Below are 46,910 nucleotides of genomic sequence, written 5' to 3'. Positions count from 1 at the left end.
GGCCTTTGGCCTCACCCTTGGCGGTTTCCAGATGTCCGCCCTTCTCTGGAATATCTTCGACCCCGGCGCGGCGCTTCCCCGCGATCCGGCAACCATCGCGCTGGACCTGACCGGGAAAGTGACACCCTTCATCAACCTGTTCGACCCCGAACAGATGGCGGCACTCGACGCGACCGGAGAGGTTCCGGGCGAATTGAATGCGCTCACCCTTAACAATCTGACGGTCGAGGCGGCTGGTGCCAAGCTTGGCGGCAGCGGATCGTTCACCTTCGACAATGATGACCTGCAAACGTTTGGCGGCTTCCCGCGTCCGAACGGTGAGGTGAACCTCACCTTGGACGGAGCGAATGCTCTGATCGACAAGCTGATCGCGATGGGACTGCTGACCAGCGATGACGCGATGGGCGCCCGCATGATGATGAGCATGTTCGCAGTTCCGGGCAGCGGACCCGACAGCCTGAAATCGACGCTGACGATCAATGATCAGGGGCATGTGCTGGCGAACGGGATGCGGATCCAGTAAGCCGCGACAAAGGCCGCGTTTGCGTCAACGCATCGCCCGCGCGCTGATGTCAGCAGTTGCGCGGCGGTATGCTTGGTCCGTGCGGCGGTGCGTTACCCCGCCATCAGATCGGGCAGATCGCCGTTCAATCCGGCCGCCTCGCGGATGAAGGTCCGGCGCGCACCGGGGATTGCATTGATTGCCGCCATGCCAAGATCGCGACCTGCACGGAGGAGTGGATTGTCGTTCGAGAACAGGCGGTTAAACACGTCCGTCGCGGTCAGCAACGTTGCGGTGTCGAACCGCCGCCATTGCTCGTAACGTTCCAGAACGAAGGGACTTGCAAAATCCTCACCGCGCCGCACGGCATGGCCGATCACATGCGCCAGCGCCGCAACATCGCGCAACCCGGCGTTCAGCCCTTGCCCGGCAATCGGGTGCATCCCATGCGCCGCATCACCGACCAGTGCCACACGGTCCGCGATGAACCGATTGGCCAGGGTCAGACCCAGCGGATAGGTGAACCGCTCTCCGGCCAAGGAAATCTCTCCCAGAAAATCGCCGAAACGCGGGCGCAGCACGGTCAGGTAGTCCTCTACCGGCAGGGCGTTGATCTCTTCGGCCAGCCCTTTGCGCTCACTCCAGACAATGGACGACCGATTGCCCGTCAGCGGCAGGATCGCCAGCGGCCCGGACGGCAGGAAGAGCTGATGCGCCACGCCGCCATGGGGCTTTTCATGCGCAATTGCGCAGACCAATGCGGTCTGATTGTAGTTCCACGCCGTGCGCCGGATACCGGCACGTTGCCCTGTTCCGGTCTGACGGCCATCGGCTCCCACGATCATCTGCCCGGTCAGCATGTCGCCCGACGCCAAAGTGACATTGGCCCCCGTCGCGGTCACGTTCTGATCCACAACGGTTTCGCCCGCCAGATGCGTGATCAGCGGCTCGGACGCCATCGCCTCAAGCAGCGACCGCCGCAGATACCGGTCTTCGAGCATGTGGCCCATCGGGCCTTCCTCGATCTCGGCACTGTTGAAATGCAGGCCCAGAAACACCTCGGCATCTCCGGCGCGCCCGTCGCTGACCTTGATCTCGGTCATCGGCTGCGCGTTCGCTTTCAGCCCGTCCCACAGACCCAACGCGGTCAGCATCCGGACCGAGGCCAGCGCCAGCGCATAGGACCGCCCGTCGAAATTGTCGCTGCGCCGCGTGCCTTCGGGACGTGTGTCGATGACGGTGCTGGACAGGCCCACCTTGGCGGCGGCAAGGGCCAGCGTCGGGCCGTTCAGCCCACCGCCGACGATCAGGATATCTGAGGAAGTGTTCATGTGCTGAAATATGGAAGCCTTGCCGGGATTGTCCATGCGCTTCTCTGCCGCTACCGTCGCGCGAAACCACCGGTCAAGGGATGATCACATGAGCGAATGGCAGGCCATGACAGCTGCAGATCTGGGGCGCGGCATCGACAAAGGCGAGATTGATCCGGTCGAACTGACCCGGTTCTTTCTGGATGCGATCGACGCAAACGCATACCGCGACCGCATTTATGCGCGCCTGACCCCGGATCGCGCCATGGCCGAGGCGACAGCCGCACAAGAGCGCGCGCGGCTCAAACTGCGTCGGTCTCCGCTTGATGGTGTGCCGATCAGTTGGAAAGACCTGTATGACACCGCCGGTGTGGCGACCGAGTCGGGCTCGCAGCTTCTCAATGGGCGCACGCCTGACGAAGACGCCGAAGTGTTGCAGAACGCGACCCATCAGGGCCTGGTTTGCCTTGGCAAAACGCACCAGACCGAACTGGCCTTTTCCGGGCTGGGGGTGAACCCCAAGACCGCGACACCGCCGAACATCCATGATCCCGACGCAGCACCCGGCGGGTCCTCGTCCGGTGCCGCCGCATCGGTCGCATATGGGCTCGCACCTGCGGGCATCGGGTCGGATACTGGCGGGTCCGTGCGAATTCCGTCGGCATGGAACGACCTTGTTGGCCTCAAGACCACCTCTGGCGTGCTCAGCCTCAAGGGGGCCGTGCCGCTGGCTGCAAAGTTCGACACGGTTGGCCCGCTCTGCAAATCGGTTGAGGATGCGGCGCTTCTGTTTGCCGCCATGAAGGGGGACAAACCAATCGACCTTGAGATGACATCGCTCAAGGGTGCGCGGCTTGCCGTCCTGACCACAACCGCGTTCGACGACATCCGCGAGGCCCCTCGTGCAGGTCTGGAAAAGGCGGTGCACGCGTTGAACGAGGCAGGGGCCGACATCGTCGAGATCGCCATTCCCGAAGTGGCCGAGGCGATGGCGCTGTCCGGTGTGCTGTTCGGGTGCGAAGCGTATGGCACGTGGAAAGATGTGATCGAAGCCAATCCCGAGCTTATGTACGAACCGGTACGCACCCGCTTCCGCTCGGGCAAGGACTTTTCCGGCGCCGATTACGTAGCCGCGTGGCACAAGCTCGACGCGCTGCGGGTGGCCTATCTTGAAGCAACGGCCAGCTTTGACGCGGTGCTTTGTGCAACCAGCCCGATCACCCCGCCCAATGTGCCGCGCCTGCTGTCCGACGTGGGTTTCTTCACCTCCGAGAACCTGCTCGCTTTGCGCAACACCCGGATTGGCAACCTGATGGGGCTATGTGTGCTGACACTCCCCACCGGCGTTCCGTCCTGCGGGGTTTCCCTGATGGCGGCACCACGGGAAGAACGGCGGCTGTTGCGGCTGGGGCTTGCCGCCGAGGCCGCTCTGGCCTGAAAGCCACAACCGACTGATCTGTGCGCTCTTTTTCTGGACGCACAGGCCCATGCTATGTAATTTGGCTGCAACGAGGGCGCGAACGACCCTCATTCTGAGGCAGTATTGGCATGTTTCCCGAGCGGTTCTCGAACCTTCCGGCTTATGCGTTCCCGCGTCTGCGCGCCCTATTGGACGTGTTTGAACCGGGTGGGCCGGTCGTACACATGACGATCGGAGAGCCGAAACACACGTTTCCGGCGTGGATTTCTGACGTTCTTGCGCAGAACATCGCTGGATTTAACAAATACCCGCCGAACGAAGGCACGCCCGAATTGCGCGGGGCGATCCGCGACTGGGTACAGCGCCGTTACGGTGTTGCCCTTGATGCGGACACGCAGATCATGGCGCTCAACGGTACACGCGAGGGGCTCTATAACGTCGGGATGGCGTTGTGTCCCGAGACCAAGAACGGCGCGAAACCCGCTGTCCTGATGCCGAACCCGTTTTATCAGGTCTACCTGATCTCTGCGATTTCCGTGGCCGCGGAGCCTGTCTTCGTGAACGCGACCGACGAGACCGGCCATCTGCCCGATTTCGAAGGTCTGCCGGAAGACGTGCTCAACCGCACCGCGCTGGCCTATATCTGTTCACCTGCAAATCCGCAGGGCACAGTGGCCGATCGGGACTATTGGGAACGGCTGATCACGCTGGCGGAAAAGTACGATTTCCAGATCCTTGCCGATGAGTGCTACTCCGAGATCTACCGCGACACGCCCCCCGTGGGAGCACTTCAAGTCGCGCAAGAGATGGGCGCTGACCCTGAACGCGTGGTGATCTTCCACTCGCTTTCCAAACGGTCGAACCTGCCGGGTCTGCGGTCGGGCTTCGTGGCCGGTGGGCCTGAATCGATCAAACGCATCCAGCAATTGCGCAACTATTCCGGTGCGCCGCTCCCTGTGCCGCTACAGGCGGTGGCCGAGGCGGTCTGGAAAGACGAGGCGCATGTCGAGGAAAACCGAGCGCTCTACGCCGAGAAATACGATCTGGCCGACCGCATCTTCGGCAATGTGCCGGGCTACAGATCCCCACAGGCGGGGTTCTTTCTTTGGTTGCCGGTGGAAGACGGCGAAGCTGCAGCGCTCAAACTCTGGAAAGAAACGGGTGTCCGGGTGCTGCCCGGTGCGTACCTGTCGCAGGACACAGAGGCCGGAAACCCCGGCAAGCACTATATTCGGGTCGCCATGGTGGCCCCAAAAGACGAAACCGAACGCGGCCTGACGCAGATCAGGGACTGCCTTTACGGCGGTGAAGACCAATAAAGAGGCGAACGATGGCATATCAGGCGCGGGGGCGTGACCCCCTCTTTGACAGCAACATGCAGGCTGCGCTGGAAAAGCGCGGCAAAGAGCTGGGTGGCTTCGTGCTGATTGCGCTGGGGGTGATGGCCGCCGCGATGATCTATTCGTATTCGCCGCAAGACCCAAGCTGGCTGTCCGCCACAGATGCCCCAGTCCAGAACTGGTTGGGCCGGGCAGGTGCCTCGGTCGCTGCGCCCCTGTTCATGATCGTCGGCTGGGCGAGCTGGGGCCTCGCGATGGTTCTGCTGGTCTGGGGCGTACGGTTCGCCTTGCACCGGGGCGAAGAACGCGCGCTGTCCTGCCTGATCTTTGCACCGATCTGGGTCGCATTGGCCGCTGTCTACGCCGCTGGTGTGCCTGAATCCGCCGCATGGACCCACAGCTTTGGCTTGGGGGGGCTGTTCGGTGACATGATGATGGGGTCGATCCTGACCATCTTGCCTCTGGGCACGACACTGGCGCTCAAGCTGATGATGTTGCTTCTGAGCGGTGTGGTGATCGTCATGGGCGCCTTCGTGCTGGGCTTTACCAAGATTGAGTTGACGCGCTTGGCGCGATTCCTTCTGGTCGGCGTGATCATGGTCTATGCCACGATCCTGAACCTGCTGGGCAAAGGCGCATCCGGCGCGCTGGTCGCAGCCCGCCAGATGCAGGCCAAGAACGCCGAACGCCGCGCCATTCGCGCGCAGGAAGAGGCCGAAGCTGCCGAATGGGCCGCGGCACAGGAGGCTGTCAAAGCCGAACCGCGCGTGACCCGTGTCGCGCCCAAGGCACCGCCCGCGATCCATGCCGACGACAGCCTGATCGACACACCCTATCCTGCACCCGCGCCGCAAAAGACGGGCTTCCTGTCCAAGATGCCGTCTCTCATGCGCCGTGCCGAGCCCGAACCGGAATGGGTCGAGACCTACCCGCATGGCGATTTGCCCGACGCGCTGCCGGGGGATGACCGCGTCCGTGCCAAGATCGCAGACGCCATCAAGTCCCGTGTGCGCCAGAACCCCGCTGTGACGTCGGCCATTGCGGCCCCGCTGACCAAAGGGCGCGGCCGTGGCCCCGATCCGTTGATCTTCAAACCCTCGGTCGGCCTGCCGCCCGAACCCCCGGTCACCGCCCGCGCCGCAGCCCCGCTGCGTGCCGAACCTCCGGTCACCGCAGCGAGGCCCACCGCGTACCAGCCGCAGCCGCAGGTGCCTGCGTTCGAGGATGAACCGGACAACATCTTCGACGACATGACCGATTGGGACGATTACGGCGATGACACTCAGGCTTACGCGCCTGTGCCGCCCGCGCCGATCCCGGTGCCAGAAGCGCGGAAAGTGGTCCAGCAGCCACAGCGCAAGCCGCTCCAGCCGTCCAAGCGCGCGCAGGAAGAAGCGCAGCCGCGTCTGCAATTCGAAGACAAGCAGGCGGAATACGACCTGCCGCCGCTGGGCCTTCTGATGGACCCGGCCAATATCGAACGCCACCACCTGAGCGACGAAGCGCTTGGGGAAAACGCCCGCATGCTCGAGGCGGTGCTGGATGATTATGGCGTCAAGGGTGAGATTGTCAGTGTCCGCCCCGGCCCCGTGGTCACCATGTACGAGCTTGAACCCGCGCCGGGCCTCAAGGCGTCCCGCGTCATCGGTCTGGCAGACGACATCGCGCGGTCCATGTCAGCGCTGTCTGCCCGTGTCTCCACCGTACCGGGCCGCAGCGTGATCGGCATCGAACTCCCGAATGAAAAGCGCGAGATGGTCAGCTTCCGCGAGATCCTCTCGACCCGCGACTATGGCGACGGCACCCAGAAACTGCCGCTCGCGCTGGGCAAGGACATCGGCGGCGATCCGGTTGTCGCCAACCTTGCCAAGATGCCCCACCTGCTGATCGCAGGGACCACCGGTTCCGGTAAATCCGTGGCGATCAACACCATGATCCTGTCGCTGCTTTACAAGCTGACGCCAGCCGATCTGCGCCTCGTGATGATCGACCCCAAGATGCTTGAACTATCCGTCTATGACGGCATCCCGCACCTGCTGTCGCCCGTTGTAACCGATCCGAAAAAGGCGGTTGTCGCCCTGAAATGGGTCGTGGGCGAAATGGAAGACCGCTACCGCAAAATGTCCAAGATGGGCGTGCGGAACATCGACGGCTACAACGGTCGCGTCGCCGACGCGCTGAGCCGTGGTGAGATGTTCGAACGCACCGTCCAGACCGGCTTTGACGACGAAACCGGCGAGCCGATCTTCGAGACCGAAGAAATCCAGCCCGTCAAGATGCCCTATATCGTCGTCATCGTCGACGAGATGGCTGACCTGATGATGGTCGCGGGCAAGGAAATCGAAGCCTGCATTCAGCGTCTTGCCCAGATGGCGCGTGCCTCCGGTATCCACCTCATCATGGCCACACAGCGCCCTTCGGTCGATGTCATCACCGGCACGATCAAGGCGAACTTCCCGACACGCATCAGCTTCCAGGTCACATCGAAAATCGACAGCCGCACCATCCTTGGCGAAATGGGGGCCGAACAACTGCTGGGGCAGGGCGACATGCTCTACATGGCCGGCGGTTCGAAGATCATCCGCTGCCACGGTCCGTTCGTGTCCGACGAAGAGGTCGAGGAAATCGTCACCCATCTCAAGGCTTATGGCCCGCCGGAATATGTCAGCGGCGTTGTGCAGGGTCCGGATGACGAAAAGGCCGACAATATCGACGCAGTTCTGGGCCTCAACACAGGTGGCAACACCGACAGCGAAGACGCGCTGTACGATCAGGCCGTTGCCATCGTGGTGCGCGACCGGAAATGTTCGACCTCTTATATCCAGCGCAAACTGGCCATAGGCTACAACAAGGCCGCGCGTCTTGTGGAACAGATGGAAGAAGAAGGCGTCGTCACTGCGGCCAACCACGTCGGCAAACGCGAGATTCTGGTGCCCGAGCAGTAAAGTCTTGCCGGTCCGGTCACAAAAGCGGGCGCTGCTATCGCATAACAGCGCCCGTTTCGCCATATAGAGGTCAAGAGATCCGAGCAGACAGGACCCCGACTCTATGCGACTTCGTTTCCTTGCCCTCCTAGCGGCCCTGACGTGGATGTGGGCATTGCCTGCCGCCGCGCAGCAGCTTTCGCTGAACGCGCTGTCCAACTATCTCAACCAGCTCACCAGCGCCGAGGCGACTTTCACCCAGATCAATGGGGACGGGACCATTTCGACGGGGACGCTCTATATGCGCCGCCCCGGCAAGATGCGGTTCGAATACAATCCTCCGGAACAGGCATTGGTGATGGCCAACAATGGCGCGGTCTTCGTCTTCGACCGCAAGCTGGGGGGCGATCCGGAAACCTATCCGCTGGACCGCACACCGCTGGCCCTGATCCTTGCCCGCAATGTCGACCTCAGCCGCGCCAATATGGTCGTGGCGCATGGCTATGACGGCACCGCCACGACTGTGACCGCGCAAGACCCGGAAAACCCGGAATATGGCAGTATCCAGCTGAAGTTCACGGACAGCCCCGTCGAGCTGCGCCAATGGATCATCACCGATGACGGCGGCGGTCAGACGACGGTCATTCTTGGGGCGCTGGAGCGCAAACAACTGGCCAACAGCCTGTTCAATGTCGAACGGGAGCGCCGTGCCAACCAATAAGACGGGTTCTGTCGGTCCGGGACCGGACCGACCATCCGTCTAGGTCGTTGTTTCATACTTGGTCAAAACCTCGACCGAGGTCACGAGGATGATTTCGCAACCTCCGACGAGCGAACCATCGTCACGGCGTGTCGAGGAACGCCATGGTCTGATCTGGTCTCCCGTGACGGACACAAGATACCCGCGGATCCTGACATGTGACCCGATGCCAATCGCCATCAAAACATCATTCACTGCCGGTGTCGCCGGGATGAGATGGTTGTTGGTGATCTGATCGTCCCACTGCCGTGGCAAGTCGACGCCTTTGGGTGGATTGAACCAAATCGCGCGATGCATGGTTCGGAACTCGAAGCCATTGGTGGCATCGGACGGGGCGAGATCACCCCACACGATGCCAAGATCAAGCGGAGAGATCGGGCTGGTCAGATCATTGCGATATTCACGACGGGTCACGACACGCCCCTCGAGCACATAGCTGGCCAGCAACTTGGCCCCAAACCCATGGCTAAGCGCGACCTGTATCCCCGGGACACGAGCCTGTGCCGGAGACCCGTCCGGTGCCGCTTTCAGCGGCAGAGGCGGAAGCTGGGAGTGATCGACGGCGGTCGCCAGATCGGCAGGCGGCTCAAGTTTGTCTGCGCTCAAGCCAAAGACCCACGCTGCCATCACAATGGCAAAAACCCCGATCTTGGTGCCATCATCGAACATCGTTGAGGCGCTCCTGAGCACAGTGCGTTTGGCCCAGACTGTACCGATGCAAAATGGCTGGAATGGGTCGCTTGCGTGCAGCCCTCGGGACAAAGTGGGCCCTGCACCGCGCGCGATGCGGCGACGCATCGCACGTTTGCGTTGACGCAAACGCAGCTCCGCTCCAATGCTGCGCCTATGCGTCGCCGACAGATCCTTGCCCTTGCTGCAACCAGCCTTCTGATGCCCCGCGTTTCAGCGGCGCAAGGCGCGCGATCCCTCACCGGCTACCTGCGCACCAACTGGAGCCGCGATCCCTTCAGCCTCGGGTCCTATTCCTACATCGCGCAGACCGCATCCCGCGCCGATGTGACCGCGCTGTCCCGCCCTGTCGGACCCCATCTTTTCTTCGCCGGAGAGGCCACACATCCCGGCTACAACAGCACGGTTCACGCCGCCTATGAAACCGGTCTCGACGTGGCAGAGAGCGTCGCCGACACAGGTGCCGAAACAGTCGCCATCATCGGAGCCGGGATCAGTGGCCTGACCGCCGCGCGCCGCCTCACCGCCAAGGGCGTCCGCGTGATCCTGTTCGAGGCCCGCGACCGCGTTGGCGGGCGTATCTGGACCGACCCCAGCCTGGGTCTGCCTCTCGATCTGGGGGCAAGCTGGCTGCATGGCGACGACGGCAACCCGCTCGTTGCACTGGCGGCAGAGCGTGGCATGCGCAGCGTCGTCACCTATGACGATTATGTCCTGCGCGGCGCGGCGGGTCGTCGGTTGCGCGACCGCGACATGCCGGACTGGTTCGAGGACGTGGTGACGATCCAGCAGGACTACGGCGCCAGTACGACTGACATCAACTGGGACGCCTACGCGGACGATCCCGACTATGGTGGCGAAGACCTGCTCTTCCCGGACGGCTATGCGCAGATCCTCGGTATGCCTGAGCAGTCGCTCGACATCCGGCTTGGCACCGAGGTGCGGCAGGTCACACTCAGGGATGATGGCGTGCATCTGGCCTCCGCCCAAGATGATCTGGGCCAGTTCGATGCAGTGATTATCACCGTTCCGCTGGGGGTGCTCAAGGCAGAGCGCATCGCCTTTTCCCCCGCATTGCCCGAAGACAAGCAGATCGCGATCCGCCGCCTTGGCTTTGGCCTTTTGGACAAGCTTTATCTACGGTTCGATGACGTGTTCTGGGATGCGGATGCAACCTGGATCCTGACGCCCGAGACCGGATTGCCACCGGGGCAATTCAATCAATGGCTCAATCTCGCGCCGCTGCTGGACGCGCCGCTGCTGCTTGGGTTCAACGGTGCCGGAGCCGCGCGCGACCTCGCCAGTCTTTCCGACAGCGAAGTTCTGGCGCGGGCCATGCAGGTTCTGGAGAGGGCCTATCCCGTCCCTTAGAGGGAGGGTCTCGATTGTTAACAAAAGGTTAATGGGTCAGCGTTCTTGTCCCATTGTTTCGCGCGCGAAACATCAGGGCCGTTCCGGACCTATCTGCGGACCGGGCAGCGCGCCAGCTGACCTTGGTAGGTTACCGACCGCACCGCGACCTCGTCCGCGACCCGCAACAGCCATGCCTTGCTGTTGTAAGTTCCACGCGCAAAGCCCGTACGGCCTTCGTGGTAGGCCAGATATTGGTTGCGCGCATCAGCGAGAGAAATGCCAAGGCGGCGGTTGGATTCCGACATGTACCACCCCATGAAATCCGCAGCATCGTTGATGTCGTTGCGTTTCGCGCGGAACTTGCGCTGGTCCTGCTGGTATTCTTCCCACGTGCCGTTCAACGCCTGACTGTAGCCGAAGGCCGAGCTTTGTCGGCCCATCGGGATCACACCCAGAGTGTAGCGGAACGGCGTCCGCGCGTCCGACTTGAACTTGCTCTCCTGATACATCGACGCCATTTGCACATGCACCGGCACGCCCCATTTCCGCTCTGCCGCGCGGAAGGCGCGCAGGTATCCGGGGCGCTGTTGCAGAATGGAACAGGCATCGTCGAGGTTACGGGGCGCCGATGTGCCGCCGCCGCCTCCGCATGAGGCCGCCAACAGGACAATCACAAAGGCGCGAAAGAATCTGCTCATGGGCCTCTCGCTTATTGCTCGATGGCGGTTGCTCCGCCTTTCGGATTTCCTGCAGTCTATCGCAAAGGGGCCGTAGGGGAAATCACAATTGCTGGGACCGGCAAACCCTTGCCATGACACGAAAAAGTCTTGTGTCGAAATGCATCACAGACTGTTTCCAGAAAAAACGCCTCGAGAATTGGACAATTTGTCAAAAATCAGGCAGGTATGTGGCAACGGACAGGACTCATGATCAAGCAACGCGCAAAATATAACATCGGCCAAGTCGTTCGCCACCGCCGCCACCCGTTTCGGGGCGTGGTGTTTGATGTGGACCCGGAATTCAACAACACCGAAGAATGGTACGAGGCCATTCCAGAGGACAGCCGCCCTGCGAAAAAGCAGCCGTTCTACCATCTGCTCGCAGAGAATGAACAAAGCTTCTACGTCGCGTATGTCTCGGAACAGAACCTGATCGCTGACTATTCGGGTGAACCTGTCGAACATCCCGACGTGCCCGACCTTTTCGGTGCATTCGAGGATGGCAGCTACGAGCTGCAATTCCAGTACAACTGAACGATCTCTCTCTAGTTTGCCACGATTAACAAGTAAGGGCTCCCAAGTGGGAGCCCTTTTCTTATGCCGTGTTCAGCAACGAAACAAAGCGGTCGATTTCAGTGTCGGGCAGCGACCAGTCGCAGACAAGCCGACCGGTCAACACCCCGTCCGCAGGCCCATCATTCAGATCGCCGCCAGACAGGTGATACCGCGCACCGCTTTTCTGGAGCGTCTGATGCAACGCGCGGGGAGCGCGGAAAAAGATCATGTTGGCGGTGACATCATTCACGATTTCAACGTCATTGCGTTTGCGTAGACCGTCCAGCAGATGCGCTGTCTTGGCATTGGCCTTTTGCGCAAGGTCTTTCCATAGGTCATTCCGCAGATACGCGGCCATCTGCGCCGACAGGTAGCGGTGCTTGGAAAACAGGTGCCCGCCCCGTTTGCGACGCAGCTCGAATTCCAAGGCTTTGCTCGGGTCGAAGAACACCACCGCCTCGACCCCCATCAGGCCGTTCTTCGTGCCACCGAACACAGCAACGTCAACGCCCAGCTTCCACGACATCTCGGCCGGGGTACAGCCCAAGGCCACCGCCGCATTTGCGAACCGCGCGCCGTCCAGATGAACCGGCAGGCCATAAGATTTCGCGATGTCGCACAGCGCTTTCAGCTCGGCCAATGTATAGACGTTCCCCATCTCGGTGACCTGCGTGATCGACACCGCCGCCCGGCGCGGACCATGCACACCGCGATTGCCCTGGCTCTCGATTGCGCGGGTCAGCGCGTCCGGCGTCATCCGGTCCGACCCCTGCACCAGCGTCAGCTTTGCACCACCCGTGTAGAACTCGGGCGCGTTGCATTCGTCTTCCTCGATGTGGGCCATCGGGGTGCAGAACACCGTGTCGAACGGTTCCACCAGCGTGGCCAGCGCAAGTGCATTGGCCGCGGTTCCTGTGGCAGCGAGGTACACCGCCGCGTCGGGCGCTTCGAACAGATCGCGGATGCGCTGGCGCACCTCGTCCATCATCGGATCGGCACCGTACCCCATCATGTGGCCCTGGTTGACCTCGGCCAGAACGTCCAGAACGGCCTGTGGCACGGGCCCGCTGTTGTCGGAGGCAAAAAACATCAGATCGGCTCCTCTATGATGTGGTCTTCCCAATCGTCTTCATCAACTTCGAATTCGGCCACGGTGCGGTTTCGCATCGAAACGCCGGCGTCGTGAACGGTGTCTGGCGTGCCCGAGATCAGAGGGTGCCAGTCGTAAAGCGGCTTTCCCTCCCACAGCAGCCGATAGGCGCAGGTCTTGGGCATCCAGTAGGCGTGGTCATCGATATTTGATGGCTTCAGCACGATACATTCCGGCACGAACTGGTGGCGGATGTCATATTGCGCACAGCGGCAGGTGGTGTCGTCGAACAACCGACAGGCGACGCGGGTCAGCTCCACATGGCCGGTGTCTTCGTCCTCAAGCTTGTTGAGGCAGCATTTGCCACAGCCATCGCACAGCGCTTCCCATTCCTGCGGATTCAGATCGGTGAGCGCCTTGCGTTCCCAGAACCGGGGGGCAAGTCCTGTGCGATCAATCGGGTCGGTGCTCATAGCGCGGTCAGGATCGCGCGCGCCTGGGCGCAGTCGGCATCCATCTGCGTGATGAGCGCCTCAAGGCTGTCGAACTTCAATTCGGGTCGCAGGAAATCTATCAAAGCGACCGAGACCGTTGCGCCGTAAAGATCGCCGGTGAAGTCGAAAATGAAGGTCTCAAGGTTTGCGCGGTTCTCGCCGAACATCGGACGCACACCGATGGACGCGGCGCCATGGTAGGATCCGGCATGCGGCCCGTCGAGCACATCGACCAAGACGGCATAGACCCCGAACCTTGGTGGGTGCAGCCCGTCGATGGACATATTGGCGGTGGGATAGCCCAGTTCGCGCCCGCGTTGTTCGCCGCCGATCACTTCGCCTTCGATACGGTGCCAATGGCCCAGCATGTCGGCGGCCAGACGCGGATTGCCGTCAGACAGGGCCGTGCGGATGGCGGTCGAGGACACGGCACCGGCCTCGGCGGTGACAAGCTCTGCCACCGTGACGCCGAAACCCATCTGGGCACCAAACCGGCGCAGATCATCGACAGTGCCTTTGCGGCCCTTGCCGAAACAGAAATCCGCCCCGACCACGACATGACGCAGTCCGAGGCCGTCGGAAATCACGTTCGCAGCGAAACCTTCGGGCGTCAGGGCGGCCAACTGGCTGTTGAAGTTGAGTTCATAGAGAATCTCGACCCCCAGCTTGCGCAGGCGCGTCGCGCGCGCGGTGGCGTTCATCAGCCGGAAGGGGGGGGCATCCGGGGCGAAGTATTCGCGCGGATGCGGCTCGAACGTGAGGACGCCCAAAGGCGCTGCGGGCATCGCGTCGCGGGCAAGCTGGATCACGGCCTGATGGCCGGAATGCACGCCGTCGAAATTGCCGATGGCCACGGTTGCGCCCTTGTCGGCCTCGGCAATGAATTGATAATCCCGCACGATCTTCATGCGCAGAGGACTAGCGGTGGCGCTGGGGGGTTGCAATCCCCGCTGCGGGCTGGCGGGGATTTTCCGGTGACGGAAAACCGCGGATGCGTCGACGCATCCGCGCCCGTGACAGGGTCAGTCGAACTTGCGGGACGGGGCGAGCACCTTGGCTTCGCCTATCAGCACCTTTTTGCCATCGACCGAGCAATGACAATCCAGCGTCACGCGCCGCTTGGCGATGTCGATGTCGACCACCTTGACCTCGGCATAGACCACGTCGCCGGGGCGTACGGGGGCGAGGAATTTCAGCGTCTGGCCCATGTAGACCGTACCATGGCCGGGCAGCTGTTCGCCGATCACGGCTGAGATGAGGCCGGCGGTCAGCATCCCATGCGCGATGCGGCCCTCGAAAATCGTGTCCTGCGCGTAATCGTCGTCCAGATGCACCGGGTTCCGGTCGGTCGAGATCTGCGCGAACATCTCGATGTCCTGATCGGTCACCTGTTTGCGCAGGTGGCGCGACATCCCCATTTCGATGTCTTCGATGCAGATCGTTCCGCGTGGCAGGTTGTCCAACATTTCGCACTCCACTCGCAGGCGGCAAAGTAATAAATAGCTAAGTCAGATGCCCGATTTGGCAACTTTATTACTTTGCAACCGCAGAAAAGCAAGCAAAATCTGCGTCAGCGGAGTTGCCCAATAGTATAGGTCGGAGACGCGTTTTCCTTTGCAAGATAGGCACTTAGCGCATCCGGATCGGGTTGGTGCGACGTTTTTGTCTCGGCTGCGGCAAGACCTCCGGAAATGAAAAGGGAATCGATGTCCTCGCCCATCGCGCCGTCGATGTCGGTGTGGACGCCATCCCCGATGGCCAGAATACGGGTCGGGTCCACGTCCAGCCCAAGGGCGGCGATGCGGCGGCGGGCAAGGTCATAGATCGGCGGATGGGGCTTGCCGAAGTAAAGGCTTTCGCCCCCCATTTCGGTATAGAGCGCGGCCAGTGCGCCTGCACACCATTCGCGCGTGTCGCCGCGATCCACCACGATGTCCGGGTTGGCGCAGAGCAGTTTGAGGCCCTTTTGCTTGGCGTACAGAAACTGCGGACGGTTGACCGCCGGGTCGGCATGGGGGTCGAACGGGCCGCAGCAGACAATGCCTTCGGCGTCTTCCAACTCGACGCGCTGGATGTTCACCGGGTCCTCGATCAATTCCATCGGGTCAAAGAAGGTCTCGTCAAAGGGCTGCCCCATGAACCAGACCTTTTCCCCCACCGCGCCACGGAACATCGCGGCGCGGGCGCTGTCGCCGCTTGTGGCGATGCTGTCATAGCAGTCCTCGGGCACGTTCAGACGCACAAGCTGTTTGGCCACCTCGTGGCGCGACCGAGGCGCGTTGGTGAGCAAGACCACCGTGCCGCCGCCCTGCTTGAAGCCGCGCAGGGCCGAGACAGCCTCTTCATGGGCGGTGACGCCATTGTGTACGCAGCCCCAGAGATCGACGAGCAACACGTCGTAGCGGTTTGCGATGTCGGCGAGGGAGTTGATGATCTGGGTCATGAAGGCACCTGATTGACGCGGGTTGCGCCACGTATCGCCCGAACCGGGAATGATTGCCAGCCGAGGCGGGCAAACTTCGTTATTGAGCTGCGAAGAAACTTCTCGAGTTCATGAGGTCGGTTTCGTAGGCGAAGGCGAAACCGAGGATCACCCATAGAAACGGGATCAGGTTGAGAAATGTCCGGAACGGTTGCTTGCGCGTTTTGTGTCGAAACCGACGCTGCGCCGCTTTTGCGCCGACCCACCCACCAAGAAAGGCGAGCATCAGAAGCGAGGTTTCGGAAATACGCCACTCGCCCCGGATGGCGCGTTCTTTATCAACGTAGAACATCCAAAAGGCGACGCCGTTGACGAATGCGAAGACGCCGCCTGTTAAAAGAACCCCGGTGGTGAGCGGTGTGACCGTCACACAGAGCGAGGTCAGAGTTTCAGATTCGGGATGATCTGCTTTTTCCGGCTGACAACGCCGGGCAGAACCACGGTGTCACCCGACACGGTTGCGCCAAAGCTCTTTTCGGCCAGTGTCTTGACCAGATCGTTCGGCACCAGAAGGGTCGATTCCTCGTTCAGGATGTCGACGACGAAGAGGATCACCTGATCGACGCCGTCTTCCTTGGCGACATCAACCATGGACGCCATCAGGCTGTCCTTGCGGTCGAGCACGATTTTCGGCGACGTGGTTTCGAGAACCGACACGCGGAACTTCGTGCCCTCGACCGGGTATTCCTTGCTGTCCATGCGCAGGAGTTCAGCGTCGGAGAAGGCAGACACGTCGGATTTCGCAGCGAACATCTCGGCGGCGAAGTCGGGGATCGACACGCCGAGGTCGTCGGACAGCGCATGGGCGATGGCCTTGTCTTCCTGTGTGGTCGTCGGCGAGCGGAATTCCAGCGTGTCGCTGAGGATGCAGGACAGCATCGCGCCTTTGATGCCACGGGGGGCCTGGGCGAGGTCGTCACCGATCATCTTCCACATGATGGTGGCGGTGCTGGCGACGGGTTCGATGCGGATGTCGATGGGGCCCTTGGTTTCCAGACCGCCGACCAGTTTGTGGTGGTCGATGATCGCGCGGATGTCGGCGCTGTTGATCGCATCGGGCAGTTCGGCCGGGTTGTTGGTGTCGACGATGACGACGGGCTGGTCGGCATCGACGGTCGAGATGATCTCGGGCTTGTCGAGCTCCCAGTGGTCGAGAACGAAGGCGGCTTCGGTGTTGGGCTCGCCCAGCAGGACGGGCTTGGCCTCTTCGCCCTTGATCTGGTTGAGATACCACGCCCAGATGATCGGGCTGCCGGTACTATCGGTGTCGGGGGATTTGTGTCCGAATACGAGGGTTGTCATGTCGGGCCTCTGCTCTGCCAAAATCAAGTCGCGCGCCTTATAGGGCGCACGACTGGGCTTGTCACCTGTGGCAGTTTGCACTTGCAGCATTCAGGCGAATGCTGCCCTGAGCGTCAGTTCGAGACCTGTTCTCTGAGGATGGAGGCGGTGAGGGAGATCAGCAGGTAGATGCCGGAGAAGACGAGGAAGGTGAGGAGCGTGTTCTCGAAGGCGCGGGGGTAGCTTGGGTCCTGGGAAGGCAGGGGGTAGACCGAGGTGGTGAGATAGCGCGCCTGGCTGTCGGCGTCGCGGCGGGCCTGGTCGAGCCGTTCGAGGGCGGCGGACAGCATCATGTCGCGGGTGGCGAGATCCGCCTCGGCCAGCTGGATTTGCACGGCGGTTTCCGCCAGCGATCCGGCGCCGGCGCTTTGCGCGGTCATCTCGGCGTTGATCTCGGCCTTGAGCGCCTCGAGGCGGCGGATGTCGGCCTCCACCCCTTCGACGCGGCTGCGGTTGGGGCGGGCGTTGTCCATCAGCGCCTGCAATTGCAGGGTCTTTTCCTGGATTTCCGTCTCCACCGTCTCGACGCGCGCCTGCAGCGCCCCGATGCGCGCCCTCGGGTCGAGAACGGCGCTGTCCTGTTGCATGCGCACCAGCTTTTCCTGCGCGTCGCGGCGGGCCTGTTCGGCCTCGGCCAGACCCAGCTCGGCATCCTTGACCGCGTTCTCGCGCTTGCGGGCGGTCAGGTTGTCGACCCGCTCCTCGGCATAGCCGATGAGGGCGGTGGAGAAATCGGCGGCCACCTGCGGATCGGCCGCGGCCACCTCCATGCGGATCACGCCTTCGGTCGGGTCATAGCCGATCTGGACGTATTTCTTGTAGAGCTTGTACATGTCCTCGGCAGAGGCGTCGGGCTCCAGCCGGTGCAGCGGGTCGATCTCGGGCTGCGAGAAATGCGCCTTGAAGCCCTCGTCCTCGCTCAGGCGCAGCATGGCGTCCTTGGAGGTCAGGTAGCTTTGGACCGCGATGGCATCCTGGTTGGTGGCGAATTGCGTGCCCGAGAAGAGCCCGCCAATGCCGCCGCTCTGGGTCTCGGCCTTGAGGATGAGGAATTCGGATTTCGAGGCGTACATCGGCGTGGCGAGGGTGAAGAAATACCAGCCGGCGACGAGTGTGGGCAGCAGCACGAAAACCGCAAGCCGGGCAAAGAGCATGCGCATCCGGCGATTGCGGCGGCGGGCCATGTCCTTCTGGATCGCCATGATCTCCTGCTGGCGCCGCTCCGCCGGGCTGCGATTGTCCGTGGCGGGGAGGTTCTTGGTGTCCGGCTTGGCCGTCTGCGGCAGCTGCGGTTGAACCGCCAAAGGTTGATCGGTGGCGGGGGCCTTGGACCGCGCCTGTCCGGCGCTTTCGGCGGGCACCATCAAATCAAGCGCGTTTTCGCGCTGGAACGGATCGATGCCTTTGAGGCGCAGCAGATAAACCGCTTCGTAATCGGTGTTTGGATCCAGCCCGTGTTTCTGAGCGATGCGCCGCGCCATACGCAACTGGCGCCCCGTCAGACCTTCGTCCCGAATGGCCAGAAGCGCTTGCTCCACGCCACCACCGGCGGGGCGCTGAATACGCCGCTGCGGTGCTGCCGCTGCGGACGCGCCGGAGGACGGGGCAGGGTGTCCGGCCGGAGCCAAATGACCTGTGTCGGTGCCCGATTCGCTGCGGCGGATGCGAAAACGCTTAGCTGTGGGTTTCATAGTCATAGAGCTGTTTCGCTTCTTCCAGGCTGTCGAACATGTGCAGCTTGCCATCCCTGAGAACGGCGGCCTTGCTGACAAATCGCGCCAGCGTTTCGGGTTGGTGGGACACCATGATCATGGTGGTGGTGCGGAGCCGCTCGGCCAGGATGTCGCCCGCCTTGCGGTTGAATTCCACATCCGTGTAGGTCGGCATCCCTTCGTCCACGAGATAAATGTCGAAATCGAGCGCCAGGAGCAGCGCGAAGGTGAAGCGCGCCCGCATGCCCGAGGAATAGGTGCCCAGCGGCTGGTCGAAATATTCGCCCAGATCGCAAAGCCAGCGGCAATAGGCCTCCACGTAATCGGGATCGAGCCCGTAGAGCCGGGCAATGAAGCGCGAGTTTTCCATCGCCGTGTGCCGCGTGACGACCCCGCCCATGAAGCCCAGAGGGAACGACACCCGGTAGGTCTTGCGGATCTCGCCCTCATCGGGCTTTTCCAGCCCCGCCATCATCTTGACCAGCGTCGTCTTGCCGGTGCCATTGGGCGCCAGAATCCCCAGCGACTGCCCCAGTTCGACCCGAAACGACGCCCGGTCCAGAATCACCTTGCGATGCGATCCCGTCCAGAACGATTTGCTCACATTGTCGAATTCAAGCATCGAAACCCCAATCACCTCCGTACAAGGATTGCACGAGTTGGTTTCCAAAGGGTTTAGTCGTCGAGTTTGACTGGATTGTGGCCAATCCATAGCAAAAACCGGGTATTGTCTCCGGGTCATGTTCCGCAGCTTGCTCTGGCGGCCTGGTACAGCGTGGCCCTCATGCCGACAGGAAAGGCGCAAGTATGAACACGACTTGGCAGAGAACTGCGCGCCGGATGGGGCAGGAATCATTCGCGAGGACATATTCGGTTCATAAAGCGTCGCGAATCGCCAATCGAAAACTCTGCGACTCTGGCTTGGTCCGTACGAGTTAGGCGTGTTTCGGGCGAAAAGGGGCGGTGGTGACAAAATTTGTCGTGAGAAAATGTACTGCCGTGTCTCGTTACAGAGACGTTTTTCCCGCCAAATGTCTCTTCAACTGCCGAAATTTCCTGCAAACGCTCTTGAAGGCGCGAAACTTGGGCAACCGTGTTGCAATGCGGAGCCTAACGCGATTTATTTTGACCAGACACGTGGAACCAATCCACGGACAACACAGGGAGTTCGTTTTTGCCCGACACGTCAAACAGTGACGCGTTCGTCGAATTTGAACGAGTGCAAAAGAGTTACGACGGCGTACAGCTTGTCGTGAAAGACCTTAATCTTACCATGCCGAAGGGCGAGTTTCTGACGATGCTCGGGCCGTCGGGATCGGGCAAGACCACCTGCCTCATGATGCTTGCCGGGTTCGAGACCGCAACCCATGGCGACATCCGGCTGAATGGTCGGCCGATCAACAACATCCCGCCGCACAAACGTGGGATCGGCATGGTGTTCCAGAACTACGCCTTGTTCCCGCACATGACCATTGCGGAGAACCTCAGCTTTCCGCTCGAGGTGCGCAAGATCGGCAAGTCCGACCGGGAAGCCAAGGTGAAGCGGGCGCTGGACATGGTCGAGATGGGGGCCTTTGGGGGCCGTCGTCCGGCGCAACTGTCCGGTGGTCAGCAGCAGCGGATCGCGTTGGCGCGGGCACTGGTGTTCGAACCGGAGCTGGTTCTGATGGACGAGCCGCTGGGCGCTTTGGACAAGCAACTGCGTGAGAAGATGCAGTTCGAGATCACCGACCTGGCGCATCGCCTTGGCATCACCGTGGTATACGTGACCCATGACCAGACCGAGGCTTTGACGATGTCAGATCGGGTGGCTGTGTTCGATGATGGCCGCATTCAGCAGCTTGCGCCGCCGGATGAGCTTTACGAGAAGCCGCAGAACAGCTTTGTCGCGCAGTTTATCGGCGAAAACAACACGCTCGAGGGCGTCATTCGTGAGATGAAGGGCAACACCTGTGTTGTTCAGCTCGACGACGGAGAGCTGATTGATGCGGTCCCGGTCAATGTCAGCAAGGGCGGTGAACGGACTCGCGTGTCGATCCGTCCGGAGCGTGTTGAGATCAACAAGGACCGTCTGCAAGAGGGCGCACACACGCTCAAGGCAGAGGTGCTTGAATTCATTTACATGGGCGACATTTTCCGCACCCGGCTCAAGGTTGCCGGCAATGACGAGTTCGTCATCAAGACGCGGAACGCGCCCGACCAGGTGCGCCTCCAGCCGGGTACGCAGATCGACATTGGGTGGTTGCCCGAGGATTGCCGCGCTCTGGATGCGCCCAGCAAATAAGAATTGGCGCGGGATCGCGGCGCGGTCCCGTGGCATTACAGGTGGTGTCGGTTCGGCCCGACCCGCATCACCATGTGTCATAAGCGGGCCGAAACGGGAGAATATGAATGAAACTGTCTAAAACACTTTTGGCGACCAGCGCACTTACCGTTGCCGCCGCGGGTGCATACGCAGCCGGTCACGGTATGGCTGACAGCATGACACTTGTCAGCTGGGGCGGAGCTTATCAGGCGTCGCAGCAAAACGCTTATGTCGCGCCCTACATTGAAATGCACCCCGATGTGAGCGCGTCCTGGGACGAAAGCTCGGCGGAAGCTGTGGCGAAACTTCGCGCAATGAACGAAGCGGGCAACATCACATGGGATCTGGTTGACGTCGTTGCAGCCGACGCGATCCGTCTCTGTGACGAAGGTCTGGCGATGGAAATCGACCATGACGAAATGCTGGCAGCAGCCCCCGATGGCACAAGCGCAAGCGACGATTTCGGCGATCTGATCGTGTCGGATTGCTACATCCCGCAGATCGTGTACTCCACGACCTTCGGCTACCGCACAGACATGGTTCCGGCTGGCGTAGAGCCGCCGTCCGACATTTGCTCGGTCTTCGATCTGGAAACCTATCCGGGCAAGCGCGCGCTGGAAAAGCGTCCTATCAACAACATGGAATGGGCGCTGCTCTGTGACGGCGTGGCCAAGGAAGACGTCTACGACGTTCTGGAAACCGACGAAGGTCAGGACCAGGCTCTGGCCAAGCTCGACACCATCAAGGATCAAGTGATCTGGTGGAACGCCGGTGCTGACACGCCGCAGCTTCTGGCGGATGGCGAAGTGTTCATGGGTTCGACCTATAACGGTCGTCTCTTCTCGGCCATTGTCGAGCAGGGTCAGCCGATCGGCATGATGTGGGACGCTCAGGTGTTCGACCTTGATGGTTGGATCATCCCGACCGGCCTCCCGGAAGACCGTCTGGCCCGTGTGATGGACTTTGTCCGTTTCGCAACCGACACCCAGCGTTTGGCAGATCAGGCGAAGTTCATCTCCTACGGTCCGGCACGTGCATCCTCGGCACCGCTGGTGTCCACACACGCAGAGCTTGGCATCGAGATGGCACCGCATATGCCGACCGATCCGAACAACGCGAAGAACACGTTCCTCTACAACTACGAGTTCTGGGCTGACTATCGCGACGATATCGACGCGAAGTTCCAGGCGTGGCTCGCACAATAAGCCTTTGAAGGCTTTGGGATGGGCCGTTTGGCCCATCCCGCATTGGAAGGACAGTCCCATGCCCAAAGGCTATATCATCGGTCATATCACGGTGAATGACCCCGACGCCTACAAGGAATATATCGAGCGCGACACGCCGATCCTTGAGAGCTTTGGCGCCAAGTTCATCGTGCGGGGCGGACAGTCCGAGACGATGGAGGGCGAAACGCAAAACCGCCATGTCGTCATTGAATTCGACGATTTCGAAACCGCAAAGCGCGCGTATCACGACCCTGCCTATCAGGAAGTCGCAGAGATTCGCCGACGCACCGCGACAAGCACAATCATACTAGTCGAGGGCACCTGAGCCATGACCGACGCCGCAACAGAACCCGACAAGATCGCGGGCCCGACGCCCGATAATGCGCTGCGTGCTGCCGACAAAGCCGAGACTGGGCCGGTTCTTGCGGCTGACGGCACACCGCTCAAACGATCCTTGAACCGCGCGCTTCGGGCGCAGAAAATCCGCGCGTTGATGCTTATCGCGCCGCTCTTGCTGTTTGTTCTGATCAGTTTCATTGCCCCGATTGGTGACATGCTGTTCCGTTCGGTGGAAAACCAGATCGTGCGCGATACGATCCCGCGCACCGTCGCCGCCTTGACCGATTATGACGCCGCTGCCGGTGGCTTGCCGCGCGAGGAAGTGTTCGAGGCCGCCTATTACGATGTGTTCTACGCGGCGGAACGGAAGGAACACACTCGGCTGGGCTCGCGCCTGAACTATGAACAGACCGGGGCGTCGTCGCTTTTCCGTAAATCTGGCCGGGGCATCGAGGATATCGGAGAGGTCTATCAGGACCAGTTCGAGGACCTGAACGGTGATTGGGACGAAGCCCGCCCCTGGGCCGAACTGATGGGCGATCCGGACTGGATTGCAGCGCAGGAGGCTTGGGACGGCAACGGCACCATGCCGGCGTTCGAGCTGCGGTCGGACATCGCCGAGATCCTGCCGCGCACGGCCGAGTCGTATCGTATCTTCGCCCGCTTCATGCAGAACGAGGAAGGCGACAGCCCGCTGGAAGAAGAGCCGTGGAGTGTCGTGCACACGGCGCTGTATCAGGACGTCTCTGCAGGGGATGTCAGTGGGTATTCCGGTCCGCGCGCCGATATGCTTCAGGCGGCGGCTGCGCTTGTCGCGAGCCCCGATTTTGAAACGATCTCGTTCCGCGATGGCTTTGCCGATATCGACGAAGACTGGGTCGAGCCGGAAGTCTGGCAGACCATCAAGACCTACAGCCCGGATTATACGTCTGGGTACTTCCTGAACGCCGTCGACATGCAGAAAACGCCGGAAGGTCCGATGCTGCGCGATGAGGACGAGCGGATCTACGGTCTGCTGTTCCAGCGCACCATGTTCATGAGCCTTGTGATTACGCTAAGCTGCATCATGCTCGGCTATCCGATCGCCTACCTGCTTTCGAACCTGCCGTCGAGCAAGGCAAACCTGCTGATGATCCTCGTGCTGCTGCCATTCTGGACGTCACTTCTGGTGCGGACCTCGGCGTGGAAGGTGATGCTGCAACAGCAGGGTGTGATCAACGATACGCTGGTCTGGCTTGGACTTGTGGCGGATGACGCGCGTCTGACGATGATCAACAACCAGTTCGGCACCATTGTCGCGATGACGCATATCCTGCTGCCGTTCATGATTCTGCCCATGTATTCGGTGATGTCGACCATCCCGCAATCCTATGTCCGCGCGGCAAAGTCGCTGGGCGCGACCAACTGGACAACCTTCTGGCGGGTCTACTTCCCGCAATCGGTGCCCGGCATCGGCGCGGGGTCGATTCTCGTGTTCATCCTGTCCATCGGCTACTACATCACGCCGGAAATCGTGGGTGGTACCTCGGGTATCTTCATCTCGAACCGGATTGCGTACCACATCTCAAGCTCGCTCAACTGGGGCCTTGCGGCCGCGTTGGGGACGATCCTGCTGGTGGTGGTTCTGGTGCTCTATTGGGCCTACGACCGGATCGTCGGCATCGACAACGTCAAACTGGGGGGCTGATCCATGGCTGAAGCCATTCTCACACCGATCGAGAAAAAGCCCATCGGGTTCACGGCGGGCGTTCTGGCCGCAGCGGGCGGGTTTGCGGGGCTGTTCATCGGCACAGCGCAAGGCTCGGGCCTGCTGGGTATCCTTGCCGGAGCGGCGCTGATGGCGGTATTGGCATTCGTTGCGATGCAAGTGCTGGGCGAAGCGCTGGAAAAGCCGGTGCGCTGGGGGCTGTTCGCGGTTGCGGCGGTCGTCGGCTATTTGTTCAACGCCATTCCCGGTCTGATCATGGGGGGGCTGTTTGGCTGGTTCTTCGGCTGGTTCATCTACTGGATCGGCATGGGGCGCTATCGGGCGCATCTGGTGCCTTACCTCACCCCTGGCCAGGTGCTGTGGCACTACAGTTTCCGCGTGCTCTGCGGAGCGATCTTCGTCTTTCTGATCACGCCGATCATCGTGGTGATGCCGCTGTCCTTCAACGCGCAGGATTTCTTTACCTTCACGCCGGAAATGCTGGCCTTCGATCCGGCAGGTTACAGCCTCAAGCACTACCGGGACTTCCTGACCAACCCGGAATGGACCAATGCGGTCAAGAACTCCCTCATGGTGGCGCCGGTTGCGACTTTGATCTCGGTTTCGCTGGGAACTCTGGCAGCCATCGGCCTGAGCCAGAGCCACGTGCCGGGCAAACGGGCGATCATGGCGATCCTGATTTCTCCGATGATCGTGCCGCTGATCATCTCCGCCACGGGCATGTATTTCTTCTACTCCAAGATTGGACTTGTCGGCACCTATTGGGGCATTGTTCTGGCACACGCGGTGCTGGGCATTCCCTTTGTCATCATCACCGTGACGGCCACGCTGGTCGGCTTTGACCGGTCGCTGACACGGGCGGCGGCGAATATGGGCGCGAACCCGGTGACCACCTTCTTCAAGGTGCAGATGCCGCTGATCCTGCCGGGCGTGATCTCCGGGGGCTTGTTCGCATTCATCACGTCTTTTGACGAAGTGGTTGTGGTGCTCTTCATCGGTTCGGCCGAATTGCAGACGCTGCCGTGGCAGATGTTCACCGGTCTGCGCGAGCAGATTTCGCCGACGATCCTTGCCGCTGCGACCATCCTTGTGGGGATTTCGATCTGCCTTCTGACGGCTGTCGAGATTCTGCGCCGCAGGTCCGAGAAAATGCGGGGCATGTCGCCGGGATAGGGGAAGCGTCTTTGAAGGCGCTTGTTCCGCATTTTCCAAAATGCGGATGAAGGCTCTTCCAAGAGCCTTGCTCCAAGCACAAAAAAGGCCCCACACGATGGTGCGGGGCCTTTTTCGTTGAGGGATGTCTAGATCAGCTGCGGACGAGCTTTTCGTAGCCTTCCGCGATCTCGCGGGTGAGCGATCCGACTTCGAAGTTGTAATCACCGATCTGGCCAACGGGGGTCACTTCGGCGGCCGTCCCGGTGAGCCAGCACTGCTCGAAGCCTTCAAGCTCTTCCAGCATGATGTGGCGCTCATGCACCTTGACCTGGCGCTCTTTGAGCATGCCGATCACTGTCTGGCGCGTCAGGCCGTTGAGGAAGCAGTCGGGTGTTGGCGTGTGCACTTCGCCGTCCTTGACGAAGAAGATGTTCGCGCCTGTCGCTTCGGCCACATAGCCACGATAGTCAAACATCATCGCGTCAGAGCAGCCTTTGGCCTCGGCCGCGTGTTTGGACATGGTGCAGATCATGTAGAGACCGGCCGCCTTGGCATGGCTCGGGATGGTTTCGGGCGACGGGCGCTTCCACTTGGAAATGTCGAGCTTCGCTCCCTTCATCTTGGCATCGCCGTAATAAGCACCCCATTCCCAGCTGGCGATCGCCATACGGACCGGGTTGCGCGCGGACGCGACACCCATGTCCTGACCCACGCCGCGCCATGCAACAGCCCGCACATATGCGTCGGACTGCCCGTTGGCTTCGAGAACCGCTTTCTTGGCCGCTTCGATTTCGTCCACGGTGTAAGGGATCTCGAAGTCGATCATCTGCGCCGACCGCTTGAGCCGTTCCGAATGCTCGCGCGATTTGAAGATCTTGCCGTTATACGCACGCTCGCCCTCGAAGACCGAACTTGCGTAATGCATGGCATGTGTCAGGATGTGGACATTCGCGTCGCGCCAATCGATGAGCTGGCCATCCATCCAGATCTTTCCATCGCGGTCGTCATAGGTTCCGGCCATTTCAATTCTCCTCGCCCGGATTTTCATAAATTGCGCAAATTAGGTCCGCATCGGACATAATGTTGCGCTAAAACTGAGATTCGCTACCATTCGAGGCTTGGAATGTCAACAAGACTGACGTATTTTCGAGACCAACAAAAAAGACGGATTGGACGACCGACCATGGCGGAAGGGCACACGCAAAACACTTCGAGCGGGCAGTCCCTGCTGTATCTGACGGACGAGCAGTTGCGGCAGGGGATCGAAGCGATGTTCTTTGCCTATCGTGGGTTCACTGCGGATCCGGATCGCATTCTTGAAGGGCTGTCCTACGGGCGAGCCCATCACCGCGCCATCCATTTCATCCACTGCGCACCCGGCACCACCGTGAACAACCTGCTGGCCATTCTTGGGGTGACAAAGCAATCGCTGAACCGTGTGTTGCGCACCTTGATCGAAGATGGTCTTGTCACAAGCCATGTGGGACGCAGCGACAAGAGAGAGCGGCATTTGACCCTGACCGAAGCCGGCGAAGCGCTTGAACAGCAATTGTCCGACGCACAACGTGCCCGGATGCGCGACGCCTATCGCAAGGCTGGCCCCGACGCGGTGGCCGGTTTCAAAACAGTATTGGAAGCGATGATGGATGACGACATGAAGCGCGCCTATCATGCGCTGCGGGACGGACGCTGACATGGCTGATCCCGACGCCCACCTGCTGATTGTCGATGATGACGAGCGTATTCGCGGGTTGCTGCAGAAATTTCTGATCCGCAACGGCTTTCTTGTCAGCGCGGCCCGTGATGCCGCTCATGCCCGACGCATTCTGTCCGGGTTGGATTTCGACCTGATCGTTCTGGACGTGATGATGCCGGGCGAAGACGGGATCAGCCTGACGCGCGGCATCCGGGAGCGCTCGACCACACCGATCCTTCTGCTGACGGCGCGGGCTGAAACCGAGGACCGGATTGCGGGGCTTGAGGCCGGGGCAGATGATTACCTTGCCAAGCCGTTCGAGCCCAAGGAACTGCTGCTTCGCATCAACGCGATCCTGCGTCGCATGCCGGAACAGGTCATGGCGGACAGTACCCCGAAATATCTGAACCTTGGCCCTATCCGCTATGACACCGAACGCGCCGAGATGTGGCGGGGGGAAAACCTTGTTCGTCTGACGTCGACCGAGATCCAGCTGATGAAGATCTTTGCGGCCAAGCCGGGTATCGCCCTCAGCCGCACGCAACTGGTCGAGGAACTGGGGCGCGACCGTGGACAAAGCCAGGAGCGGGCGGTGGATGTGCAGATCACCCGACTTCGCCGCAAGCTCGAAGACAATCCGAAACAGCCGCGCTACCTGCAAACGGTGCGCGGCGCCGGGTATATGCTTGCACCCGATTGACGGGTTTGGTCTTTGCGTATTTGAAAAGAGAAGAAGCAGGGGGACGCGCCCATGGCGACGGCATTGATCACACATGCGGAGTGTCTGGAGCATGTGACTCCGAACGGACATCCCGAGCGGGTGGCGCGGTTGGAGCATGTGTTGCACGCGTTGGAAGGGTTGGATCTGCGGCGTGAGACAGCGCCGTTGGTTGACCCCGCGCATCTGGCCTATGTGCATCCGCAAGGGCATGTAGATGCCATTGTCGCGGCGCAACCTGCCGAAAGGTTTCACCAGTTGGACGCCGATACATGGATGTCACCGGGCAGCGTAAACGCCGCGTTCCGGGCGGCGGGGGCTGTGGTCAAAGCGGTCGATCTGGTGCTGGACGATGAGGTTGGCAATGCGTTCTGCGCCATCCGTCCGCCGGGGCACCATGCGGAAACGTCTACGCCCATGGGGTTCTGCCTTTTCGGCAACGCGGCCATCGGGGCCATGCATGCGCTTGAGGCGCATGGCTTGTCCCGTGTCGCGGTGGTGGATTTCGACGTGCATCACGGCAATGGCACGCAGGACCTGTTGTGGAACGAAGCGCGGGCGCTGACCATCACCAGCCAGCAGATGCCGCTGTGGCCGGGCACCGGTGATCCGTCGGAACGGGGCGCACATGACAATGTGCTGAACGTGCCATTGGCGCCGCGATCCGGTGGGGCCGAGATGCGGGCGGCTTATGAGGCGCAGGTTTTCCCGCGTCTTCGCGCCTTCAAACCTGAGTTGATCATACTCTCTGCCGGGTTTGACGCGCATCAGGATGATCCGCTTGCGGAATTGCAGTGGTCGACCGAAGATTTCCGCTGGCTCACCCGTCAGCTGTGCGCATTGGCGGCAGACCTGTGTGAGGGGCGCATCGTCTCGACTCTGGAAGGTGGCTATGATTTGTCTGCGCTCGCGGAAAGTGCGCGTGCGCATGTGGAAGAACTGATGGAGGCCGCGTCATGAGCGACACACCTGTGGACCAGATGAGCTTTGAGGCGGCGATGGCCGAACTTGAAAAGGTCGTGGGCCAGTTGGAACGCGGCGATGTGGCTTTGGAGGAATCCATTGCGCTTTACGAACGCGGGGCGGCGCTCAAGAAGCGCTGCGAGGCCAAGCTGAACGAGGCGCAGGAAAAGGTCGCGGCGATCACGCTGGACGCCGATGGCAAACCTACGGGCACCGCGCCCTTCGATCCCGAGTAAGCTGGTCCGATGTTTTCCGACGCGCTGCGCCGCGATGCTGCCCGGATCGGCGCACACCTGGAGACCGTTCTAGCGGGGCAGCCTGACCTGCCGGTGGTCGAGGGCATGCGCTATGCTGTGGCGGGCGGCAAACGGCTGCGCGGGTTCCTTGTGCTTGAAGGTGCGCGCCTGCATGGCGTGTCTGAGGCGCAGGCCATCTGGCCTGCCGCCGCGATTGAGGCGATCCACGCCTACAGCCTTGTGCATGATGACCTGCCCTGCATGGATGATGACGATCTGCGGCGGGGGCTGCCGACCGTGCATCGCAAATGGGATGACGGGACGGCGGTTCTGGTGGGGGATGCGTTGCAGACCCTCGGGTTCGAACTGGTGCTGGACCCGGCCTGTCACGGCGACGGTGCGGTGCGCGCCGATCTGGCCCTGAGCCTTGCGCAGGCGTCGGGTCATAAGGGTATGGTGCTGGGGCAGGCGTTGGACATTCTCGCGGAAACCGCCGAGACGCCATTGACGCTGGACCAGATCACCGAGTTGCAGGCAGGCAAGACCGGAGCGCTGATCGTGTGGTCGGCGCAGGCGGGGGCGCGGCTGGCGCAGGCCGACCTCAAGCCTTTGACAGATTATGCCAATGCCCTCGGCCTCGCGTTCCAGATTGCCGACGATATTCTGGACGTCGAAGGCGACGAGACTATCGTTGGCAAGGCGGTGGGCAAAGACGCGGATCGGGGCAAGGCCACGTTTGTCTCTTTGCTGGGGCTCGACGGCGCAAAGCAGCGTGCCTCTCAACTGGTCGAAGTCGCCTGTGATGCCTTGTCGCCCTATGGCGCACGGGCGCAAACCTTGAATGAGGCGGCGCAGTTCGTTATCTCGCGCGACACCTGATGCGACCCGGAGGCGCGGCATATGTCCTTTTCCACAGAGACCCCGCTTCTTGATACGGTCTCTTCCCCGGCCGACCTGAAACGGTTTTCCGATGCGCAGCTTGAGCAGGTGGCGGATGAGTTGCGGCGCGAGACCATCTCGGCGGTGTCGAAGACGGGTGGGCATCTGGGGGCGGGACTTGGCGTGGTCGAGTTGACAGTGGCGCTGCATGCGATTTTCGATGCGCCGCGCGACAAGATCATCTGGGACGTGTCGCACCAGTGTTACCCGCACAAAATCCTGACGGGGCGGCGCGAGCGGATGGGGACATTGCGACAGGAGAACGGTCTGTCCGGTTTTACCAAACGGTCAGAATCTCCGTATGACCCCTTTGGCGCGGCACACAGTTCGACCTCGATCTCTGCGGCTTTGGGCTTCGCCGTGGCGCGCGATCTGGGCGGGAATTGTAACACCGGCCATGGCGATGCGATTGCGGTGATCGGCGATGGCGCGATGAGCGCGGGCATGGCCTATGAGGCGATGAACAACGCGGGTCATCTGAAGAAACGGCTGATCGTCATTCTGAACGACAACGAGATGAGCATCGCGCCGCCTGTGGGCGCGCTGTCCTCCTACCTCTCGCAGCTATATGCGGGTGCGCCATTTCAGGATTTGAAAGAGGCCGCGAAGGGCGCTGTGAGCTTCCTTCCCGAACCGTTCCGGGAAGGGGCGAAGCGGGCCAAGGATCTGCTCAAGGGTATGGCCGTGGGCGGTACTCTGTTCGAGGCTTTGGGTTTTTCATACCTCGGTCCGATTGATGGGCACGATCTGGGGCAGCTTCTGCCGGTGCTGCGGACGGTCAAGGACCGGGCGCATGGGCCTATCCTCATTCATGTCGTCACCAAGAAAGGCAAGGGCTATGGCCCGGCCGAGGAGTCTGCGGATCGCGGGCACGCGCGCGCCAAGTTTGACGTGATCACCGGAGAGCAGAAAAAAGCGCCGTCAAACGCGCCAAGCTACACCAAGGTGTTCGCAGATGCGCTGTTGCTGGAAGCGGCGGACGATCCGCTGGTCTGTGCGGTGACGGCTGCGATGCCCGATGGCACAGGGCTTGACCTGTTTGCCGAACGCTACCCGTCGCGGACGTTTGACGTGGGCATCGCTGAACAGCACGGCGTCACCTTCTGCGCCGGGCTGGCGGCAGGCGGAATGAAGCCGTTTTGCGCGATGTATTCGACCTTCCTGCAGCGCGGGTATGATCAGGTTGTGCATGACGTGGCCATTCAGCGGCTTCCGGTGCGCTTTGCCATCGATCGGGCGGGTTTGGTCGGTGCCGATGGGGCGACCCATGCGGGCAGCTACGACGTGGCCTATCTGGCGAACCTTCCGGGGTTTGTCGTCATGGCAGCGGCGGATGAGGCGGAACTAAAGCATATGGTTGCGACCGCCGTGGCGCATAATGACGGCCCCATCGCGTTCCGCTATCCGCGGGGCGAGGGGCGCGGGGTGGATATGCCCGAGCGGGGCGAAATTTTACCGATTGGTAAAGGGCGGTTGATCCGTGAAGGCAGCCGCGTCGCGATCCTGTCGTTCGGCACCCGTCTGGGCGAAGTCCTGACTGCGTGTGAGGCGCTTGAGGCCAAGGGGATCAGCCCGACCGTTGCCGATGCCCGTTTTGCCAAGCCGCTGGACCATGACCTCATCCTGAAACTGGCGACGGACCATGAGGCGCTCATCACCATCGAGGAAGGCGCGATCGGTGGCTTTGGCAGTCACGTCGCGCAGTTGCTGGCCGACGAAGAGGTGTTCGACCACGGGCTCAAGTTCCGGTCGATGGTGCTGCCCGATATCTTCATCGATCAGGCCAGCCCGCAGGCGATGTACGATGTCGCCGGGATGAACGCCGAACATATCGAGAAGAAGGTTCTCGACGTGCTTAGCGTGGCATCGATTGGCAAGCGGGCCTAGAAAATCCCCGTAATCAGGGCGACGACGACGGCAAGCGACAATCCAAGGACTGCATATCCGCCGATCAGAACATACCCATCGCGCACCATGAGCGCGAAGGCGATGAGGGCTACACCGGTTGCGCTGATCGAGGTGAACATCGGTAGGATTTCGAGGAACGGCCAGGTCGCTGCGACGACCATAACGGCCAGCAACGCAATCCTGTCCATCGGTGCTGCGGTCAGAAAGCGCAGCCGGTGACGGCTGTTCCGGTCCAGCCAGGCGGCGGGCTTGCGGAGATAGTTGACCGCGCGTTTCAGTTGCGGGCCACTGAGCCGCCGGCTTGCAAGAAACCTGGGCAGCCAGAGATGGTCACGACCAAAGAACGCCTGAATCGAGATCGTGAGGATGACCAGCCCGCCAATGGTGGGCATGAGCGGAATAATCGACAGGGGCGACACAAGGATCAGCGCTGGCACCAGAAGGGCTGCGCCGAAAGACCGTGCGCCGACCCGGTCGAGCATTTCTTGAATCGTCAGTCCTTCATGGGCGTCATGGTGCCGGATCTCGGCTCCGGTGGCGGGGTTGTCGGGATCAAGCGTGTCAAGAAGGGTGGTCAGGGATCGTGGAGCGCCCTCGTTGGGAGTCACGGTCCAGCCTGCTCTTCTGCAAGAATTGCCGCGAGACCGGCTTTATAATCCGGGTATTTCAGCGCGACACCGAGGTCCGCTTTGATCCGGTCGTTCCGAACCCGTTTGCTTTCGGCATAGAAACTGCGTGCCATCGGCGACAGCTCGGCTTCGTCGAACGGCAATTCCGGGGGTGCATCGACACCCAGCAGTGTCGCGGCATGGAGGATCACGTCCTGCGGCGGGGCAGGGTCGTCATCGCACAGGTTATACGCCGTGCCCGGTTTGGGGTGCAGCATCGATGCTTCTAGCACCTGCGCGATGTCTTCGACATGGATGCGGCTGAACACCTGACCGGGTTTGATGATGCGGCGGGCGGTTCCGTCGCGGACCTTGGAGAACGGGCCGCGTCCGGGGCCGTAGATGCCAGCAAGCCGGAAGATATGCAGCGGCAGGTCTGGAATTGCGGCCCATGCCGCCTCGGCACGTACGCGGCGGCGGCCACGTTCAGTGACCGGGGTCAAGGGCGCGCTTTCATCCACCCAATCACCTTGCGCATCCCCGTAGACGCCTGTGGTCGAGAGGTAGCCGACCCAGTCAAGCCGCTTGGCCTGTGCGGCGATATCCGTCTTGAGCAGAGCCAGCGTCGGGTCGCCATCTTCGGTCGGGCCAGCGGAGACAAGCACATGGCTCGCGTTTTCGAGCCATGGCAGGATCGCATCCCGGTCCCATAGAAGAGGTGTGATCCCTTGGGCGTGAAAGTCTTTGAATTTGTCGAGGTCGCGCGTTGTGCCCGCGATTTTCCAGCCCTTCGGCAGGAGACGCCGGGCGAGAAATGCCGCGCTATACCCGTGGCCAAGAGAAAGTAATGTGTAATCCATGAAGTGAAATTGGTACAGATAAACCCAAAACCAAGTGGGTCAGCTGCCGACCCACGCAAATTTTAACGTTCAAGACGCGTAATCGGATCCCTCGGCATCCAGAATTTTTTTCAGCTCGGACAGATGGCGCGCGTCCTGCTCGGGGTAGCCCTCAAGTTCCCGGGCGGTTTTTTCTGCGATCTCATCGGACAGAACCTTGAGCGGCTGTCCAGTTTGAAGCGCGCGAATGTACGTTTCGGCGGCGCGTTCGAAATAGTAGAGCCGGTTGAACGTATCGGCCACGCTGTTGCCGATCACCATGACGCCATGGTTGCCCATGATCATCACCTTCTGTTTGGGATCGGTGAAGAGCTGTGCGCAGCGTTCGCCCTCGTCCTCGAAGGCAAGGCCGCCATACTGCGTGTCGATCACATAGCGGTTGAAGAAGGTGGCGCAATTCTGGTCGATGGGCGGCAGACGCGGGTCTTGCAAACAGGCCAGAACGGTTGCGTGGATCGAATGCACATGCATCGCACAGCGGGCATGCGGACAATGGCGGTGCAAGCCGCCATGCAGGCCCCAGGCGGTCGGGTCGGGTGCGTTCGGCCTGTTGAGCGTGTCGGGATCGTTGGCATCCACGACCAGCAGGTCGCTCGCCTTGATGCGCGAAAAGTGCATCTGGTTTGGGTTCATCAGGAACCGGGTGCCGTCATCATTGATCGAAAGGCTGAAATGGTTGGCAACGCCCTCGTGCATGTTGAGCCGCGCCGTCCACCGGAAAGCGGCTGCAAGATCAACGCGTTCCTGCCAATGCTCGATATTGGGGGCGAGTTGCGTGACAGACATGTGGGCCTCCTGTTGTTGCGGCCAGAGCATGCGTTTCACAGTCTAAAGTCAAGCGGTCTGTGTGGTTGTCAGAGCGGGCGTGATGGCACCCATGCGTATCCATCCGCGCAGAGCAGATAACATTCGCGCAGGCCGTGAGGTTTGTCTGTCGGAGGCTGGAGCACTGTAAATCCGTTCTCTTCGGCCATCTCAGCGGCGCGATCCGGGTCGGTGTCGTAGAGCCGGATTTCCAGACCTGCGCCCCGCGGCGGCAGTTCCGGCAGAAGGCCAAGCAGAGGGTTGCTGCCGTAAGTGCCATCGGAATGGACCTGAAACACCTGATCACCATAGCGCAGGATAGCGAAGTCATCGGACAGCCGGTGTGCTGTCATTCCGAACACGGTGCAAAGCTGCGTGACCATGCGGCGAACATCCCGTGTCAGCAGATTGAGGCCGATCCCTCGAAGTCTGGCGCCGAAGGCACCGGCGGACACTGTTTCGTAGTCCATCTATACTTTCCAAATTCCGGTGATTGCGGGCAGCTTGATCCCGTGCCATTGACCTGTCAACCTGCGCCCAAGGCAGGACAAGACCCAAGAAAGGCTGTGCATGCAGGACCGTTCGATCAATCTCGACATTCTGACACCGGACGTCCCGGCACCCCGGAGGTTCGAAGATGCCAAGGCCGCGGTGGATCGACTTTGCGAGCTGTATGATATGTCCACGCGGTTCCTGTGCGACAGCTTTCGGACCGCGATGCAGCAGCGTCATCCCGGTGTGCGCTATCGTGCGTTTTATCCCGAAGTTCGGTTCACGACGACGACCTTTGCCAAGGTGGACAGCCGTTTGAGCTTTGGCCATGTGGCACATCCGGGGACTTATGCCGCGACAATCACGCGCCCCGATCTGTTCCGGCATTACCTTGAACAGCAATTGTCCCTGTTGATGGAAAATCACAATGTTCCGGTCGAGGTTGGGGTGTCTGATACACCGATGCCGGTGCATTTCGCGGTGGCCAACGACGCAGCCATCTCGGTGCCGCAGGAAGGTGCAGCCGATTTCATCCTGCGCGACGTGTTTGACGTGCCGGATTTGGCGACGACGAACGACGATATCGTCAACGGCGTGGCCAAACCCGCGCCGGACGGGACGGAACCGTTGGCGCCCTTCACCGCGCAGCGGGTGGATTATTCGCTCGCGCGCCTGTCGCATTACACGGCGACCGATCCGCATCATTTCCAGAACCATGTTCTGTTCACCAACTACCAGTTCTACGTGGCCGAGTTCGAAGCCTATGCGCGGGCTCAGTTGGCCGATCCGAACAGCGGCTACACAAGTTTCGTCAGCACCGGGAATGCCGAGATTTTCGACGCGGACGCACCCTTGCCTGCGGTCGACAAGATGCCCCAGATGCCGACCTACCACCTCAAGCGTAAAGGTGGTGCTGGGATCACTCTGGTGAATATCGGGGTTGGGCCGTCGAACGCCAAGACGGCGACCGACCATATCGCGGTGCTGCGACCCCATGCGTGGCTGATGGTTGGCCATTGCGCGGGTCTGCGCAATTCGCAAAGCTTGGGCGACTTCGTGCTGGCTCATGCCTATCTGCGTGAAGATCGGGTGCTGGATGACGATCTGCCCGTCTGGGTGCCGATCCCGGCGCTGGCTGAAATCCAGATCGCATTGGAGCGCGCGGTTGCCGCGGAAACGCAGCTCGAAGGCTATGACCTCAAACGCATCATGCGGACGGGGACGGTGGCCAGCGTGGACAACCGCAACTGGGAACTGCGTGACCAGCGCGGCCCTGTGCAGCGTTTGAGCCAAAGCCGCGCCATTGCACTTGATATGGAAAGCGCCACGATTGCCGCCAATGGGTTCCGGTTCCGGGTGCCCTACGGCACGCTGCTTTGCGTCAGCGACAAGCCGTTGCATGGCGAATTGAAGCTGCCCGGCATGGCGTCGGATTTCTACAAGACGCAGGTGGCGCGGCACCTGATGATCGGTATTCACGCCATGGAACACCTGCGCGAGATGCCCCTTGAACGCATCCACAGCCGGAAGCTGCGCAGCTTTGAGGAAACCGCGTTCCTCTAGGCGATTCTGTCTTTTCGACGCCGAATGTCGGTTTTGCCTTGATGCAGGGTCAATAAACCTGCGGAAATCGGCCAAAAAAGCTGAAAAACGTGAGGGAAAGCCCTACCAACCGTTGTGTTTCCCCTCAATATACGGTTAGTTTTTGCACACGAGGCCCAAGATCGGGCAGTTAAGGAGACCACGAAATGGCGAAACCAATGACCAAGACCCAGCTTGTGGCCGCTCTGGCCGAAGAAATGGGCAGCGACAAGAAAACAGCCGGAGCCGCACTGGACGCTGTAACCAGCATCATCACCAAGGAAGTTGCAGGCGGCGGTGCCGTCACAATCCCGGGTGTTGGCAAGATCTACTGCCGCGAGCGCCCTGAGCGCATGGTCCGCAACCCGGCCACCGGCGAGCAGTTCAAGAAAGAAGCCGACAAAGTGGTCAAGATGACCATTGCGAAGGCCCTCAAGGACAGCGTGAACGGCTGATCCGACCTCCGGACTTACCTGAAAGGCCGCTCGTTCGAGCGGCCTTTTGCGTTTCTGGGCTCAGGATTTCGGCGTGCTGTGTTCTTCGTCCAGCGCGGTATCGAGTTTGCCTTCCTCAATGCCTTCGTTTTTCCAAAGCGGCACACCGGTCGACACAACCGAGCGGCCCATCATGTGAGCGCCGATCGGGGCGGTGAGCAGGATGAACAGCACGATGGCGATCACCCGGATGATGATGTCCGACGTGCCGAAGATCACCGCACAGGACAGCAGGATCAGCCCGCAGGCCAGGGTGCCGATCTTGGTTGACGCGTGCATGCGCAGCAGCACGTCAGGCAACCGGATAATGCCAAGCCCGCCGATCACGGCAAAAAAGCCGCCGAGGATGATCAGGGAACCTGCGATGATCTCACTCATGGTGTGACCTTTCTCTGCTGCGTTCGGTGTTGCGTTCGGCAAAGCGGGCAAGGGCGACCGTCGCAAGGAAACCCACCAGCGCTAGCACCAGTGCGACATCAAGGAAGGCGGGCGTGCCATAGCGGATGGCGGCAAGGCCACAGAAGGCGACGATGGCGACGGTCATGAAATCCAGCGCCACGACGCGGTCCTGCAAGCTTGGCCCCTTGATCAAACGGACGAAGGCCAGCGCGACGGAAAACACGACACACATGAAGCCGATCTCAAGGCTGATTTCGAGAAATCCATCCATCACGCGCCCTCCACGGCATCAATCACCCAACGCTCCATCCCGTCTTTCAGGCTTTTGCGCAGGGCATCGGGGTCATCGGCAAACATTGCATGCACTAGCAGCGTTTTTCGGTCCTCGCTGACGTCAAGGCTCAGCGTACCGGGGGTCAGCGAGATCAGGTTGGTGACCAGCAGTATCCCCGTGTCGGTTTTGACGTCGAGCGGCACCTCGATGATCGCCGGGCGCGACCGGTGTTTAGGGGTCAGAATGTCGAAAGCGACCTCGATGCTGGAGACGATCAGTTCATAGTGGAACATGATGACCAGCTTGATCCACGCCGTGACGCGCCGAAAATAGGTGCTTGTCCCGATCAACGGCTGGATCAGCCAGAGCGCGCCGTAGCCGATCACAAAGCCGGTGATCAGTCCGACCAGCGAGACGGACCCCGTAAACGCGACCCAGGCGATGGCGAGGATGATGTTCAGTCCAAAGGTGTTCATGGCTGCTCTCCCAAAACGGCCGTGATGTAGGCTGTCGGGTCAAGAAGTTGCGCGGCAGAGGCTTCGGCGAATTGCACGAAAGGTTCGGGCATGACGCCGATCATCACGGTCAGCACAGCGAGCCCCGCAATCGGGATCAGCATCGCAGCGCGGTCGCGGTAGCTGAGCGATGACAGTTTCGGCTCGATCCCGTCGGGATGCGGTTCCCAGAACGCCTGCGCCCAGATCTTGGTCATGGAGTAGATGGTCAGCAGACCCACGGCAAGCGCGATGCCCGCGATGATCCAGCCCTGTACGTCGAGCGCCGCCTTGACCAGCAGGAACTTGGCCCAGAAGCCCGAGAGCGGCGGGAAGCCTGCAAGCGAAAAGGCTGGGACGACAAAGAGCACGGCCAGAAGGGGCGCGGATTTGTACAGGCCGCCGATCCGCGACAGCTCGGTTCCGCCCGCGATGCGCTGGGCGACGCCCGCGATCAGGAACAGGTTCGCCTTCACCACGATGTGGTGCACGAGGTAGAACACCGCGCCGACGATGGCGAGCGGGGTCAGAAGCGCCAGGCCAAGGATCATGTAGCCGATCTGGCTGACGATGTGGAACGACAGGATCTTGCGCATGTTGGATTGTGCGGCCGCGCCCAGAACGCCAACAACCATGGTCAGGCCCGCGACCCAGAGCAGGATCGTGTGCGTAAAGGCGGTGTCATGGTCGAACACCAGCGTGAACATGCGCAAGAGGGCGTAGACGCCGACCTTGGTCAGCAGTCCTGCGAACACCGCAGACACGGAAAAGGCGGGGGTGTGGTAGGAAGCGGGCAGCCAGAAGAAGAGCGGGAAGACCGCCGCCTTGACGCCGAACGCGATCATGAAGAGGACCGCAACGATGGTCAGGAGCCGTTGATCAGCGCCGTCCACCGCACTGGCCAGATCGGCCATGTTGAGCGTGCCTGTCATGCCGTAAAGCAGGCCGATCCCGGTCAGGAACATGATCGTGGACACAAGGTTCAGCGCCACGTATTTCACGCCACCGTCGATCTGCTCGGGGCGTCCGCCCAGCACCAGAAGGCCGAAGGACGCGATCAGCATCACTTCGAACCAGACATAGAGGTTGAAAAGGTCACCGGTGATGAACGCGCCGACCACACCTGCGATCAGCATGTTGAAGAGCGCGTGATAGCCCAGACGCTCCATCCCTTCGTCGACATCGGCGATGGCGTAGATCGATACGGCCACCGCGACGATGGCGGTGATCAGGACCATTACGGCAGACAGAAGATCGGCCACCAGCGTGATCCCGAACGGCGCGGGCCAGTTGCCCATCTGCCCGGCGATCACGCCCTCGCGCAGGACGGTGTTCATCAGGGCGATGGAAGCGATCAGCAGGACGGATGATCCGGCCACGGAAATCCAGCGTCCCAAGGGGCTTTGCCGTGTCAGGAAGGCAAGGACAGCCGTCAGGAAAGGGATGACGACGGGAAGTGCAAGAAGCCAGCTCACTTAGGTGCCTCCTCGGGTTCGGCCAGGCGCATATCGTCCGGCGTCAGGGAATTCAGGGTCGTCCACGCGCGGAAGACCAGAACAATGGCAAAGGCAAACAGGCCAAAGCCTATCACGATGGCGGTCAGCACCAAGGCTTGCGGCAGGGCGTTGGCCACATCGACGAGCGGCGCATCGGCTCCTTCGGGGATCAGCGGCGGCGCGCCATCGGTCAGGCGACCCGAGACAAAGATCGTCAGGTTCGCGGCGTTCGAGATCAGCACGAGGCCGAAGATGAACCGCAGAAGGTGGTTCGACAGCATCAGATAGACCGCCGCCGCGACCAGAACGCCGATGGTGATGGCAAAGAGAAACTCCATCAGATTTCCTCCTCCATGGCGAAGACAAGGGTGAGGATCGACCCGAAGACCACGAGGTAGACGCCGATGTCGAAGACCAGCACCGACGACAGGGGCAGACCCTTTTCGGTCTCGGTCGCACCGATGAACAACCATTGCCCGGTGAAAAGTGCGTCGCCGAAGATCGCTGCAAATAACCCGACGGCAAGGGCAATGCCCAGCCCCCAGATCGCGATGGTCTGTGGCATCACACGCAGCGCCGCGCGGGCGTCCTGAGTGCCGCAAGCGATGGCGTAAAGGACAAAGCCGGTGGCCCCGGTCAGCCCACCGATGAAGCCGCCACCGGGTTCGTTGTGGCCGCGCAGCATCATGTAGAACGAGAACACAAGCAGCAGACCGGCAAGGTAGCGCGTGCCGACGCGCAGGATGACGGAATTCATTTCTGGTCTCCTTTGCGTGTTGTGCGCAGCAGCGCGTAAGCCGACAGGGCGGCGATCACGACCACGGCTATCTCTCCGAATGTGTCGAGCGCGCGGAAGTCCACGAGGATGACGTTGACGATGTTGCGCCCGTAGGCTTCGGGCCAGCTTGTCGCTTCGAAATAGTCGGTCAGGCGCAGGTCAAGCGGGCTGGAGACCACGGCGATCAGCGTGAGCGAAACGGCAACGCCAACGGCAATGGAGAGCACCGCACGGCCCGGGCGGAACTCGGCCTTGGGCAGTGAGGGCAGGCGCAGCATGACGACCGCCACCAGCACGACGATCAGCGTTTCGACCAAAAGCTGGGTGATCGCCACGTCAGGGGCGCTGAACACGATGAAGATCAGCGCGATGCCGATACCGACGACGCCAAGGGCCGCAATCCCCGCGATGCGCGAATTGGTGACCAGTGCCAGCAACGCGCCCGCGATGGTCAGCAGGGCAATCGAGGTGTGCTTCCACTCTACATCGGACAGATCGACGGCGATCATCGGCATACCCGTGTAAACCAGCGTCAGCAGGATACCGGCCGCAATGGTCAGGAACGTGCCGAAGAGATAGCTGGAGAGTTTGCCGTTTTGCACAAGCTGGGTTTGCCACTTTGCAAAGCGCTTGAGGCCATCAAGGAAGCTGTCCCAGCCTTTGTCGAGATTGGGGATCGCTTGGAACCCCTGTTCGAGCTTCGCACGCAGTTGGACGTGAAACTTGTAGAACAGCAGGCCCAAAATGAAAGTGGCGATGCTGAGGAACAGGGGCACATTGATCCCAGCCCAAAGCTTCAGTTCTTTCGCCTCACCGATTTCGCCGGTCAGCGAAATCACGGTCGGGTTGATCAGCGCGACTTGCAGCAGGTCGGGGTAGACACCGAACACTGCGCCAAGGCTGGCAAGGATGATCGGTCCGGCCCACATCTGCCAGGGCGCTTCGCGGGGGGATTGCCCGGAGGGCACGCTGCCCTGCCAGAATGGGCGGAAGGCGACGACCCCTGCCACGGCGAGCATGAGCGCGTTCGACAGGAGCGCGGCACCGGCCACCAACAGAGGCTCGGAAGCCACAGCAATCGCACCTGCGTATTTCAGTTCCTTGCCGATGAAGCCAAGGAACGGTGGGAAGCCCGCCATCGACAAGGCGGCCAAGGCTGCGGCGACGGCGGTGATCGGCATGATCCGTCCCAAACCGCCCAATTGGTCGGTCTCGCGCGTGCCTGTGGAGAGGTCGATGCAGCCGACAACAAGGAAGAGCGACGCTTTATAGAGCGAATGCACGATCAGGAAGGTCGCGAAGGCGGTCATGGCGTAGCCCGACTCCTGCCCCAGAAAGAGCGTGAGTGTGCCGAGCGCCATGAGTGTCGTGTAAGCCAGCGCCTGCTTGAGGTTGGTCTGGCGCAGCGCAAGCAGGCTGGCAAAGACTGCTGTCACCGCACCAAGGATCGTCAGCGTCCAGAGCCAGACATCTGTGCCGGACATCGCAGGGTGCATCCGCGCCATGACGTAGACGCCTGCTTTGACCATCGTGGCCGAGTGCAGGAACGCGCTGACGGGCGTGGGTGCTGCCATCGCGTTGGGCAGCCAGAAGTGGAACGGCACCTGCGCGGATTTCGTGAAGGTGCCCGCCAGCAGCAGGATCAGGATCGGCAGGTACATGGCGTGCTCTTTGAGCGCGCTGCCCTGCGCGATGATGCCGGAAATGCTGGTGGTGCCGGACGCTGCGGCCAACAGGATCAACCCGGCGAGGAAGGCCAACCCGCCCGCTCCGGTGACAAAGAGAGCTTGCAACGCGTTGCGACGGCTTTTCTCGGTCTCGTGCGAAAACCCGATCAGCATGTACGACGTAAGCGTCGTCAGTTCCCAGAACACGAAGAGCAGGATCAGGTCGTCGGCCAGCACCAGTCCCAGCATCGATACCATAAAGGCGGTCAGAAACAGCGCAAACCGGGCATATTGTGGATGCCCGGCGAGGTAAGTGTTGGAATAGAGCAGCACCAGCGTGCCGATGCCGGAGATGAGCAGCGAGAACGTCAGGCTGAGACCGTCAACCAGAAAGGCCAGTTCGATACCAAGCGAGGGAATCCACGGGATCGAGACCCGAATGACCTCGGTCGCGGCGATGGTTGGCACCATGGACGCAAAATAGACAAAGAGCGCAGCGGCAAAGACGACAGGGACAATCCCGGTCAGCCCGTTGCCGCGCGTGTCGGTTGGAAATCCGCCAGCCATCAGTGGAGTCCTCCTGCGGGTCCAGCGCCGATCGGAGTGACGAAGCCGGGGGCTTTCGCGGTCAGGACCGAGCAACTGACATGGTTGAGAATGGTTTCTGCGGTGTCGCCGATGAACAGCCCGGCAACCCCTGTGCGGGTCAGCGTGCCCATGACTATGGTGTCGATGCTTTCGGCGGTCACATGTTCGGGGATCACGTCACCGGCAACCCCCTTGATGTGCAGAACGCGCATGATGTCGTCATAGTCCGAGAAGCCAGAGACAAGGTCCTGCAACCTTGATTTGCTGTCGTCCTGTGCCTTGGCGACAAGGCGGTCGATGTCTTCCTCGGGGATATTGGCCAATCCATGCCGCAGTGTCGCTTCTTCCTGAAGGCGCCAGACATTCATCACGTCAAGCTTGGCTCCGTCATTGCGGGCCAAAGACGTGGCCAAGTTCCATGATCATGCGGTTCAGGCTGTCGCGGTTCGGGTCGGTCGGATCAGGGTCAACGGCAACCAGAATGCGTTTGGCTTGTGGTTCAGAGGCTGCGTTCAGCACCCAGATCGGACAGGGGCATTTGCGCAAGAGATGCATGTCCGCGCCGGGCAGGAACCGCCGCCCCGCAGCGCGATGCGCCCCCTTGATGACGATGTCATGCCCGTCCCGCAGGACTTGCCGGATGATTTCGATGAACGGCGTGCCGATCAGAAGCTTCGTTTCGACCGCGATCCCATGATTGCGCAGGGCTTGCGCACGGTCTTCAAGCTTCATGCGATGAACGGCAATCACCGTTTCACCGATCTCTGAATTGCCGAGGCCGGGGATCATGGAAAACAGGCGCGACACGTCATTTGAGCCACCGCTGTCAATGGTGGAGACCATCGTGACACGGGCCTGATTGAGGGCCGCAAGCCAAATCACGCGCTCCAACGCAAGTTCATATGCGCTGTGTTCATCACACACGAAAAGAATGTTCTCGAACCTGTGCACGTCTGCGCGCTCCCTCACCAATGCAACGAGATAGGGCGCGTTTCTCATTGACCAAATCGAAAATAATCGCCTAATTGATAGAAATTAACTATCAAGAGCGATGATTTGCCGAGCCTGCAGCAACTTCGATATCTCGTGGCGGTCGCGGACCAGCTGCATTTCAGACGTGCGGCGGAATCCTGCAATGTGACCCAGCCGACGCTGAGTGCACAGATCAAAGAGCTGGAGATGCGATTGGGTACGAGCCTTGTTGAACGCAGTCGGTCGAAAGTGATGATGACCCCGGCGGGCAAGGAGATTGCAGAGCGTGGGCGGCGCATCCTGCGGGAAGTGGCCGAAATCCACACCATCGCCAAATCCGGGCAAAGCGTGTTGAGTTCGGTTATCCGAATTGGTGTGGTTCAGACAGTCGGATCGTACTTCCTGCCGCTGGTGATCCCGGATTTGCACCAGGAATACCCAAAACTTGGCCTCTATATCCGGGAAGGCTTGCCGGATGTTCTGTTGCGCAGTCTGGAGGATGGCGCGCTGGACCTGCTCTTCTTTCCATTGCCGGTCAACCGGGTTGAACTTGATAGCCTTTCCCTGTTCCGTGAGCCGATCCAGGTAGTGATGCCGTGGGATCATCGGTTGGCGCAAGAGCCCGAAATCGACCCTGTCATGCTGCGCGGAGAGACCATTCTTTCGCTGGAACCGGGACACAGGCTGCACGAACTGGTGCGATCCATCTCGGAAGACTACGGTGTGGACCTGTCGCATGATTACGAAGGCACCAGCCTTGATACGCTTCGGCAGATGGTGGCGACAGGGATGGGATTGTCACTGATGCCCGCGCTCTACGTGAAATCCGAAGTGGCGCATCAGGATATCGTCGTCGCGCGGCCGTTTCGCGGAACGGCACCGTCGCGCACCATCGGGATGGTCTGGCGCAAGGGAACCTCGCGCGAAAAGGAATTCCGGCTGTTGTCGGCTTTCATCTGTCGATCGCTCACGGCACGCGCACCCGAGATCACCGTCTTGGGTGACGTGTCGCGTTGATCAGCTCAGGCGTATTTCAGCAGCTTTTCGACCGTCTTGTTCCGTCGTTTCTGTGTCGACTGAGCATTTGTGCCCCATTCCTGCCTGTCCGCCAGCGAGGCGGGTGCTTCGAAATCGAACGGAACCTTGGATAAATCCTTGTTCATCATCTCGATCAATTCGAACACCGGCTCGGATGCGCGGCGGCGCTTTTCCGAGAACTGAAGAGACAAGGCGATCAATCGGCGACTGTTGTACGGCGACATGTAGAAGTTTCGCCAGAGTGCCGGGAAGGACGACCCAATCGAGGCGTTGGAAAAAACCTCAAGGAACATGAAGTCAGCGGCCTTTTCCATGGCGGCATCCGGCAAAGTCGATTGCCACGCGACGAAATCTTCGCGGAACCGATCCGCGATCATACTGCTGAAGTCAGAGCGCGGCACGATAAACAAGCGTTCGATTTGCCAATCCGGATCGCGCCATTCGGATTCCGGACGGAAGACATAGACCGCCCGAAGAAGGTCAGTCTGATGTCCGCGCAGGATCACGTTGCCTTCTGGGACGCCACGGATCACGCCATTCTGGTACTCTTTGGGCGGTGACGCAGGTGCCCCGAATGTGAGTTCGTAGGCATGCCGGTTCAGGCGGACTTCGTGGCGTGCGATGCCGAAATCCCGTTTGTCATGGATTTCATGTTCGACATTGCAGACGCGGCACAACTCTGCCGCGATGGCGGCATCGCGCCGGGTCGCGTAGTTGTTGATGTGGGTGTAGAACTGCTTGATCTTGCTTCGATGTTCCCCCGCGAAGGCGAGTATCAACCGACTGTCGATGCCGCCGGAAACAGGAAGGGAGCAGGGATATGCCTCTGCAATCGCGCCAATATTGGCGCGGGCGGTTTCGATGATTTCGCGGTAGACCTTGGTCGGGTCTTCGGCTTCGGGTGTGAAGCTGACATCGCGCGGCCAGAAGCGTGTGGATTCGAGCGTTGTCAGATCAAGGTAATGGTTCGGGTTCAGCCGGTGTACGTCTTTGTCGGCGGTGTGAAACAGTGTCAGCCTGCCGCCAAGGTCGCGGATCACGTCGAAATCGTATTTCGGGTGAGGCCGCAGCGGTCTCTTGATGGCGAGCATCGTCGAGGAGGCAACATACCCGTCTTCAGGATTATAGACCGCGCCAATCATACCGACAGGGTCGGTGTAAAGCCGCGGACCGCCCGATGCATCGACGACAAATGCAAAGCGACCTGCCGCATCATTGAGCCATGTCTCGAACCGGGTCCAGAAGCTCTTGGTGGTTTTCCTGAAGGGCAGTTTGAGCGTTTCCGGCGTCTGCTGCGCGTCCATTCCGACGGCGATACCAAGCACATAACCGATCGTGGAGCCAGCTGCGTCGCGCAGTTCGCGCAGCGGTAAATCCTTGCCGGTATACAGTTTCAGATCGCCGATCGTGCTTTCCTTAAAGCCCTCAATCGCCTCAGTTGATCGCGAAATGACGTATTGATACCGGAACCGTTCGGCAAATTGCCCGTACCGATAGCTCCACAGTTCTTGTGCCTGAAACATAGCCTGCTGCCGCCAATAACATTTTTCTTGAATAGTGGCACAGTGATTCGTTTGGCGAAACAGTATTTTCGATGGCACAGGTCAATGCTGAGGAGCTGTGCATTTTCTCCCACGAAGTTAGTGCTCTCGAGTGATATGCTGCCAACCTCAACAACATCTGAAAAGTGTCGAGCACTTAGCTATAGCCGGCGAAGGTTCAATATCTCCAACCGCTGTTCTGTGTCACTGTGCTGATTGCACCGTTGCCCGCTGTACAAAGCTTGGCGGACTCATAGCTTTCCCAAACAAGTTGATCCTCGAAACGGATCGCGAGCCCCAAATCGACTGTAGATTCGGCTGGGATCGGTGTAAGCGAGCCGAGGAAATCTCGCATAGCCCCAAGGCTTCTAATCGACAGGTTTATGCCACCGCCCGGCGGAGCCACGCCACGGCCTTTCTGGAAGGCGAGGTCTTCTTGCAATCTGTTGTTTTCGATGATTCCTGTAGTTTGGCTTCGAAACCGCTGCACAGCTCCTTTGGTATGCGCAAACCCATCGGGCTCCATGAAGTGGACGACGCCGTCAACGCCCCACGAAAATTGTTTGCCAAGTACTGTAATCTTACTTCCGTTCTTTGCGGGGATGTCCTTAATTTGAAGCCAAAGGCCGCCGTTGAAGTTGACAAAGCGCCAAGAGAGCGGGACGCAGGCCCAAGCTGACATCGCCCCTACTCCGTAAACTTCCTGCCATTCGTACCAGATGCCAGCGCCAATACCCGCACCGACGGGCGTGCCGAACATAAATAGTCGACCTTGAACAAGGCAATTCAGGCTGTGACGGGTGTGTATAGCGGCTGATTGCGGGGAGCTTTGGTTTCCAAATTTTGGATTGCGTTGAGAATAGCAGCGAGCAGATAGACCAAAAGAGACCTGAGATACCT

General features: G+C 60.7%; 49 protein-coding genes. 21 read left to right on the top strand and 28 right to left on the bottom strand.

Annotated features, from left to right (window positions below; translation table 11 throughout):
* Positions 1-523, top strand: a 523-nt coding sequence (locus tag JJ869_RS03335; protein WP_292264564.1) for a DUF2125 domain-containing protein, incomplete at its 5' end; no start/stop codon positions are given.
* Between the two features lie 92 nt (positions 524-615).
* On the opposite strand, the gene JJ869_RS03330 is transcribed toward JJ869_RS03335, so the two are convergent.
* Positions 616-1,833, bottom strand: coding sequence for a UbiH/UbiF/VisC/COQ6 family ubiquinone biosynthesis hydroxylase (locus JJ869_RS03330; protein ID WP_292264563.1), 1,218 nt, complete (start codon positions 1,831-1,833; stop codon positions 616-618).
* Positions 1,834-1,921: 88 nt separating this feature from the next.
* Here JJ869_RS03330 and JJ869_RS03325 point away from each other — a divergent pair, with 88 nt between their 5' ends.
* The 4 genes from JJ869_RS03325 (at position 1,922) to JJ869_RS03310 (ending at position 8,217) form a co-directional block, all read left to right on the top strand.
* Complete coding sequence (locus JJ869_RS03325) at positions 1,922-3,250, top strand: amidase family protein (RefSeq protein WP_292264562.1); 1,329 nt, start codon at positions 1,922-1,924, stop codon at positions 3,248-3,250.
* A gap of 110 nt (positions 3,251-3,360) precedes the next feature.
* The gene (locus JJ869_RS03320; protein WP_292264561.1) at positions 3,361-4,551 is read left to right on the top strand and encodes an aminotransferase class I/II-fold pyridoxal phosphate-dependent enzyme; all 1,191 of its coding nucleotides are present in this window, start codon (positions 3,361-3,363) and stop codon (positions 4,549-4,551) included.
* 11 nt (positions 4,552-4,562) lie between these two features.
* Positions 4,563-7,517, top strand: coding sequence for a DNA translocase FtsK (locus tag JJ869_RS03315; protein WP_292264560.1), 2,955 nt, complete (start codon positions 4,563-4,565; stop codon positions 7,515-7,517).
* A gap of 103 nt (positions 7,518-7,620) precedes the next feature.
* Positions 7,621-8,217: an outer membrane lipoprotein carrier protein LolA gene (locus tag JJ869_RS03310; RefSeq protein WP_292264559.1), complete on the top strand. Its 597-nt coding sequence runs from the start codon at positions 7,621-7,623 to the stop codon at positions 8,215-8,217.
* A gap of 39 nt (positions 8,218-8,256) precedes the next feature.
* Here JJ869_RS03310 and JJ869_RS03305 read toward each other — a convergent pair whose 3' ends face one another.
* Entirely contained in the window at positions 8,257-8,925 is a 669-nt protein-coding gene (locus tag JJ869_RS03305; protein WP_292264558.1) for a hypothetical protein, read from the bottom strand.
* 177 nt (positions 8,926-9,102) lie between these two features.
* On the opposite strand from JJ869_RS03305, the gene JJ869_RS03300 reads away from it, so the two are divergent.
* Positions 9,103-10,317, top strand: coding sequence for an FAD-dependent oxidoreductase (locus tag JJ869_RS03300; protein WP_292264557.1), 1,215 nt, complete (start codon positions 9,103-9,105; stop codon positions 10,315-10,317).
* 89 nt (positions 10,318-10,406) lie between these two features.
* Here the strand turns inward: JJ869_RS03300 and JJ869_RS03295 are convergent, their stop codons facing one another.
* The gene (locus JJ869_RS03295; RefSeq protein ID WP_292264556.1) at positions 10,407-10,997 is read right to left on the bottom strand and encodes a lytic transglycosylase; all 591 of its coding nucleotides are present in this window, start codon (positions 10,995-10,997) and stop codon (positions 10,407-10,409) included.
* 228 nt (positions 10,998-11,225) lie between these two features.
* On the opposite strand from JJ869_RS03295, the gene hspQ reads away from it, so the two are divergent.
* Positions 11,226-11,552, top strand: coding sequence for a heat shock protein HspQ (gene hspQ / locus JJ869_RS03290; RefSeq protein ID WP_292264555.1), 327 nt, complete (start codon positions 11,226-11,228; stop codon positions 11,550-11,552).
* Between the two features lie 61 nt (positions 11,553-11,613).
* Here the strand turns inward: hspQ and JJ869_RS03285 are convergent, their stop codons facing one another.
* The 9 genes from JJ869_RS03285 to JJ869_RS03245 form a co-directional block, all read right to left on the bottom strand.
* Positions 11,614-12,663 carry an aminotransferase class V-fold PLP-dependent enzyme gene (locus tag JJ869_RS03285; protein WP_292264554.1) on the bottom strand — a complete coding sequence of 350 codons (1,050 nt, stop codon included), beginning with the start codon at positions 12,661-12,663 and terminating at the stop codon, positions 11,614-11,616.
* Positions 12,663-13,136 (bottom strand): YcgN family cysteine cluster protein, encoded by a 474-nt coding sequence (locus JJ869_RS03280; protein WP_292264553.1) that lies wholly within the window; start codon positions 13,134-13,136, stop codon positions 12,663-12,665. Before JJ869_RS03280 ends, JJ869_RS03285 begins: the two co-directional genes overlap by 1 nt.
* The gene (locus JJ869_RS03275; protein ID WP_292264552.1) at positions 13,133-14,065 is read right to left on the bottom strand and encodes a bifunctional riboflavin kinase/FAD synthetase; all 933 of its coding nucleotides are present in this window, start codon (positions 14,063-14,065) and stop codon (positions 13,133-13,135) included. Before JJ869_RS03275 ends, JJ869_RS03280 begins: the two co-directional genes overlap by 4 nt.
* A 114-nt stretch (positions 14,066-14,179) precedes the next feature.
* Positions 14,180-14,623 (bottom strand): MaoC family dehydratase, encoded by a 444-nt coding sequence (locus JJ869_RS03270; RefSeq protein ID WP_292264551.1) that lies wholly within the window; start codon positions 14,621-14,623, stop codon positions 14,180-14,182.
* Between the two features lie 104 nt (positions 14,624-14,727).
* Positions 14,728-15,600 (bottom strand): TIGR01459 family HAD-type hydrolase, encoded by an 873-nt coding sequence (locus tag JJ869_RS03265; RefSeq protein WP_292264550.1) that lies wholly within the window; start codon positions 15,598-15,600, stop codon positions 14,728-14,730.
* A 79-nt stretch (positions 15,601-15,679) separates the two neighbouring features.
* The gene (locus tag JJ869_RS03260) at positions 15,680-16,009 is read right to left on the bottom strand and encodes a DUF1294 domain-containing protein (RefSeq protein WP_292264549.1); all 330 of its coding nucleotides are present in this window, start codon (positions 16,007-16,009) and stop codon (positions 15,680-15,682) included.
* Positions 16,010-16,020: 11 nt separating this feature from the next.
* Positions 16,021-16,941 (bottom strand): manganese-dependent inorganic pyrophosphatase, encoded by a 921-nt coding sequence (locus JJ869_RS03255; protein ID WP_292264548.1) that lies wholly within the window; start codon positions 16,939-16,941, stop codon positions 16,021-16,023.
* A 113-nt stretch (positions 16,942-17,054) separates the two neighbouring features.
* On the bottom strand, positions 17,055-18,677 hold the full coding sequence (locus JJ869_RS03250; RefSeq protein ID WP_292264547.1) for a capsule biosynthesis protein: 1,623 nt from the start codon (positions 18,675-18,677) through the stop codon (positions 17,055-17,057).
* Positions 18,655-19,314, bottom strand: a complete 660-nt coding sequence (locus JJ869_RS03245) for an ATP-binding cassette domain-containing protein (protein WP_292264546.1) — start codon at positions 19,312-19,314, stop codon at positions 18,655-18,657. The genes JJ869_RS03250 and JJ869_RS03245 overlap by 23 nt, the downstream gene beginning before the upstream one ends.
* 552 nt (positions 19,315-19,866) lie before the next feature.
* On the opposite strand from JJ869_RS03245, the gene JJ869_RS03240 reads away from it, so the two are divergent.
* The 5 genes from JJ869_RS03240 to JJ869_RS03220 all read left to right on the top strand — a co-directional run bounded on the left by JJ869_RS03240 (position 19,867) and on the right by JJ869_RS03220 (position 25,443).
* Entirely contained in the window at positions 19,867-20,976 is a 1,110-nt protein-coding gene (locus JJ869_RS03240) for an ABC transporter ATP-binding protein (RefSeq protein WP_292264545.1), read from the top strand.
* A 107-nt stretch (positions 20,977-21,083) separates the two neighbouring features.
* Positions 21,084-22,202, top strand: a complete 1,119-nt coding sequence (locus tag JJ869_RS03235; RefSeq protein WP_292264544.1) for an extracellular solute-binding protein — start codon at positions 21,084-21,086, stop codon at positions 22,200-22,202.
* Positions 22,203-22,260: 58 nt separating this feature from the next.
* Entirely contained in the window at positions 22,261-22,548 is a 288-nt protein-coding gene (locus JJ869_RS03230; RefSeq protein ID WP_292264543.1) for a DUF1330 domain-containing protein, read from the top strand.
* Positions 22,549-22,551: 3 nt separating this feature from the next.
* Positions 22,552-24,249: an ABC transporter permease gene (locus JJ869_RS03225; RefSeq protein ID WP_292264542.1), complete on the top strand. Its 1,698-nt coding sequence runs from the start codon at positions 22,552-22,554 to the stop codon at positions 24,247-24,249.
* A 3-nt stretch (positions 24,250-24,252) separates the two neighbouring features.
* Positions 24,253-25,443: an ABC transporter permease gene (locus tag JJ869_RS03220; protein ID WP_292264541.1), complete on the top strand. Its 1,191-nt coding sequence runs from the start codon at positions 24,253-24,255 to the stop codon at positions 25,441-25,443.
* Between the two features lie 133 nt (positions 25,444-25,576).
* On the opposite strand, the gene JJ869_RS03215 is transcribed toward JJ869_RS03220, so the two are convergent.
* Positions 25,577-26,446, bottom strand: coding sequence for a branched-chain amino acid aminotransferase (locus JJ869_RS03215; RefSeq protein ID WP_292264540.1), 870 nt, complete (start codon positions 26,444-26,446; stop codon positions 25,577-25,579).
* Positions 26,447-26,608: 162 nt separating this feature from the next.
* On the opposite strand from JJ869_RS03215, the gene JJ869_RS03210 reads away from it, so the two are divergent.
* From JJ869_RS03210 to dxs, 6 genes are read left to right on the top strand one after another with little or no spacing between them, the layout of a single operon-like run.
* Positions 26,609-27,118, top strand: coding sequence for a MarR family transcriptional regulator (locus JJ869_RS03210; RefSeq protein WP_292264539.1), 510 nt, complete (start codon positions 26,609-26,611; stop codon positions 27,116-27,118).
* Position 27,119: 1 nt separating this feature from the next.
* Positions 27,120-27,821, top strand: a complete 702-nt coding sequence (locus JJ869_RS03205; RefSeq protein ID WP_292264538.1) for a response regulator — start codon at positions 27,120-27,122, stop codon at positions 27,819-27,821.
* Between the two features lie 51 nt (positions 27,822-27,872).
* Positions 27,873-28,799, top strand: coding sequence for a histone deacetylase family protein (locus JJ869_RS03200; protein ID WP_292264537.1), 927 nt, complete (start codon positions 27,873-27,875; stop codon positions 28,797-28,799).
* Complete coding sequence (locus JJ869_RS03195; RefSeq protein ID WP_292264536.1) at positions 28,796-29,038, top strand: exodeoxyribonuclease VII small subunit; 243 nt, start codon at positions 28,796-28,798, stop codon at positions 29,036-29,038. Before JJ869_RS03200 ends, JJ869_RS03195 begins: the two co-directional genes overlap by 4 nt.
* A 9-nt stretch (positions 29,039-29,047) precedes the next feature.
* Positions 29,048-29,917, top strand: coding sequence for a polyprenyl synthetase family protein (locus tag JJ869_RS03190; protein ID WP_292264535.1), 870 nt, complete (start codon positions 29,048-29,050; stop codon positions 29,915-29,917).
* Positions 29,918-29,938: 21 nt separating this feature from the next.
* The gene (gene dxs / locus JJ869_RS03185; protein WP_292264534.1) at positions 29,939-31,864 is read left to right on the top strand and encodes a 1-deoxy-D-xylulose-5-phosphate synthase; all 1,926 of its coding nucleotides are present in this window, start codon (positions 29,939-29,941) and stop codon (positions 31,862-31,864) included.
* On the opposite strand, the gene JJ869_RS03180 is transcribed toward dxs, so the two are convergent.
* The 4 genes from JJ869_RS03180 to JJ869_RS03165 all read right to left on the bottom strand — a co-directional run bounded on the left by JJ869_RS03180 (position 31,861) and on the right by JJ869_RS03165 (position 34,666).
* Positions 31,861-32,493, bottom strand: a complete 633-nt coding sequence (locus JJ869_RS03180) for an exopolysaccharide biosynthesis protein (protein ID WP_292264533.1) — start codon at positions 32,491-32,493, stop codon at positions 31,861-31,863. The two genes, dxs and JJ869_RS03180, sit on opposite strands and share 4 nt — an antisense overlap.
* Positions 32,490-33,353, bottom strand: coding sequence for an SDR family oxidoreductase (locus JJ869_RS03175; protein ID WP_292264532.1), 864 nt, complete (start codon positions 33,351-33,353; stop codon positions 32,490-32,492). The genes JJ869_RS03180 and JJ869_RS03175 overlap by 4 nt, the downstream gene beginning before the upstream one ends.
* 69 nt (positions 33,354-33,422) lie before the next feature.
* A complete protein-coding gene (locus tag JJ869_RS03170; RefSeq protein ID WP_292264531.1) occupies positions 33,423-34,178 on the bottom strand; it encodes a class II aldolase and adducin N-terminal domain-containing protein in 756 nt (251 codons plus the stop codon).
* 68 nt (positions 34,179-34,246) lie between these two features.
* The gene (locus tag JJ869_RS03165) at positions 34,247-34,666 is read right to left on the bottom strand and encodes a glyoxalase (protein ID WP_292264530.1); all 420 of its coding nucleotides are present in this window, start codon (positions 34,664-34,666) and stop codon (positions 34,247-34,249) included.
* 100 nt (positions 34,667-34,766) lie between these two features.
* On the opposite strand from JJ869_RS03165, the gene JJ869_RS03160 reads away from it, so the two are divergent.
* Positions 34,767-36,251, top strand: coding sequence for an AMP nucleosidase (locus JJ869_RS03160; RefSeq protein WP_292264529.1), 1,485 nt, complete (start codon positions 34,767-34,769; stop codon positions 36,249-36,251).
* A gap of 185 nt (positions 36,252-36,436) precedes the next feature.
* On the top strand, positions 36,437-36,724 hold the full coding sequence (locus JJ869_RS03155; protein WP_292264528.1) for an HU family DNA-binding protein: 288 nt from the start codon (positions 36,437-36,439) through the stop codon (positions 36,722-36,724).
* 60 nt (positions 36,725-36,784) lie between these two features.
* On the opposite strand, the gene mnhG is transcribed toward JJ869_RS03155, so the two are convergent.
* Genes mnhG through JJ869_RS03110 form a run of 9 tightly spaced genes read right to left on the bottom strand, consistent with a single transcriptional unit; the run spans position 36,785 to position 43,410 of the window.
* Positions 36,785-37,141, bottom strand: coding sequence for a monovalent cation/H(+) antiporter subunit G (gene mnhG, locus JJ869_RS03150; protein ID WP_292264527.1), 357 nt, complete (start codon positions 37,139-37,141; stop codon positions 36,785-36,787).
* Positions 37,134-37,433, bottom strand: a complete 300-nt coding sequence (locus tag JJ869_RS03145) for a cation:proton antiporter (RefSeq protein ID WP_292264526.1) — start codon at positions 37,431-37,433, stop codon at positions 37,134-37,136. The genes mnhG and JJ869_RS03145 overlap by 8 nt, the downstream gene beginning before the upstream one ends.
* A complete protein-coding gene (locus JJ869_RS03140) occupies positions 37,433-37,912 on the bottom strand; it encodes a Na+/H+ antiporter subunit E (RefSeq protein WP_292264525.1) in 480 nt (159 codons plus the stop codon). The genes JJ869_RS03145 and JJ869_RS03140 overlap by 1 nt, the downstream gene beginning before the upstream one ends.
* Positions 37,909-39,405 carry a Na+/H+ antiporter subunit D gene (locus JJ869_RS03135; protein WP_292264524.1) on the bottom strand — a complete coding sequence of 499 codons (1,497 nt, stop codon included), beginning with the start codon at positions 39,403-39,405 and terminating at the stop codon, positions 37,909-37,911. The genes JJ869_RS03140 and JJ869_RS03135 overlap by 4 nt, the downstream gene beginning before the upstream one ends.
* Entirely contained in the window at positions 39,402-39,764 is a 363-nt protein-coding gene (locus tag JJ869_RS03130) for a Na+/H+ antiporter subunit C (protein WP_292264523.1), read from the bottom strand. The genes JJ869_RS03135 and JJ869_RS03130 overlap by 4 nt, the downstream gene beginning before the upstream one ends.
* Positions 39,764-40,183 (bottom strand): MnhB domain-containing protein, encoded by a 420-nt coding sequence (locus tag JJ869_RS03125; RefSeq protein WP_292264522.1) that lies wholly within the window; start codon positions 40,181-40,183, stop codon positions 39,764-39,766. The genes JJ869_RS03130 and JJ869_RS03125 overlap by 1 nt, the downstream gene beginning before the upstream one ends.
* Complete coding sequence (locus tag JJ869_RS03120; protein WP_292264521.1) at positions 40,180-42,438, bottom strand: putative monovalent cation/H+ antiporter subunit A; 2,259 nt, start codon at positions 42,436-42,438, stop codon at positions 40,180-40,182. Before JJ869_RS03120 ends, JJ869_RS03125 begins: the two co-directional genes overlap by 4 nt.
* Positions 42,438-42,872, bottom strand: a complete 435-nt coding sequence (locus JJ869_RS03115; RefSeq protein WP_292264520.1) for a universal stress protein — start codon at positions 42,870-42,872, stop codon at positions 42,438-42,440. The genes JJ869_RS03120 and JJ869_RS03115 overlap by 1 nt, the downstream gene beginning before the upstream one ends.
* Complete coding sequence (locus JJ869_RS03110) at positions 42,847-43,410, bottom strand: universal stress protein (RefSeq protein WP_292264519.1); 564 nt, start codon at positions 43,408-43,410, stop codon at positions 42,847-42,849. The genes JJ869_RS03115 and JJ869_RS03110 overlap by 26 nt, the downstream gene beginning before the upstream one ends.
* 105 nt (positions 43,411-43,515) lie before the next feature.
* Here JJ869_RS03110 and JJ869_RS03105 point away from each other — a divergent pair, with 105 nt between their 5' ends.
* Positions 43,516-44,448, top strand: a complete 933-nt coding sequence (locus JJ869_RS03105; protein ID WP_292264518.1) for a hydrogen peroxide-inducible genes activator — start codon at positions 43,516-43,518, stop codon at positions 44,446-44,448.
* Positions 44,449-44,453: 5 nt separating this feature from the next.
* Here the strand turns inward: JJ869_RS03105 and JJ869_RS03100 are convergent, their stop codons facing one another.
* Together JJ869_RS03100 and JJ869_RS03095 are read right to left on the bottom strand one after the other, a co-directional pair.
* Complete coding sequence (locus JJ869_RS03100; RefSeq protein WP_292264517.1) at positions 44,454-45,992, bottom strand: asparagine synthase-related protein; 1,539 nt, start codon at positions 45,990-45,992, stop codon at positions 44,454-44,456.
* Between the two features lie 196 nt (positions 45,993-46,188).
* On the bottom strand, positions 46,189-46,910 hold a 722-nt coding region (locus JJ869_RS03095; RefSeq protein ID WP_292264516.1), incomplete at its 5' end, for a hypothetical protein.

The sequence above is a fragment of the Marivita sp. genome (assembly GCF_017643905.1).
Taxonomy (GTDB): domain Bacteria; phylum Pseudomonadota; class Alphaproteobacteria; order Rhodobacterales; family Rhodobacteraceae; genus Marivita.
This window is presented reverse-complemented; position numbering and strand designations above follow the sequence as displayed.

What these genes read in the sequence shown, in the direction of transcription:
- JJ869_RS03225 (WP_292264542.1), top strand. Translation starts at nt 22,552, where the DNA reads ATGACCGACGCCGCAACAGAACCCGACAAGATCGCGGGCCCGACGCCC.
- JJ869_RS03285 (WP_292264554.1), bottom strand. Translation starts at nt 12,663, where the DNA reads ATGTTTTTTGCCTCCGACAACAGCGGGCCCGTGCCACAGGCCGTTCTG.
- JJ869_RS03160 (WP_292264529.1), top strand. Translation starts at nt 34,767, where the DNA reads ATGCAGGACCGTTCGATCAATCTCGACATTCTGACACCGGACGTCCCG.
- JJ869_RS03265 (WP_292264550.1), bottom strand. Translation starts at nt 15,600, where the DNA reads ATGACCCAGATCATCAACTCCCTCGCCGACATCGCAAACCGCTACGAC.
- JJ869_RS03145 (WP_292264526.1), bottom strand. Translation starts at nt 37,433, where the DNA reads ATGGATGGATTTCTCGAAATCAGCCTTGAGATCGGCTTCATGTGTGTC.
- dxs (WP_292264534.1), top strand. Translation starts at nt 29,939, where the DNA reads ATGTCCTTTTCCACAGAGACCCCGCTTCTTGATACGGTCTCTTCCCCG.
- JJ869_RS03300 (WP_292264557.1), top strand. Translation starts at nt 9,103, where the DNA reads ATGCGTCGCCGACAGATCCTTGCCCTTGCTGCAACCAGCCTTCTGATG.
- JJ869_RS03210 (WP_292264539.1), top strand. Translation starts at nt 26,609, where the DNA reads ATGGCGGAAGGGCACACGCAAAACACTTCGAGCGGGCAGTCCCTGCTG.
- JJ869_RS03310 (WP_292264559.1), top strand. Translation starts at nt 7,621, where the DNA reads ATGCGACTTCGTTTCCTTGCCCTCCTAGCGGCCCTGACGTGGATGTGG.
- JJ869_RS03220 (WP_292264541.1), top strand. Translation starts at nt 24,253, where the DNA reads ATGGCTGAAGCCATTCTCACACCGATCGAGAAAAAGCCCATCGGGTTC.
- JJ869_RS03295 (WP_292264556.1), bottom strand. Translation starts at nt 10,997, where the DNA reads ATGAGCAGATTCTTTCGCGCCTTTGTGATTGTCCTGTTGGCGGCCTCA.
- JJ869_RS03120 (WP_292264521.1), bottom strand. Translation starts at nt 42,438, where the DNA reads ATGGCTGGCGGATTTCCAACCGACACGCGCGGCAACGGGCTGACCGGG.
- JJ869_RS03280 (WP_292264553.1), bottom strand. Translation starts at nt 13,136, where the DNA reads ATGAGCACCGACCCGATTGATCGCACAGGACTTGCCCCCCGGTTCTGG.
- JJ869_RS03125 (WP_292264522.1), bottom strand. Translation starts at nt 40,183, where the DNA reads ATGAATTCCGTCATCCTGCGCGTCGGCACGCGCTACCTTGCCGGTCTG.
- JJ869_RS03130 (WP_292264523.1), bottom strand. Translation starts at nt 39,764, where the DNA reads ATGGAGTTTCTCTTTGCCATCACCATCGGCGTTCTGGTCGCGGCGGCG.
- JJ869_RS03255 (WP_292264548.1), bottom strand. Translation starts at nt 16,941, where the DNA reads ATGACAACCCTCGTATTCGGACACAAATCCCCCGACACCGATAGTACC.
- mnhG (WP_292264527.1), bottom strand. Translation starts at nt 37,141, where the DNA reads ATGAGTGAGATCATCGCAGGTTCCCTGATCATCCTCGGCGGCTTTTTT.
- JJ869_RS03170 (WP_292264531.1), bottom strand. Translation starts at nt 34,178, where the DNA reads ATGTCTGTCACGCAACTCGCCCCCAATATCGAGCATTGGCAGGAACGC.
- JJ869_RS03195 (WP_292264536.1), top strand. Translation starts at nt 28,796, where the DNA reads ATGAGCGACACACCTGTGGACCAGATGAGCTTTGAGGCGGCGATGGCC.
- JJ869_RS03100 (WP_292264517.1), bottom strand. Translation starts at nt 45,992, where the DNA reads ATGTTTCAGGCACAAGAACTGTGGAGCTATCGGTACGGGCAATTTGCC.
- JJ869_RS03250 (WP_292264547.1), bottom strand. Translation starts at nt 18,677, where the DNA reads ATGACTATGAAACCCACAGCTAAGCGTTTTCGCATCCGCCGCAGCGAA.
- JJ869_RS03155 (WP_292264528.1), top strand. Translation starts at nt 36,437, where the DNA reads ATGGCGAAACCAATGACCAAGACCCAGCTTGTGGCCGCTCTGGCCGAA.
- hspQ (WP_292264555.1), top strand. Translation starts at nt 11,226, where the DNA reads ATGATCAAGCAACGCGCAAAATATAACATCGGCCAAGTCGTTCGCCAC.
- JJ869_RS03205 (WP_292264538.1), top strand. Translation starts at nt 27,120, where the DNA reads ATGGCTGATCCCGACGCCCACCTGCTGATTGTCGATGATGACGAGCGT.
- JJ869_RS03330 (WP_292264563.1), bottom strand. Translation starts at nt 1,833, where the DNA reads ATGAACACTTCCTCAGATATCCTGATCGTCGGCGGTGGGCTGAACGGC.
- JJ869_RS03275 (WP_292264552.1), bottom strand. Translation starts at nt 14,065, where the DNA reads ATGAAGATCGTGCGGGATTATCAATTCATTGCCGAGGCCGACAAGGGC.
- JJ869_RS03245 (WP_292264546.1), bottom strand. Translation starts at nt 19,314, where the DNA reads ATGCTTGAATTCGACAATGTGAGCAAATCGTTCTGGACGGGATCGCAT.
- JJ869_RS03230 (WP_292264543.1), top strand. Translation starts at nt 22,261, where the DNA reads ATGCCCAAAGGCTATATCATCGGTCATATCACGGTGAATGACCCCGAC.
- JJ869_RS03165 (WP_292264530.1), bottom strand. Translation starts at nt 34,666, where the DNA reads ATGGACTACGAAACAGTGTCCGCCGGTGCCTTCGGCGCCAGACTTCGA.
- JJ869_RS03175 (WP_292264532.1), bottom strand. Translation starts at nt 33,353, where the DNA reads ATGGATTACACATTACTTTCTCTTGGCCACGGGTATAGCGCGGCATTT.
- JJ869_RS03270 (WP_292264551.1), bottom strand. Translation starts at nt 14,623, where the DNA reads ATGTTGGACAACCTGCCACGCGGAACGATCTGCATCGAAGACATCGAA.
- JJ869_RS03320 (WP_292264561.1), top strand. Translation starts at nt 3,361, where the DNA reads ATGTTTCCCGAGCGGTTCTCGAACCTTCCGGCTTATGCGTTCCCGCGT.
- JJ869_RS03140 (WP_292264525.1), bottom strand. Translation starts at nt 37,912, where the DNA reads ATGAACACCTTTGGACTGAACATCATCCTCGCCATCGCCTGGGTCGCG.
- JJ869_RS03315 (WP_292264560.1), top strand. Translation starts at nt 4,563, where the DNA reads ATGGCATATCAGGCGCGGGGGCGTGACCCCCTCTTTGACAGCAACATG.
- JJ869_RS03200 (WP_292264537.1), top strand. Translation starts at nt 27,873, where the DNA reads ATGGCGACGGCATTGATCACACATGCGGAGTGTCTGGAGCATGTGACT.
- JJ869_RS03305 (WP_292264558.1), bottom strand. Translation starts at nt 8,925, where the DNA reads ATGTTCGATGATGGCACCAAGATCGGGGTTTTTGCCATTGTGATGGCA.
- JJ869_RS03325 (WP_292264562.1), top strand. Translation starts at nt 1,922, where the DNA reads ATGAGCGAATGGCAGGCCATGACAGCTGCAGATCTGGGGCGCGGCATC.
- JJ869_RS03190 (WP_292264535.1), top strand. Translation starts at nt 29,048, where the DNA reads ATGTTTTCCGACGCGCTGCGCCGCGATGCTGCCCGGATCGGCGCACAC.
- JJ869_RS03235 (WP_292264544.1), top strand. Translation starts at nt 21,084, where the DNA reads ATGAAACTGTCTAAAACACTTTTGGCGACCAGCGCACTTACCGTTGCC.
- JJ869_RS03215 (WP_292264540.1), bottom strand. Translation starts at nt 26,446, where the DNA reads ATGGCCGGAACCTATGACGACCGCGATGGAAAGATCTGGATGGATGGC.